Here is a 42,795-nt window from a genome sequence, read left to right as displayed (position 1 = left end):
AAGTGTTTGACTTGCTCATTACGTGTTGCTTTATCCATTTGATCCCTTGAAGCATTGCTGCTTCTCAAGGAGATTAAACAGGGCAGTTTCACTCGTTGTTCAGTTTTCAAAGAACAAGCTTTTATTTCGTTTTGTTCCGTGTGTCCCGCATGTCTCAGCGGCGACTTTTATAATATATCACATTCGCCTATTTCATTGCAAGTGTTTTTTTAAATCTTTTTTGAAATTCTTTTTTCAGGAATTTCATTTAAAAACCATTTGCAAAAAGCGACAAGTAGTAATTTACCATACATCTGCAACAACCGTCAACCCTTTATATTGGATTCCCGAACACGGCTTGCAACAGCCCGCCAAATGCAATTTTGCCCCCTCAAATGTCCCCTCAAAAAATAAAAATCACATTTGGCCGTTTGGCCTCCTGTGATTCAATAACTTCATACCCCTTCTATCCGGTACCGGAGCTCCAGCGCCTCGCTGTCATGAGGCTCCTTCATTATAATAACTTCTTTTATACAGTTTCGCTTCAAAAGCTTTTGAAGTACAAGCGACAGGTCAACCTGTAAACTGCTGATTACAGGATGAGCTTGCAGCTCGCCAATGCTCCATGGTTCTTCACGGCTATTCATAATATCCAGAAGAAGGGTGCAGCATGACTTCATTTTGCTCATTACGGAGAACTCGCATGCCAGCATGACAAGCTGAACTCTCTGCTCCAACGTTTCCGGGCTTGCGGTTAGTTCTTCATATAACTTGTATACACCGGGATGCACTCGCTTCAATTGCTTCCACAGCGAAAGCTCGGGAAGTCTTCCGTCTTCGATCAGCACAATGCGCGCCCAATGATGAAGGGCCGTAAAAATGTGACTGAAGGAATCCAGCACGTTGCCCTCAGCCAAGTCCTGTTTGGCTTGCAAATACGTTCTCAGAAATCCTAGAAATTCGGTAAAGCGCTTCTGCTCACGCATGGATTCCGGAAATGCGATGAGCCTTTCCCTTACGCCAGCCAAATAACCGCCGCGATCCAACAAGATCTCCCCCCGTACCAGCAACTCAAGATTGTTGCGGTTTTCATCTTCTGCAATCCATTCCGGAAGTTCATCCGTATGGATTGTCCGAACCAGGACACGCTTGCCGTTTAATTGCATATGCTCAGTCCAATCCGGCTGGTCGCCCGCTTCCGTAATCAGCAGTACGAGACAGTCCAGTCTTTCCAGCAAAGAATTGTAAGAATACGGATTGGTTATCAGCATTAAGGCTACCAGGCCTGATTTATCTCGGCAGGCATGAATGAAATGTGCTTTAATCTGTTCCACAATGTTCCTCCATATAGCTTATCGACCATGTTTAGGCTATAATAATAATCTACAGTTTCATTCAATTTCGACAAGCTGGACTCACATTCCTGCTTTCTGGAATAGATTTTGAGTCTTATTTTTGTAAGGCTTTGGATATAGGAAGGGGTGAAGCGATGAACAAAATATTTTTCAAATCGGCAAAAATCAATGAATTCCGTCTTTGGGGGCTCGTTTTCACTCTCGTTGGCATGGGCATCATGATATTGGGCACGGCGGGCATCGTATTGTGGGGGCAAGCCGGCAAGATCGTAGCCGGCATCTTTATGGTATTCGGAATGATTGCATTGTTAATCAGCGTAGCGGTGTACTTCTGGGCGGGCATGATGTCTACCAGCGCCACCATGCTTCAATGTCCGGAATGCGGCCGCCAAACCAAAATGCTGGGTAAAACGGATCGCTGCATGTTTTGCCGCACCATGCTGACTCTTGATCCGGCGCAAGCAACCGATCTAACCCCGGATGCTTCGGAACATAAGGCCTGACACAGAGACTTACTTCACATATAGGCAAAAAAAGAACTCTCCCTATGAATCTATGGAAGAGTTCTTTTTTCTATTCTGCCCCATGTCTTGGCGAGCCAAAATGATATCCTGTTGCCGCCGCGTGGACTCGACGAGTAATGTTTAAAATTGTATCATGGCTTTTTCGATAACGCTTCGTCCATAGTTGTCCATATGGAAGGCGTCTGGAATGCACGCTGCCAGGTTGCGACACCGGCCAAATCGTATTTGCGCACCAGATCGATTCTTGCTTTGATCGAATAGTCATCCTCGATCCAAATCCGCATTAATGCGCCGTCCTCTTCATATTCCACATAATGTTGGCCCGCCGCTTCATCCAGAACCGGCGTCAGATTTTTTTCGGCTATGATGGTTTTGACTCGTTCCATGCCCAGCGCTTTGGAGGAAACCTTTACTGCTCCGCTTTCATCCTTTTTCTCCGTCCAAATTCGCGTATAAAGCGGCATGCTCAGCACCAGCTTGTCCGCCGGCACTCCGTCTTCTTCCAAAATCCGCTTAATGGATTGCTCCGTCCACGGTAAGGATGCAACCGATCCCGACTTGGGACTGGCAGCCCAATGCTCGTCGTAAGCCATTACCATCATATAATCCACAACGCTGCCCAATGCTTTGCGGTCCAGGAATACCGACCACATCTCGCTGTTCGACTTCGGCGTTACGTCGATCGAAACGACGAGTCCCTGCTCATGCAGCAGCGGCGTGAGCTCACGGACAAACTGAACCAGATTTTCCTTGTCTTTCGTATAGACATTTTCGAAATCGATATTTATGCCCTGCAATTGATAGAGCTCTGCAAAAGCAAGCAGCTGATGGATCATATTGAATCGCGACTCAACCGTTGCCAAAGCTTCCGTCGTTTGATCCGGCTCAAAGCCGTTGCTGAACAGCGCCCATACCTGGTAGCCGCGGTCATGCGCCCATTTGACATAGGCGGGATCGGCTTTGCCTTTAATCGTTCCCTTCCCGTCGACCAGTTCAAACCAGGTAGGGCTAACAACATTTACACCCGGCATGTCGCCGATAGCGGAGGGATCGATACGACGCTCGTAGACAGCTTCCCATGTCATGTTGATTTTTTGGCCCATGACCTTCCAGGCGACAAACGGTTTTTCTTCCGTCAGCCCCGGCACTTGCTCGGTTCCGGAAATTTTGATCTCCTGCTTGCGGATATAACCGACATGCCCGGCGTTATTTTGGGCCAGATACCAACCGTCCTGTTCCTCCCAAATTTTCACGCTTTCGCCTGCAGGAATCTTGAACATATAGGGCTCCCGAATGGATGGAGCCGTGCGAAGAGAAGCGCCTTTTGACGGTAGAGCCGTTCCCAGCGTGATAATGTCGCCTTCTTTTGACAAAGAGACAATGCCGGTATCCGCATGATAGACAGTCTGCAAACCAAACATTTCTTCAAGAAGGCCTGCAGGAATATATACAACGCCGTCCGACACCTCGGCAGTAATGCTCAGTTGGAAAGGCGCTTGATTCATCAGTCCCGTCAGCGCCTCTGTTTTGAAGCGGAGCACCTTGCTGGAGCTGGTGAGAACAAGTGTGCCGGTCTCCTCTTCATAATGAATCGGATTTTCTTCTCCAAACAGGCTCTCCAGCAGCGGCAGAGGAAGCTTGACCCCTTCATTTTCGATAACCGCTCCGTATTCGGACTGCTTCCCATCCATCAATATCGGATTGGCAAAAGCATAAGAAGGGTTCTGTTTTTCATTGCTGGGAATGTAATTCATATAGCCGTACCATCCCACAACAGCGATAGCCGACAGCATAAACAGGAAAAATAAAAAGCCCAAACCGCGTCGCCGCTTCCTTCGTGGCGCCCGGTTAATTGTCGTTTCCAATGACTCACGCTCCTTTTATATTCATGGAGCCATCCCAAACTCCAAACAAAAACGTGCAAGAAGTGGCTTACATCGCTTCCGGCACGTTTTGGCATGGCCTATTCATATCATACGAATTAATGGTCTGAAGTGTTGCACTTTTTACACAAGCCGTAAATTTCCATTCGATGCCCGTGTACGGCAAATCCCGTTTCCTTGGACGCGACCTTCTCCACTTCCAGCAGGGGCGGATATCCGAAATCGACGATTTGACCGCATTGCTTGCAGATTGCATGATAATGATCGGATAAGTCTGCATCAAAGCGGCTGGAGTCGTCCCCATACGTCAGTTCCCGCACAAGGCCCGCATCCACAAACAATCTCAAATTGTTGTAGATCGTTGCTACGCTCATGCTTGGATAAGCTGGCGACAGCGCCTTGTATATTTCGTCGGCAGTAGGATGACTTTTGGTTCCCATCAAATAGCCAAGAATTGCGTGACGCTGCGGGGTCATCCGGACGCCATTCATCTTCAGTTGTTCCATTGCCAAATGAACGCTTGGTGCCATTCCCCTCACGCCTTTCATTGTGATTAAAGTTATTGTACGTTCTTTGCAAAGATTTTGTCAATGAAGCGCCGTCTTTCCGCTACTGCCGTTCCCGTATAGAAATACTGTTGGTGGCGTTGATATGAATGCGGAAAGTCCCGTCCCCAATGGTTCCTCTGACCGTCTTTCTAATTTGCTCAAAGGGCAGCTCCGTGCTGATTTTGCCAAAGGTTACCGAACCATAGAGACTATAATCTCCGGTGCCCGGGAGAGTTAGGCTGATTTCGCCCACGGAGCTGTCCAGGTCCCAATTGCCGCCTACGAACCCGCTGTCGATCGTGATGCTGCCATTTAGGGTGTCGGCCTTAATGCCCGCTTCGGCATTGCGTATTTCAATAGCGCCGTTTTTGGTTTCGGCAACAAGATCGCTTCTTATTGTGCTAAGCAGCACATTGCCGTTTGTTGTTGCGGCGTACAATGCGCCGCCCTTAATGTCTTGGCCTTCGATCACGCCGTTTTTAATTTCAAGCATGGTTTCTCCGTCAATGCCGGAAGCCTGAATTCCGCCATCGCTGACTTTAACCGAAACCGGTCCGGTCATATCCGCAACGGATACCATCCCGCTTCCTGTCGAAATGCGGGTGCCGCCAAGCATCTCCAGTCCCGCAATGTCAGCTCCGCCATTGCTGATATCAATGGCCAGCGAAACTTTCGGAACCATCCTTGCGGCTTCAGTCGGCAGCGGTTCATCTCCCTCTACACTGCCTTCGAGGGGATCAGGCAGCGCTTCTCCCTCTTCGCCTACCGTCGGCGTTTCATTACTCGTTCCCGGTACTTCAGCAGATTCAGCAGATTCAGCGGTTTCCGGATCTGCCACGGAGGCAATTTGAGACCCCGTATCTGTTGAAGGAACATCCCCCGCGCTGTCTGGACCGCCAATTGCAGTTGGATCGCCAATCACTGCTGAATCGCCGTCCATTCCTTCAGATGCCTCGGATTGGGAACCGGCCGATTGCTCCTGCTCCAACTCCTGCTCCGGCAGCTCCCCCTCCCGCATTACGTCGCCGGGCGCCAATTCCGGCTCTTTGCCCGACCCTGGGAAGAGATCCGACTCGGAATCCTCGGCTGCTTTGATGACGGGAAGCACGATTTCCAGATTGATTCGCGGCAATCGGTTGCCGCTTGTTCCGTAAGCCTGACCCTTTCCTTCCACCACAACCTCCTTGCCCGGGGTAATGCTAACCGAAGACCTGGAGGCGATCGTGTCGGCTTCTTCCTGCTGTTCAGTATCAACCCAGATTGTGGAGTAGATTTCGATTTCAGTGGCTTTGAAGGATGTTCGGACCTTGACATCGCCATTTGGATTTTGCACGGAGATCGATGACACATCGGGATCAAGCGGAACCTTAATGACATTTCGCTCATACTGAAAGCCCTGCTCGTCGCTGTAGCTCATCACGCCGCTTAGATCAACATTAAACTGGTCAAGCCAGCGTACGGGAAAATCGGCATATTGAGTGACCGAAAAAGCAGTGACCGCCACAACCAGAGCAGCAGAAATTCCTTTGGCATCCAGCCTTCGGCGGTTGAATCGTTGTCTGAAGGCAAAGCTGCACAGCGCCATCTCAATGCCCAACAGCACAAACAGCAGCGGCCACCAGTCCTTCAGTAGCGCAATGTCGTTGCGATCTCGCAACAAATCCCACAGCAGCAAAAAACCAACGGTCAAAATAAGAACAGCTGCGGTAACCCGCCCCAGCTTGTACACGATGCCATCTCCTTCCCGTCTCTTTGCCCTCAGCGCCAAAAAGCAAGCCAGCAGCAATAGCAGCGGCCCTACGGCAAACTCCGCAAGCTCGTTCAGCCACGGCTGAAGCAGAGAAGGCGGTTTTAGGAGCGCCATCATGACTACGCCCGTTGTTGCCAGCAATAAACCATGAACCGGCCTCAACGCTTCCGGCTCCTTCTTTTCATTTTCTTTTCGCTGAAGCGAGTCATAGACGCTAATGAAATAAAAGACGGGCAGCAGCAGACATAGATAAACGATCAGCAGCAGATGCCTGCCTCCGTCTTCGTCCGCAAGACGGAAGATGGCCACATAATCCAGCAGAAGGCCTGCCATCAGCAAAAAACCTCTGGCATACAAACCGTTAAACAAATGTCCGAGGCCCGGCACCAAAAAAGCAAGCACCGCAGTCAGCAAGGAACGCTTCCAGCCTTGAACGCCGAGTTTTGTCATGGGCAGCCTCCTAATGTGCGAAAGAACCTCCAGTCCCCCCTTAAGCGGCGGGAACCAAAGGTTCTTGGTCAACTTATTTCAAGCGTTCCATAAGCAGCTTGTTTACAAGCGCCGGATTCGCTTTGCCTTTTGTTTCTTTCATAATTTGTCCAACAAGGAAGCCGATGGCTTTATCCTTGCCGGCGCGGAAGTCTTCAACCGATTGCGGATTGCGGCCGATGACATCGTCGACGATGCCAAGCAATGCGCCTTCGTCGCTGATCTGCACGAGTCCTTGCTCCTCAACGATGACGCCAGGCAGCTTGCCGGTTTCCATCATCGCCTTAAAGACGGTTTTGGCAATCTTCCCGCTGATTGTGCCGTTCTCCAGCAAACCGATCATTTCGCCAAGACCTTGGCCGGTAAGCTTGATATCATCAAGCTCCAGTCCGCCGGCGTTCAAATAGGCCAGTAGATCGCCCATCACCCAGTTAGCGGCAGCTTTGGCGTCCTTGGTGTAAGACAAGCTTTCCTGGAATAAGTCGGCCAGCTTTTTGGAGGCTGTAATAACCTCCGCGTCATAGGAGGACAAGCCAAAGCTTTCCACATAACGCTTCTTGCGGTCATCCGGCAGCTCCGGAATGGTTGCGCGCACGGCTTCCTTCCACTCCTGGCTAATGTTCAGGCGCACAAGGTCAGGGTCCGGGAAATAGCGGTAATCATGTGCTTCTTCCTTGCCCCGCATCGAAAACGATTTGCCTACGGTATCGTCGTAGCGGCGCGTTTCCTGCACAACCTCGCCGCCGTCGTCCAGAATCTCGGCTTGGCGCACTTGCTCGTATTCCAGGCCGCGCTGAACGCTGCGGAAGGAGTTCATGTTTTTCAGCTCGGCGCGTATGCCGAACTTCTCTTGTCCGTATGGACGAAGGCTGATGTTGGCATCGCAACGAAGGCTGCCTTCTTCCATTTTGACATCGGAAACATCGCAATAGAGCATAATCGCGCGAAGCTTCTCCAGATAAGCCTTTGCTTCCTCCGGCGTGCGGAGATCCGGCTCCGATACAATTTCAACCAGCGGCGTGCCAACTCGGTTGAAGTCGACAAGAGAGGCGAATCCGCCATCCACGTGGGTCAGCTTGCCCGCATCTTCCTCCAGATGGAGGCGCGTAATGCCGATGCGTTTGGTTTCCCCGTTCACTTCAATATCGATCCAGCCGTTTTCGCCGATAGGCTGATCGTATTGCGAAATTTGATAAGCTTTCGGAGAATCCGGGTAAAAATAGTTTTTCCGGTCGAATTTGCTGACATCCGCGACAGTGCAGTTCAGCGCCATTGCCGCTTTCATGGCATATTCTACCGCTTGGCGGTTCAAGACCGGCAAAACGCCGGGATGTCCCAGGCAGACGGGACAAGTATGCGTATTCGGCGGAGCGCCAAACGCTGTCGAGCAGCCGCAGAAAATTTTGCTGTTTGTGTGCAGCTCGACATGGACTTCCAGCCCGATGACCGTTTCATATTTTTGAGCTACTGTCATGTCTATACATCCCTTCCTGTTGAGAAAACCTCTGATCGAGGCTTCTCGAAGATGAGCGACCGCGTTTAGCGGTAGTTTATATCTCGCTATTCCTTACAGCTGCGGACGCAGCTTGTGGTGAGCGGTGTTGGCCTCGAATGCGTGGGCGGCGCGGAGCACCGTCGTTTCGTCGAACGCCTTGCCGATGATTTGCAGTCCGATCGGCAGACCGTCCGCCATGCCGCATGGCACGCTGATGGCAGGCACGCCCGCCAGGCTGACGGGAATGGTGCATATATCGTTCAAATACATTGTCAGCGGATCTCCGACCTGCTCGCCGATGCGGAAAGCCGGGGTTGGAGCCGTTGGACCAATGATCAGATCATATTTTTGGAACGCTTGGTCAAAGTCGCCTTTGATCAACGTGCGGACTTTCTGGGCCTTCAAATAGTAGGCATCGTAGTAGCCGGAGCTGAGCGCGTAAGTTCCAAGCATAATCCGGCGCTTCACCTCGGGGCCAAAGCCCTGGCTGCGGGATTTGCGGTACAGGTCGATCAGATTGTCCGGATTGTCGGCGCGAACGCCGTAGCGCACGCCATCAAAGCGGGCCAGATTGGAGGAAGCCTCCGACGAAGCCAGCAGGTAATAAGCCGCAATCGCATATTCCGTATGCGGGAGGGATATTTCCTCCCAGGTAGCGCCAAGAGATTCGTATACGGCAAGCGCCTCTAAGACGGCTTCCTTCACGCGAGGATCGATGCCCGCTCCCAGGTATTCCTTCGGCACGCCGATCCGCAGGCCCTTCACGTCTCCCGTTAGGGCAGATGTATAATCCGGGATTTCCACGTTTGCCGATGTGGAGTCGCTGGCGTCGTAGCCCGCAATGGCTTGCAGCACATAAGCGGAGTCTTCGACGTTTTTGGTCAGAGGACCGATCTGGTCGAGCGAAGAAGCAAATGCAACCAGGCCAAAACGGGATACGAGGCCGTACGTTGGCTTCAAGCCTACGATGCCGCAATAAGCCGCCGGTTGGCGAATGGAACCGCCCGTATCGGAGCCCAGAGCAAAATAGACTTGTCCCGCCGCTACGGAAGCCGCAGAGCCGCCGCTTGAGCCGCCGGGCACATAATCCGTATTCCACGGGTTTCTGGTCGGATAGTAGCTGGAATTTTCATTGGAGCCGCCCATAGCGAATTCATCCATGTTCAGCTTGCCGATTGTTACCGCTCCGGCTTGCTCCAGCTTGCGGGCAACCGTCGCGCTGTAGATCGGATTGTAGTTGCTTAAGAATTGGCTGGCGCAAGTCGTAGTCAACCCTTCGGTTACGATGTTGTCCTTGATGCCCGCAGGCAAGCCAAAAAGCAGTCCGCGCTCCCCGCCTTGCCGGAGCCCCTTGTCCAGTTCCGCCGCATGCTTCAGCGCGCCGTCCTCATTCAATGTAATAAAAGCTTTAATGGCGTCGTCGGTTTCCGCAATCACCTTGTAGGATTCCTTCGCCAGCTCCTGAACGGACACCTCTTTGCCCGCCAATTTGTTATGTACTTCCTGAAGGCTTAAATCAAACAGTGCCAACAGCTTTTCCTCCCTTCATCAACGCTCCGTATTCACTCAAGCACCGCAGGCACTCTAATTTGTCCGTCTTCCTCGTCCGGCGCGTTAAGCAGCACCTTCTCCAGAGGCAGCGATTCCTTCTTCACATCATCCCGCATGACGTTAACAATCGGCAGCACATGGCTGGTCGGCTGTACATCGTCGGTATTCAGCTCATTCAGCTTTTCCGCATATTTCAAAATAGCGTTAAGCTGTTCCATAAACTGCTGCTGCTCGCCATCGCTCAGCTCCAGACGGGCGAGATTGGCCACATGCTGAACATCCTTGATACTTATGCTCATCCGTAACTCTCCTTATGGTAAAAGTCATTCTTACTATTATAGCCTACATCCGCAACTTCCAGCAATGTCGGCTTACCCGCAAAAACGAAAGGCCGCACCGCTGAACCTCAGCGGACGGCCTCTATTCTACCTTCTAGCTATATCCACGCCTTCAAATTGACCTGGCGGATAAAGTCTTCACGGCTCATCGGTTCCTTGGCTGCATTCTCCGGTTCGGGTTCAACCTCTTCGCCTCTCATGACGCGATGAAACAACTCTTCGTTGTGAGTCGCCAACGCATAGTCGATGAGCGCTTCCTTCCCGATCCGCTCCGCTTCCACTTGCAGCAGCATCTCTTCCAATTCCACATCTACGCCCGGAACCAGAAAGTTGCGGTTGCTTTTGGGAACGCGTACGACATAATCAAAAACATTATCGGCATTGCGGTCATACGCAATGATATAGCCATACTCCCCTATAGGGAGATTTTGTTCATATTGATCTGACAAGATAACAACCTTGGCACCCAATTGCAGCATCGTCTCAACCCCTATATCTTCGTCGCTGTCCGCTTCAGACGCTTTTCTACTATCCTACTAGAAAAAGGCTTCTCTGTCCAATAGTCAGTAGATTCGTCCCCGCGCAGCCGCCGAAGGCTAGTCGCTGCCTCGGCCAAGCTCCAGAAGACTGGATGGCAGCTGGAACGACGGGTTTTGGAGCAGCAGGCGGGTAATTTCGCTGTCTTCATCCTCTGCCTGGTTTTCCTTGATGACGGATATTTCGCGATGCAGGCGTTCCATCTGCTGATCCAGACGGTTGGCGGAGTCGGACGCTTCCTTCAATTCCTGCAACAGCATCGACGGTATGCCCTGCGTATATTTATAGAAGATTTTATGCTCAAGGCTTGCCCAAAAGTCCATCGCAATCGTGCGAATCTGGATTTCCACGCAGACGTTTTCGGTGCCGTCCGACATAAAGACCGGCACCTCCACAAGCAGATGCAGACTCCGGTAGCCGTTGGGCTTCGGATTTTCGATATAATCCTTCACTTCGTTAATGCGAAGGCCAAATTGGTTTTGCAGCATATCCCGAATGTGATAGATGTCGGATATGAAGGAACAGGTGATGCGCAAGCCCGCAATATCCTTAATATGCATTTTGATATCGTCGATGGAGAAGGGAATGCCCTTCCGGCTTACTTTGTTAATAATGCTCTCCAGCGTTTTGACGCGGGATTTGGTATGTTCAATCGGATTGTAGTCATGCAGAAACTGAAACTCTTCTTTTAAAATTTCGATTTTGGTCTCCAGCTCGTTCAGCGCAAACTGATACATCATCATAAAACGGGTAACTTCCGTTTTCAGCTTTTTGAACTGTTCGATGGGATAATTACCTTTGGTCAGGTTTGTTTCCATTGGGATTCTCCTTCGTTTAAGCCTAACGTGTTCTTTCATCATAGTATGAATGCAGACTTCAATGCAAACAGAGCCCGTACTAAAACCCGCTTCCGAATGATGGAACAGGTCTCGCGGCATCCCCATTGGGGAAGATTAAACGTGCATAAATGGAACATTTTTCGAAAAATAGCGTCAAACCCGCTTCTGCGGAAGAAAAGCATTGTCAAGAAAGGGCTTACTCTGTACAATCAACAAGGATGTGCTCGCGTTACACACTTTAATCGAAGGAGCAGCAAAACTCATGAAAAGAAGTATAGGCGTTCACGAAAGACCGCCAATGGCTCAAAGCCTGATGCTCAGCCTGCAGCATCTGTTCGCCATGTTTGGAGCAACCGTGCTTGTTCCCACCATTTTGCAGGTTGATCCTTCCATCTGCCTGCTCATGAACGGGATCGGCACCTTGATCTACATTCTAATCACAAAAGGCAAAATTCCCGCTTACCTGGGGTCCAGCTTTGCGTTTCTTGGTCCGGCAGGTGCCGTAATCGGCAGCGCCGCAACAGGCGGAAGCTACGCCGCCGCGCTTGGCGGCTTCATTATTGCCGGGGTTATTTTCAGCCTGGTTGCCTTGATTGTTCAAGTCGCCGGTACGGGCTGGCTAAACGTTGTGTTTCCTCCGGCAGCCATGGGCGCCATCGTTGCGATTATCGGCCTTGAGCTGATGCCGGTTGCCGCCGGTTGGGCCGGTTGGCTGGGCGCTGAAGACGAAGTCACCAAAACCGTCGTATTCAACAGCCAAGCCATTATTTTGTCGACCGCTACGCTGGCCGTTACGGTTCTTGGCTCCGTGTTGTTCCGCGGTTTTATGAAGATTATTCCGATTCTGTTCGGTATCATTTTTGGCTATGTACTGGCGGCTTCCATGAAGCTGGTTAACTTCGCGGGATTCAGCGATGCAAGCTGGTTCCAACTGCCGACCTTTACGGCGCCGGAGTTTCACTTAAGCGCGATTATCGCAATTGCGCCTGCGGCGCTGGTTGTTGTCGCCGAACATATCGGCCATCTGATCGTAACCGGCAACATCGTTGGCAAGGACCTGTCCAAGGATCCCGGACTTCACCGTTCCATGCTGGGCAACGGGATTTCCACTATCCTTTCCGGCTTTGTTGGTTCAACGCCAAACACGACCTACGGCGAAAATATCGGCGTTCTCGCCATTACGCGCGTTTACTCCACGTTTGTAATCGGCGGAGCTGCCGTGATCGCGATACTGCTTTCGTTTTTCGGCAAGTTCTCCTACCTTGTCACCAACATTCCGCAACCCGTCATGGGCGGCATCTCGCTCCTGCTGTTCGGGGTTATCGCTGCGTCCGGCTTCCGCATGCTTGTTGAAGCCAAGGTCGATTACAGCAAGCCGACCAATCTGTTCCTGACCACCATCGTATTGGTCATCGGACTTAGCGGAGTCAAGCTGACCATCGGCGATGTTTCCTTTGGCGGCATGGCGCTTGCCACGATTGTGGCGATTGTTGTCAGTCTGCTGTTCAAGGTTTTTGAAGTGCTTCGCATTTCCAACGACAACGATTCCGCAGAGCATTGATGCCAGGATGGGCTGTTTTGACTGCCCGGACCTTTCCACTCTTATAAGATAGGCTATGAAGCAGACAAGCCGTCCCTGGTTGCCATTCAAGGCAATGTCAGGGGCGGTTTTTTTGACTAAAATCACCCGATATCGCGCGATTTTCCGAATTTACATATTCTCAAAATAACATCAACATTCCGTTTACATAACAATGCTACCTTGGTAAAGCATCGCAGCTGGCCGCTCGCTGCCTAACGATTGCAAGTACGCAAAACGGGAGTTGAACTCATGAAGTTTAAATCTTTAGCCGCATTACTGTTATCTGCAACTTTGGCGCTTAACTTGGGACAATGGACGTCTGTGCCGGTTCACGCCGCTTCGGACCTGTCATTCCAAGCCGTCGCTGTTTCCTCAAACCGCGCCGCAAACGTAGTCATCAGCGAGTTTTACGGCGGGCATACGTCAGCTACCTCCAAGGATTTGATTTACAGGAATGATTTTGTCGAGCTGTTTAATCCTACAGCCTCCACGATTGATCTTAACGGCTGGTCGCTGCAATTCGCCGAAGCCAAGGCAACAAGCTGGCAGACGGTCGAACTGTCGGGAGAAATAAAGCCTTACGGCTTTTACCTCATCAAACTGAAGGACAACAACGGTCCTAGCGCCGAGGCGCTTCCTCTATGGGATGCCGCCGACGAGACGCTGGATCTGAACAACAAAGCAGGAAAACTTGCCCTAATGTCCACTACTGAACCTTTCGCTGGAATCAAGCCTGCAACCGCCGAAACCGTCGATTATGTCAGCTACGGCAATGTATCGGATTTTCTCAGCGACGAATTCAATGGATCCGCGCCCGTGCCGGAGGCTGGACAAAAAAATACGATGCAGCGCCATATCTATAACCCCCTGAATCCCGGCAACGGACTGGAAGCCGTCAATCTGCCTCATTACGGGAACGATTGGAATACGGGAGACGGATATATTGATTTTGCCAAAAATAAACCCGGCAATCCCCATGCTTCGGACACGGTTGCGGAGCCAAGAGCTTATCTTGCAGCCGATGGGCAATTTGAGATGAGCACTGCGACCAAGCCAAGCGAATCCGCGGTTTCGATCGAAATCGCACACGGCTTCGTCAAGGAAAACCCGGTATACGGCGCGGATTTTGAAATTGCGGGTTTGCCGGCCGGCTTGACTGCTTCAGCCGCTGGAAATACAGACGGGCTTCTACTCACTCTGGAGGGTGAAGCGTCCGATGCGGTAACAACGGATGCCCTCTTGAGCGTCACGCTGCATGAAACCATTTGGGACAATAAGCAGCCCGCTTCCGCAAGACCGGCTTTAAGCCTCCAAAGCGGCAGCCATACGCTTCAATTGAAGGGATTTGTTTCAGACGACACGATTGTAGGCGCATTGTCCGAGACAACCGCAGCTTTGCAATGGGATAACAGTCGGACTAGCCTTGCTGAAGGGCACGACCGTTTCGTTATCGGGCTTTCCAATGGAACGGCCGTTGACGGGGCTTTGGAGAATGACGCCTATACCGTAAGCGGAATGCCGGATGGTCTTGAGATTCAAGCAAGCGGCGACTCCGCAACCAATTCCGTTCAATTCGTGGTTACAGGCAATGCCGGCCAAGCTGTACGAACAGCCACCGTCTGGAGCGTAACGCTGCATGACGGGGCCGTGCAGGAGAACGCTTTTGCGTCGTCTGCGCCAATCGCCGTATCGCTTCGTCCCTATACAGACGCCTCCGGCGAGCGCAAAGCGCTGCTGGAAGGCTTGATTAAAGAAAGCAACAGCTATTTTATGAATCCTATTATGAAGATTTTTAAATATTCCGAAGAAACTCAAGGCAAAAACGGCTTTAATTTGTATCGGGGAACGCCAGAGGCATTCTACAACGATCTGGGTACTGCCCTGATGCCGCTGCCTGAATCCTGGAGCAGTCTGGACAGCCTCGCCACCTGGATCGAAGGCGATGCCCACCTCCAGAACGTCGGAGTCCTGAACAACGGCGAGTTTTCGGCGGACGACACTACGCGCAACGGCAATGCCATTTTTGATTTGAATGATTACGACAGCGCCTATATCGCGCCATTTTATTGGGATTTGCTTCGCATGATCCCAAGCTTGTACCTGGAAAGAGATCAAGCTTCATCCGGCACGGAAATGGCAGCCCTCTCCAATGAGGAAACGCGCCAGCTCGCGGCGGGTTACGTGAAACGTTATTACGAAGTCATGAGCGCGATCGCCGATAAAAGCCTGCCGCTCGACACCGAGCTGAATGCAGCATTTGTTGAGAATGGATTTACGAAAGACCTGCTTGTGAAAAGCGGCGCCATTGCCAGAAGCGTTAACGTTGCCGATGAAACAACGGCTAACGGCGAAGGCGGGCGTATGTTCAAGCTGACTAAAAAAAGCGGCAACAAATATTGGACGTTGACCGCTTCCGAACGCGAAGCCTTTGAAGCGGCATGGAAGTCTTACGTGGAGCGGAATTCTCTTTGGTTCCCAAGTGAAATCGCGGGCAACGCGAATTATTTTGCCATTAAAGATGTGGTGTATCGCATTAATCAAGGCAACGCCAGCATCGGGTCCAAACGTTATAATGTGCTGATCGAAGGACCTACGGATAGCTGGGAAGACGATATTTTGATCGATGTCAAAGAAGAATTCTGGCCTGATATGTTCCAGTCAAACTCGTCTTTCGAGCCGGATTCAGTCTCCTATCAAAATGCCTACGGCGACAATCATGCCAAACGAGCGGTTGAAGCCTATCGCACGCTTGCGGTAAATCCCGATCCGTTCCTTGGCACGCTGGAGCTGGACGGTGCTGAAATGATGGTTAAGGCGATTCCCGTCAGCAAATACGACTACACCGATTTTATCCGTTCGGGTTCGTTCGAGAATAAGAACGACTTCGCCGATTATTTGAAATATACAGCTACGGCCTATGCATTGGCTCATGCCCGTGCCGCTGTCAAGCTGGGCAATGACCAATATGCCGCGCAGGTTGTTTCGGCTCTGGATGTCCTTTCCTCCGAAACATTTGCCCGGGACATTACGGAAATCGGCGAAAACTACTATCTGCAGGTCAATGCCGACTTCGATCAGTTAAGAGATGATTTAAGGACAGGCAAGCTGGTGGATATTCGCCATCTGACCAAGCTGACCGTGAGCCAGGAATCGCCGGCAGGCGAAGAGTCGCTGGTAGCCGAAAAATTCGGGGCAGCGGAAGAGTTGGCGGCAGTCAGTGGTTCGGTGGCAACAGAAGAATTGGCGCTCACACCCGCCTTTTCTTCCATGCACCCCTATCCGTCATACTCTGCCGAGTGGCCTATTCTGAACTTTAAGGTTCAGCAGCAAGGCGATGTGTCCGCAGTTCGAATCGCAGCGGGAGCAGCTGACCCACAGGCGTTGGTATCCATCGGCGGGTTTGCCGCTGAAATCGGCGAATCACAACGCGAGGTAACGCTTAACGACAGCAAACTTGTAGAGGTTGTTGTAACCGCAAGGGACGGATCGACCATGACATACAGCCTTTCCTTTGCAGACGGCGGATCGGGCGAGGAAAACGAAGAGGCTGACCGTCAGGCGGTAGAGCTAACCCTGCAACAACTGGCCGTTGGATATGCTTCCGGCGATAGCAGCACCAGCGTGACCAAAGAGCTCGCATTGCCGCTTGAAGGAGCAGCAGGCACGTCCATTAGCTGGACATCTGACAACGGGGCTATCAAAATATCGGGGGATAAAGGACCTGTTACGAGACCGTCCGCTTCCTCATCCGATATTCAGGTCACCTTGACAGCCGTCATTCAAAAAGGCAGCATCAGCGAAACCAAAACCTTTCTGGTGACCGTCAAAAAGCTGCCAAGCAGCCCGGACCCTGGCAATGGTTCAGGTTCAGACGGAAACGGTTCGAACCCGGGTAATGGCTCAGGAACTGGTGGTAACGGCTCAGGCTCGGGAGATAATGGTGCGTCGCCAACTCCAACGCCAACACCAAATCCGGACCCAGCCGATGATACTGCCGGCGAAAACCCCCAAGGCCCAGGCTCCGATGGGAATGAGCCGGATGGGAATGGCGCTGGCGAAACGGTATTTAAGGATACGACAAATCACTGGGCCGCCAATACAATATCCCGTGCTGTACAATTGGGATTCATTAATGGGTACGGCGACGGAAGCTTTAAACCGGATCAACAAATCAGCCGTGCGGAATTTGCCGTTTTGCTGGCCAGACTGCTGGGCTGGGACAATGATGAGCAAACCGGTGCGTTTACGGATGAGTCTACGATTAAAAATTGGGCTATTCCTGCTGTCAAGGCTGCAGCGGTGCGTGGCGTCATTACTGGCTACAGCGACGGTTCGTTCCAGCCTAATAAAGCCATTAACCGGGCTGAAATGGCTGTGATGATAGCCAGAAGCCTCAATTTGTCCCAATCTGCCGAAGATGGCGCTCTGCCGCTGCGGGATGCCAATTCGATTCCCGTTTGGGCCAAAGGCGCTGTAGATGCCAGCTTTAAAGCAGGACTGCTTACGGGAAGGACATCCGGCAATTTTGATCCGGGTGCTCCGGCCACCCGCGCTGAAGCTGTTGTTATTTTGCTTCGGGCGCTGGACTCCGAATTTGTAGCGTCACCTTAACCGTACGAAAAGCAAAGTTGCGACGGGGCTGTCCGAAAAGTCAAGCGGAAGTAATAATTATTCAGCAGAGAGGACCGGAGGAGAAAGGGTGTCTTGAGGGCGAGTTTTTTTGTCCGCTTTTATCCACTAAAAATGGGATCGAAATAAAGCGGACAAAAATGTTTGAGCTTCCAAGACACCCTTTTCCGGAAGGGACCAATTTTGCTGAATAATTATTGTCCATAACAGACTTTTCGGACAGCCCCGTCTTTTCGTTGGTTTAACCTCATAACTGAAACATTTCCAAGCTCCATTTCGTACCATAAACGTATAATCAGTTTCATTTTTTCACCTAAGGAGGTTGATTCCATGTTTCAGAACTATAATGACCGTTTGGCGGAGCTTAAAGCCACCAAGCGTCAGAGGGATAATGATTTAAGACTGGAGGGACTGTTGGAGCAGCAGCTCAAACAGCGCATTCGGGAACGGGATGATTTGTCGGCACAGCTAGCAGCGGATCAGCGGGATGTGGACCGATTAAGCGGTCTCTCGTTGGGTTCGTTATTTTATACGTTAATCGGGAAGAAGCAGGAGAAGCTTTCAGAGGAGGAAACCGAGTTGCTCCAAACAAGGCTGCGATACGAAGAAGCCTCCGACAATGCTGCGGATCTGGAACGGGAGTTTGCTTCGCTTAAGGATCGTCTCGCCAAAAACCGTTATATCGAAGAAGACATAACTTCGCTATTGCGGGAAAAAGAAGAGCAGATTAAAAAACTGCGCCCCGATCTGGCCGAGGAATTGAATGAGCTGTCCGAACAGGAAACCGAAGCCAAGGCAGACTGCAAAGAGCTGCGCGAAGCGGTTCATGCCGGACAATCGGTGCTAAGCTGCCTGCTGACCGCCATCGACAAGCTGGACTCCGCCAAAAACTGGGGCACCTATGATATGCTGGGTGGCGGCCTGATCGCAACCAAAATGAAGCATGACCGCATTGATGAGGCGCGGGACGCCATACATAGCGCCAGCCATAAGCTTCAAATGTTCGAACGGGAGCTGAAGGATGTGGAGCGCGATGTTCATGTGACCATTGATATCGGCGGCATGTTGACGTTCGGGGATTACTTTTTTGACGGAATATTCATTGACTGGATTGTTCAGGGTAGAATCAAGGAAGCCGTTTCTCAGGTGGAAGAAAAGCATGGCCGCATCAGCCGGATCGTGGCGGATCTATCCACCGAGCTGCGTCGCAAGGAAAGCGATCTTGCAGGTTATCAGCGCCGGCAGTCCTCATTAGTGGAAAACGCCTGATGATATAGGGGTTGGGCATGGCAAAGCCCTGAGTCAGAGCATGCCTCATAATGCATGGCATAGCCCTGAGTCAGGGCGTGGAGCATGATGCTTGGCTTCGTTCCGAGTCGGGGCATGCACATGATGCTTGGCTTCGTTCCGAGTCAGGGCGTGGACATGTTGCTTTGCATCGTTCTGAGACAGGGCCTGATGTTTTGCAAGGTCTTGACACAGGGGATACTGGCGCAAGCTTTACCTCCCATAGTGACGAATGGCTTCAACCTTGGCGAACTCCTCTTCCAGCTCTCTCCGATAGAGCGAGATTTGATCCGGCGTATAAGAAAGCTCGCTGCTCATAACTTCGAGCACCGCATCTCCCCAAGTTCGCGCGGAATGAATATCGAATAACAGCATGCCGCTTCGCCTGATCAAAAAATCTGCAGGTTTCAGCGCAGCTTCATTATGAATCCCATACATTAAGGCGGCATGAAGATACCGAGGCAAGCCCGCTTCATTGCGCACCTCGCCTGCCCTGTAGAGTGGTCCGGATTGAGCCCCCGCCAATTCGTCACTTTCCGGGAGCAATGCCAGCACCTGCTCCGTATTGGAGCCGTACCGCCGAACCAGTGCCTCGGCGTCGCCCCGTTCCAGTCCCGAATGGATGCCTGCAAGCACCATTTTGTCCATAAAAGCCGGAAAGCCGATTGATCCCCCTACATCGCCGCCTGATACCGGTACGCTGCGAGTCGTGCAGGGACCAAACAGCGATGCGCCTTCCTGCGCCAGCTCGCGGGCAACGATATCCGTCACCGTTTCCGCCATCTTGCGGTAGCCGGTCAATTTGCCCCCGGCGATAGTCAGCATGCCTGACGGCGAGCGAAAAATCTCATCCTTGCGGGAGATTTCCGAAGGCGACTTGCCCTCCTCATAGATGAGAGGACGCAGACCCGCCCAGGCGGACTCCACATCAGCATGGCTCAACTTCAAGCCGGGAAACATCCCGTTTGCGGCTGAAATGACATAATCGGCATCTGCACGCGTAATATCGGGATTAGCGGGATCGCCGGCATAGTCGGTGTCGGTTGTGCCGATATAGGTTTTGCCGTCGCGCGGAATCGCAAACATCATACGGCCGTCCGGCGTATCGAAATAGAGAGCTTGATTCAGCGGAAAGCGGCTTTCGTCAAAAACCAGATGAATGCCTTTGGTCAAGCGCAGGCTTTTACCGGTTCTGGAGGCATCCATTTCCCGCAAGTCATCCACCCAGGGACCGGCGGCGTTGATGATTTTTTTGGCTTTGATCATACAGGAACGACCGCCCGCGCAATCAAATGCGTTTACGCCGATCAAACGACCGTTTTCGTACAAAAGCTCCTTAGCCTCCACGTAGTTGATCGCTTTTGCGCCCAACTGCACGGCTTTTTTGACCACCTCAATGCACAATCGGGAATCGTCCGTGCGGTACTCAACATAAAGGCCGCCGCCCTTCAGTCCGTCCCTTTTCAGAATCGGAGCTTTCTCCAGCGTAACCTCCCGGGTAAGCATGCTTCTTCGCTCTCCCCTTTTTACGCCCGCCAAAAAATCATACAGCCTCAGCCCCAACGAGGTTGACCAGCGGCCAAAGGTGCCACCCTCATAAATGGGCAGCAGCATCAGCTCCGGTATTGTCACATGCGGCCCATTCTCGTACACGACCGCTCGTTCCTTTCCGACCTCGGCCACCATGCCAATCTGTAATTGCTTTAAATATCTGAGTCCGCCATGAACCAGCTTGGTCGAACGGCTGGACGTGCCCGCCGCAAAATCCTGCATGTCGATCAACGCGGTTTTCATGCCGCGAGCCGCCGCATCCAGCGCAATGCCCGCTCCCGTAATGCCTCCGCCGATCACAAGCAAGTCCCACTGCCTGCGCTCCAGCTCCATCAGATGCAAGGTTCTTCGTTTGGATGAAAACTGGTTTTCCATACTCATCTCCTCCAATGCGTTCCCCTCTTGCTTCGCCATTCATCACCTGTCGCAAATCGATCATCCACTGCCGCAATTTATTTAAAAGCTCTGGCTGCCTGAACGGCCTTTTTCCAGCCGCTGTACAGCTCATTCCTCCGGTCTTCATCCATAGCCGGCTCGAAGCTCCGCTCCAGTCGCCAAACCTGCTGAATTTCGTCCCGGTCCTTCCAGAAAGCCGTTGCCAGTCCCGCAAGATAAGCTGCACCTAGCGCAGTCGTTTCATTGATGACGGGCCGCTCCACCGGAACCTGAAGCATATCGCTCTGGAATTGCATCAGCAAATTGTTGCGCACAACGCCGCCGTCAACCCGCAGCGCCTTAAGCGCGATGCCGGAATCCTCCTCCATAACCTTTAACACATCCTTGGTCTGATAAGCCAGCGCTTCCAAAGCCGCACGGATAAAATGCTCCTTCTTCACTCCCCCGGTCAGGCCAAATACAGCTCCGCGCGTGTCGCTGTCCCAATAAGGGGTACCCAAACCAACAAACGCGGGCACGACGTAGACGCCTTCCGTCGAGGACACTCTTGACGCATACAGCTCGCTGTCCGCTGCCGTTTTGATCATACGCATGCCGTCTCTCAGCCATTGAATGGCCGAACCCGCAACAAATACGCTGCCTTCAAGCGCGTATTCCACTCTTCCGTCAACACCCCAGGCAATGGTCGTCAGCAAGCCATGTTTGGACACAATAGGTTCGGTTCCGGTGTTCATGAGCATGAAGCATCCCGTGCCATACGTGCTTTTTGCCATTCCTTTGGTATAACACGCTTGACCAAACAGGGCTGCCTGCTGATCCCCGGCAACCCCCGCAATAGGAATCCCTTTGCCAAAATAGAGGTGCTCCGCCGTTTTGCCGTAGATTTCGGATGAGGAACGAACCTCCGGCAGCATGGACGCAGGAATTCCCAATAATTTCAGCAGCTCCTCGTCCCACTTGAGCTCATAAATATTAAACATCAACGTACGCGATGCGTTCGTATAGTCTGTAATATGCGTTTTGCCATCGGTCAGCTTCCAGATCAGCCAGCTGTCTACCGTGCCGAATAATAGATCGCCTCGTTCTGCACGCTCCCTTGCCCCCTCGACATGATCCAGAATCCACTTTACTTTAGTTCCGGAAAAATAGGGGTCGACCAGCAAGCCGGTTTTGGCCCGAAATGTTGCTTCATGTCCTCCTTGAATCAGCTCATGGCAAATATCGGCGGTCTGTCGCGATTGCCAGACAATTGCCCGGTGTACAGGCTTGCCTGTATGGCGATCCCAAACAACCGTCGTTTCCCGCTGATTGGTAATGCCGATGCCTTGTATCTGATCCGCCGCTATATCTCCCTTTAACAACGCCGAAGCCATAACCCCTAACACGGAAAGCCAAATTTCATTGGCGTCATGCTCGACCCAACCCGGCTTGGGATAATGAGCCTTAATCTCTTCTTGAGCCGAGCTTGCGATTTCCCCTTTACGGTCGAAAATAATAGCTCGGGTACTCGTTGTACCCTGGTCAATCGCCATTATATAGGATTGCTTGTGTTCCATAAGCCCCTCCTTATCTCTTATGAACTTAATCACATTATGCATGCTTTGAAACGATTGGTGAAGAAAAATGATGCCGGATGGGCGGGTGAGGAGCTTAATAGAGGAGGTCTTTACATTTCGGGGACGTACTGGACGTCCCCGCTTTGTATTTCTTGGCGGCTTTGCAGTAATCAGTGCTGGGGCTTCGCAGAATTTAACCCTTTGCGGCTTCGCAAAATTGCGCTAAAGCCTGCTCCACGATATATCGTGGACAAGCCAAATTCATGCGCAGCCAGCCTTCGCCTTCGATGCCAAAAACAGAGCCTTCATTAAAGGCCACTTTCGCCTTTTTATACATCAAGTCCTTCAAGCCGTTTTTGTCCAGTCCCAAGCCTCGGCAATCCAGCCACAAAAGGTACGTTCCGTCCGGCTTCAGCGGCTTAATAAGAGGGGCATGCTCCTCCAGATAAGCCAGCGCATAATCCAGATTTCCCTTAACGTATCCCAGCATGGCCTCAAGCCACTCTTCTCCCTCACGATATGCCGCTTCCACGGCATCCTGGGCAAAGTGCTGAGCCATGTGCAAGCTTAACGTCTTCAGCCTTTTTTCCAAACGGCTTCGCAAAGCCTTGTTGGAAACCGCCATAAAGGAGGTTAGCAGCCCCGGCAAATTAAAGGTTTTGGTTGCGGCCAGCGCGGTAATCGTAATGTCCGCAATTTCCGGGGACAAGGTTGCAAACGGAATATGGCGATGTCCGTCAAAAATCAGGTCGCAATGAATTTCGTCCGATACGACGATTACGCCATAACGCAGGCAAAGCTCTCCCAGCGCAAGCAGCTCCTCGCGATCCCATACCCGTCCGCCTGGATTGTGGGGGCTGCACAGCAGAAGCAGCTTGGCGCCGCCTTGGAAAAGCGACTCCAGATGTTCAAGGTCCATTTCGAAACGGCCGTTCCGAATGACAAGCGGATTGGCGGCTACAACTCGGTCATTGCTGCTTATGACATCGTAAAATGGATAATACACCGGAGATTGAAGGACAACCGGCGCGCCGGGCTCGCTGAACAATTCTACCGCAAGGCTAAGCGTTGTTACGACGCTTGGCGAGTCCACAATCCACTCCTTCTCCAGCTTCCAGTCATGACGGCGCTGGAACCAATCCTGAATGCTCTGGAAGTAGCTATCTTCACGGATCGCGTAGCCATAGGCGCCAAGCGAAGCCCGCTTCTTCAGAACCTCTTGAACCGCCGGAGGGCTGGGGAAATCCATATCCGCTACCCACAACGGCAAAATATCTTTGCTGCCGAACAAAACTTCACATTGATCCCATTTGTAGGATCTTGTATTACGGCGGTCAATCAGAGTATCAAAATCAAAGGACATTGTGTGCACCTCTTCTGCTGAAATAAATGGTAAACAAGCTTTTCTTTATCTTATCGGTTCTTCAACCTTCAACCTTCAATCAACAATAGCCAGGCAAAAAAACCGCCCCGCTTGCCGCATTCGGCAAGACGGGGCGGTAATCTATTTATTATTGAAATGCAGGTACGACAGCACCTTTGTAGGTTTCATTAATAAATGTTTCTACTTCCGGCGAATGCAGAGCTTTAACCAGCTTCTGGATTGCTTCGTCGTCCTTGTTGTCGGGACGCGTAACCAGAATGTTTACGTAAGGGGAATCCTTATCTTCAATGAAGAGCGCATCTTCAACCGGATTCAAATCGGCTTCAAGCGCAAAGTTCGTATTGATGGCCGCAATGTCTACTTGATCCAAAACGCGCGGCAACGTTGCTGCTTCCAGTTCTACGATGTCAAAGTTTCTAGGGTTGGCTTTAATATCGGCTACGGTTACGTCAACGCCCGCGTTTTCGTCCAACTCGATCAGACCGTGTTGGGCCAGCAGAATCAGGGAACGACCGCCATTGGATGGATCGTTCGGGATCGCGATTTTGGCGCCGTCTTTCAAATCGTCGATGTTTGTGATTTTGTCGGAGTAAACGCCGAACGGCTCGACATGCACGCCCGCAACCTTCACGAGATCATAACCTTGATCGGCATTGAACTGATCCAGGTAAGGAACGTGCTGGAAGAAGTTTGCATCCAGTTGTTTCTCGTACAATTGAATATTGGGCTGAACGTAGTCGCTGAATTCAACAACTTCAAGATTAACGCCTTGCTCCTTCAGGATCGGAACAAGCAAGTTCAGGATTTCGGCATGCGGCACTGGCGATGCCCCTACTTTGATTGTAACCTCTTGGACCGGTGTTTCCGTAGCAGGAGCTTCGGAAGGAGTTTCCGTAGCCGCAGCCGGGGAACTGGATGGCTCCTGGCTTGCGCCGCCTTCTTTTGAGCCTCCACCGCAAGCTGCCAATACCACTGTCAACATTAATACCAAAGCCAAAACCCATTTTGATCTTTTCATATAACTCTCTCCTCCATATCTAATTGTCTATTTTACTTCCGGCTGAAATGCCGGACTAATGCGTCTCCTGCCATCTGCAGCGCCTGTACAAGCACCAGCAGAAATGCAACCGTTACGATCATGACATCCGTGCGGAAACGCTGGTAACCAAGCCGCTGTGCCAAATCGCCAAGGCCGCCGCCGCCGATAATGCCGGACATAGCCGTATACGATACAAGCGTAATCGCGGTTATCGTCACGGCTGCGATCAGCCCCGTCCGGGCTTCGCGAAGCAGCACATGCCATACGATTTGTCCCTTGGAAGCGCCCATTGCCTGCGCCGCCTCCTGAACGCCGCGATCCACCTCGCGAAGCGCGGCTTCCACCAGTCGCGCAAAAAACGGAACGGCCGCAACAACGAGCGGCGGTATCGCGCCTTTTACGCCAATGGAGGTGCCAACCAGCATTTTGGTAACGGGCATAATCAGTATCATCAAAATGACGAAAGGTACCGATCGCAGCACATTGACAACCAAAGACAACACGCCATACGAAATTCGGCTTTGCAGCATCTGCCCCGGTCCCGTCAAAAAGAGAACGATGCCAAGCGCCAGTCCCAATATGATGGTAAACAACAGTGAAACGCCCATCATGTACAAGGTTTCCCGGGTTGCCTTAAACATCATATCCCAATTGATTTTGTCAAAGTAGCCAAAAAATTGACCTAACAGCAGCGCTTTTCCATGTACCGGCAATCCATTCAATAAGATTCCATTCATCGGAGCACGCTCACCTCCAGTCCGCGGGAGCGCAAGCCGCCAACAACGGAATCCACGTCGGCATCGCTTCCCCTCAGCTCCACGACCAATTGGCCGTAGGGCGTGTCTTTCATGCGGGAAACGGTTCCTTGCAGGATGGCGAAGGTCGCTCCTGTATCCCTGACGGTTTCATACAACACCGGCTCATACGTCTGCTCTCCACGGAAAATAATGCGCAATATCCGTCCGCCTGAGCCCGCTTCGCTGTAGAACGCGCTGCCGTCGATCGTGTCTGCCACCTCGCTGACAAATTGCTTGCTCACCTCATGCTGCGGCTTCAAAAAAACATCGAGCACGTCGCCAAGCTCAACGATTTGGCCTTGATCCATGACGGCTACCCGGTCGCATACGGAACGGATCACGCCCATCTCATGAGTAATCAGCAAAATCGTAATCCCCAGCTTGGCGTTAATATCCTTGAGCAGTTCAAGTATGCTTTCCGTCGTCTGAGGGTCCAGCGCCGAGGTTGCCTCGTCGCAAAGCAAGATATCGGGATTGCTTGCTAGCGCGCGCGCAATGCCAACTCGCTGCTTCTGTCCGCCGGACAGCTGTGAGGGATATTGCTTGCGATGCTGGCTCAGTCCCACAAGCTCCAGCAGCGAAGCCACCTTCGCGGCAATCTCCTTTTGCGGCAGCTTGATCAGCTTAAGCGGAAACGCCACATTCTGCTCCACGGTCGCCGTGCTGAGCAGATTGAAATGCTGAAAGATCATCCCGATCCGTTTGCGCGCCTTCTGCAGCTCGCCTTCCTTCAGCGAAGTCAAATCCTGTCCGCCAACTATGACTTGCCCGTTTGTGGGGCGCTCCAGCAAATTGACGCAGCGGAGCAGCGTGCTCTTGCCGGCCCCGGACCGGCCGATAACGCCAAATACCTCCCCCTTTTTCACTGTCAAATTGATGTGTTGAAGCGCGGTAACGACTCTATCCTTCGCCCTGTATTCTTTATCGATGCCAATTAGCTCTATCAGGACAAACACTCCTCTGCAAGTCTATAGCAGTTGTTACGGCTTCAACTCCACTAATTCACACTTACCTTATTGGATTAGTATAGTATATCTTCAAAGCAATAACAACCTTAAAATTATAACCTAACCTTGTTAGCGAATGGAATACAATGCTCAACTAAATTCATTTTGGATGATACGCGATCGCCTAATCCTCTACCATGACACGGATCACAAAAGCAGGTGGCTAACCGCAAGTTAAATGATTATGATCACATTTAAACAGTGAGTTTATTCCTCTGATTGTTAGGGAATTGCGACTTCATGCATAAAAAAATAAGCTGACCCCCTGATGCGAAGTCAGCTTAAAAGCTTATTTCTAACATCCGCTTTTCTACTAAAACGTGCGAGTTTTGTGACTTGATCCTCTTCCGTTTCCGTTCTAAACTGGTAGAATCTACAAACCGTACTGGAGGAGCTAACAATGAAGACCTGCATCATCGGAATTGACCTTGGCGGCACTAACATAAAAGCAGCACTCTACGACCTCTCCTTTCATTGTCTCGTTGAGCGGATGATTGATACGCAAACGGACCGCGGGCCGGAGCATGTGCTGAATCGCATCGCAGCATTGGCTGAAGAGATGCTGGCCGAGCTGGGATTTAGCCAAAGCCAGGTTGCCTGCATGGGGATGGGCATCCCCGGCTTGCTGGACCCTGTAAAGGGATATTCCGTTTTCTCTCCAAATTTCCCGGGCTGGAGCAGCATTCCGGTTGTCGATATTATGCGTCAAACCTTTACTTTTCCTATCTACATCGATAATGACGTTCGGGTCAACTTATACGGAGAATGGCGCTTCGGCGCAGGAGCCGGCTGCCGCAATCTGGTGTTGTTGACGCTGGGTACCGGACTTGGCTCCGGCATCGTCATGGATGGGCGCGTGCTGTATGGCGCAACATCCAGCGCGGGCGAGATCGGCCACATGAATATGTACCGCGAAGGACGGCCCTGCAGATGCGGAAGCTCCGGCTGCCTGAGCCGTTACGTATCGGCGACAGGCATGGTCAATACATTCAAGGAGCAGCTTGCCGCGGGAAGAACAAGCCTTGTCGCGGAATGGGTGAACGGTCAAACGGAAGCCATCACTGCTCGTTTGATTTCGGAAGCCTATGATCAAGGGGACGCCTTGGCTTCCGAAGTGCTGCGGGAAACGGGAACGCTGCTTGGCTTCGGACTAAGCAATGTAATCAATTTATTCAACCCGGAACTGATCATCATTGGCGGAGGCATGTCCGCGGCAGGCGAACGGCTGCTTCAGCCAACCCGTGAAGCCGTTGCCGCCCATGCGCTGGAGATGCCACGCGAAACCTGCCGAATCGTTACCGCCCATCTCGGCGGCAAAGCGGGCATGCTCGGAGCAGCCGTTTACGCCCATGAACGCAGCCTCGGCAATTGGGGCCACAAGGAAAATACGCTATGAAGCATATTATGATTGTGGAAGACGACATCAAAATCGCCGAGTTACTGAAGGAGCATATTCAAAAATACGGCTATCGGGTCTCGGTGGCCGAAAAATTCGATGCCATATTGGAGAGCTTCCAGTCCCTGGAGCCGGACCTCGTGCTGCTCGACGTTAATTTACCCAGCTATGACGGCTTCTACTGGTGCCGCCAAATCCGCACCGTGTCCACCTGTCCCGTTTTGTTTATATCGGCGCGGGACGGCGAGATGGATCAGGTCATGGCGCTGGAAAACGGCGGCGACGATTATTTGACGAAGCCGTTTCATTACAGCGTGGTTATGGCCCGAATCCATAGCCATCTGCGCCGGGCGTATGGCGAATACTCCGGAAAAAACGAGGAACGAGTGGTGGAGCTCGGAGGTCTCAAGCTTTATACCGAACGGCTGGAGCTGCAATTGAGAGAAAGCCGGGTTTCGCTTACGCGCAAGGAAGGCGATTTGCTGGAGGCGCTCATGGAACTGTCTCCCCGCATCGTCAGCCGCAGCTTTCTACTGGAAAAGCTTTGGGATGACCAGTCTTATGTCGACGAAAATACGTTAAATGTCAACATTGCCCGCACGCGCAAAAAGCTGCAGGAGCTCGGCATCGAAGATACGCTCGAGACGGTGCGCAGCGCCGGCTATCGCTTGAATCTCCCTGATGAAAGTGGGGACAGCCATTGAGTCTGTTTTGGCGGGAGCACAAGCTGCTGATAGCGGTTCAATTGCTCCAGTTCGGCATGGTTGCCGGCTTGTTCTGGCTGGACGGCTACCGCAACCTGCCGCTTGTTTTTTATGCTCTGTTCCTGAGCCTGCTTATAACAGCGGGTTATCTGCTCTATCATTATGTTAGCCGAAGGAACTACTATCAAAAGCTGCAGCAGCCCTTGCAATCCCTCACGGATGTATATGAAAAGCTGGGCTCATCGCCTGCAGCCGAAGCGCTGGAGAACATGCTGCATCAGCAATACCAGCTGTACCAGCAGGAAATTCACAAGCTCAGGCGGCAGCAGGAGGAACATCTCGTTTTTATGGATCAATGGGTGCATCAGATGAAAACGCCGCTATCCGTTATCGAGCTTACGCTTCAACAAGACGATTCGCCAGGCGTCGAAAGCATCCGCGAGGAGCTGGAACGTATGCGCTCCGGGTTAAGCACGGTGCTTTACATGGCCCGTTTGCGAGGCTTTCGGCAAGACTTTCATATCAAAACCGTGAATTTGGCCAAGCTTGTTCGGGAGGTTGTCCATGATAACAGGCGGCTGTTTATTCTTCAGGGCGTCTTTCCCGAGGTTAAGGAGGAGGATTCCGGGCTGGTAGCGGAAAGCGATGAAAAATGGCTATTTTTTATGCTGTCCCAAATCATTGGCAATGCCGTCAAATATTCGCGCAGCGAAGGCGGAAAAGTGACGATATCTCTATTGAAGCAAGACGGCTGTCCCGCTATTTCGGTGCAGGACAGAGGCATCGGCATTCCCGCTGCGGATCTGAATCGGGTATTTGATCCTTTTTTCACCGGTCAGAACGGTCGCGGCATGCGGGAATCTACGGGCATGGGGCTTTTTCTGGTTAAAGAAGCCGCCAAGCATTTGCATCATGATGTGCAGGTGGAGTCACGGGAAGGCGAAGGCACTACCCTCCGGCTCCTGTTCCGGTCCGGTCAAAGTCTTACAAATCTGTAATACAGCCGAAAGGAAAATCGATAGCGGCAATTACTCTTTCGTCCCTATACTGAAACTACAAAATGAGGATCAGACGAAAGGAGTTAAACCAAATGCTGAACATGAATGAAGTAGGCAAAATTTATTCCGGCAAAGTGCCCTATCAGGCCTTGTCGGATATCAGTTTAACGATAGAGAAAGGTGAATTTGTAGGCATCATGGGGCCGTCCGGGAGCGGCAAAACAACACTGCTGCAAATTGCGGCCACAATCGATAAACCCACCTCCGGGTCAATCCGCTTTGACGGACGGGACATCACCATGCTTAAGCGACAGCAGCTGGCGGAATTCCGCAGAAGAGAGCTGGGCTTTATTTTTCAGGACTTCAATTTGCTTCCCACGTTGACGGTTGAAGAAAACATCGTGCTTCCGCTTACTTTGGAGAACGCCAGCGTCAAAAGCATGAAAAGCAAATCCGCCGCAATCGCGGAAAAACTGGGCATAACCGAGATTCTTAACAAAAGAATCTTTGAAATATCCGGCGGACAAGCCCAGCGCACGGCGATCGCCAGAGCCATGATTCACGAGCCAAAACTCCTGCTTGCGGATGAGCCGACCGGCAATCTGGACTCCAAGTCGGCGCAGGACGTCATGGAGATGATGGAGCTCATCAATCGTACCGAGCGCACAACGACGATGCTTGTTACCCACGATCCCGTTGCGGCCAGCTATTGTCATCGCGTTGTGTTTATCCAGGACGGGAAGCTTTATACCGAAATTAATCGCGGCGACAACCGCCAGCACTTTTTCCAAAAAATAATCGACACGTTGTCGTTGTTGGGGGGACGTTCCGGTGACCTTTCGCCAGTTCGCATTCCGTAACGTTTTCCGCAACAAAAGGCTGTATGCCGCTTATTTCCTGAGCAGCATGTTTTCCGTCATTGTCTTTTTCACCTTTTCCATCTTTGCCTATCATCCGGATATCGACCCAACCTCCTCCGATAACACGGCGGGCGGCCCGCTATCCGTGGCCAAATGGATCATTTATGTCTTTTCGTTTTTTTTCGTGCTGTATTCGATGAGCGCGTTCCTGAAATCCCGATCAAATGAATTCGGCCTGCTTATTCTGCACGGCATGTCGCCGCTTCAGCAGCGCCGCATGATTTTTCTGGAAAATATCATCATCGGCTTTAGCGCTACGATCGGCGGGATTGTCCTGGGTACGGCTTTTGCCAAAGGCATTTTGCTGCTGGGCGAAAATGTGCTCCAGTTGGATGGCAAACTGGATTTTTATTTCCCTTTCAAAAGCATCTGGCTTACGCTTCTGTCCTATTCCATTCTCTTTATTGTCATTTCATTCTTTACTTCGGTTGTATTGAGACAGAAGGAACTGATCGATCTGATCAAGGGCACAAAGCGCCAAAGGCAAGAACCTGCAAGCTCCATCTGGCTTTCTCTAATGGCTGCGGTTATGATGGCCGTCGGTTATTGGCTTGCGCTAAATCCCCAAGGATTGCAGACGTTGGCCCTGCTTCCGCTGATCGCGCCGCTGGTCATTATAGCGACTTATTTTCTGTTCACCCAGCTTAGTGTCAAAATCATTCAAAGCCTGAAAAAAGAAAAGCTCTTTTTCTGGCGGGGACGGAATATGATTCTGTTGTCGGATCTCAGCTATCGGATGAAGGACAACGCGCGCACCTTTTTTCTGGTCGCCGTCGTTTCCACCGTATCGTTCTCCGCGATTGGCGCTTTATATACGGCAAAATCGATGTTGAGCGATGGGTTTAAGGGCGCCCAACATTATGTAGTGGACTATAGCTCCAAAGCCGGAAATGAGCTGGAGCAAGAGCACGTCGCCAAGATTCAGCAGGAGTTGGACAAGCAATCTATTGATTCCCATCTGATGGACATACCCCTAAATTATTATACCGTCGAGGGGGCGGAGTCGCCTGTAGCCATCATCAATCTAAACACGTACAATGCTTTTGCCGAAGCGATGCACGAGCCGCCGCTGCAATTAGCCGATAATGAGGTTGTACTGGTTAACTACGGTTTGATGACGGCTCATCGAAACCAGGAACTGCTAAACATGAGGCCTCTCATGCCGGACGGGGCGTCAACCCCGATTGTTTCGCCGCTGGAATCGATGGCGCTGCCTCGGGAAAGAGGATACCTGGTGGCATCCGACGAGCTTTATGCCGGCTTCCGGAATCCCGTTGCCGTCAGCCATTATTACATGTGGCATACCCCTTCCCCGCAGAAAGGGGCGATCAAGGCGGGCGAAAGCCTGGCTGGCCAGTTCCCCAAATACAGCAACTTTCACAGTTATTCAGCGCCTGCTTACGAGGAACGTACTATGAATGCTACCTACGCCCCTCTGCTGTTTATTGGTTTGTTTGTAGGCATCGTCTTTTTTGTATCCGCTGGAAGCTTTCTGTATTACCGCCTGTACAGCGATCTGGATGACGACAAGGCCAAATTTAAGGCCATTGCCAAGCTGGGTCTCGGCGAAAAGGAACTAAGCTCTATTTTGACCCGACAGCTGGCCATCTTGTTTTTTGCTCCAATCCTTGTCGCTTTGATCCATGGAGCGGTGGCCTTAACCTCTTTATCCAAGATGATGGAATACTCCATTTTTTACGAGTCGGTCACCGTGCTTGGCATTTTTCTGGCGGTACAGGTGATTTATTACCTGGTCGTCAGGCATCTGTACATTAAGCAGATCATGTCGGCGTTATAGCATACCGCGAAGTACACTGATCTCCGCCTCATAGGCTGGATTAAAGGAATCCGACTTTACGTAATTGGCCAGGCTGCGCAGAAATTGACGTCCTTCCGGCGATGTCCCGAGTTTATCGGCATCCACGGGACAAATCAGCAGCCTGCCCTTCCCTACCCGGCACTCCAAAAGCAAACCAAGCTTATGGTTCCGTTCAAAGTTATCGATCGTTTGCACAATCGGTTGCCACGCCGCATCCAGCCCGTCCATAATAATGGATTGGGAATGAGAGACAATGTTCCACCACGGATAGTCGGAGTGGCTTTCGGTCGGGAAGTCCCGGAATACCGGATGATCCTTGTCGATCAGCAACCCCATCGTTCCGACGGGAACCTCGCGGTTCATGCTTTCCGAGATCGAACGGAACATGGGATAACACCAGAAGTCCGTGCAATAAAAACCCGGAACGGCATTGTTCAACGACTCCGGCCGCGGCATCAACAGCACGTTTTCTCCTTGCTCAAGCAAGGAAACAGCTTCATTGCTCAGCTCCGTGAACCGCTGGAAGCCGACGGCGCCTGTATGCGCTTCTAGAGCAGCATCGACAGTTTTAGTAGCCGCAACGCCTTCACCGGTAGCTTCACCAACAGCTACATTGCCATTTATGCTTTTGCCTACGCCCGAAACTTCCTCTGGATAAATCCAAAGATCGTAGGATTTGATAACGTCGGTCCCCGATATCCGCAGAACAAAGGCCGCTTTCGTCATCCCTTCGACGGCTGGCAGCTTCAATGCCAAATCACAAATATCAACGTAAGCTTCTCCAGCTTGCCCTGTTGCTTCGGCATTTCCCTCCAGCAGTATTTTGCCGTCCGCTGTGATTTCCCATGTTAAGTTAAAGCTATCCGGCATTTCATCACGGTACCACGCCAGCTCTATATGCGCTTCAAAAAGCTCGCCGGACACATAGTTGTATTTGGCGAAACGAGCCATCAAAACCGCATCATTGCAGAAGGTTCGCCATTCCTCGGGCGTAATAATACCTTTTGAATCCATAAACGCATCCAGCATACCTACCAGAGCCGTTCCTTGTCCGCTGAAATCCTGTAAATCCAGCAATTGAAAACCTGCAAGCCGCCGCGAGCGGAAAGCCGCTTCCAGCTCCTCCTTGTAGCAGGCTGCCGCAAGCCGTCCCGAGTTTTGAAAATAAGCCTGCGCCAAATGTCCAAGCCCCTTCCGCTCCAGACGTTCACGAAACATCACAAAGTTTTCCGCCTTGAGCGGCCCCGTATATTTGTGGATTTCCTCGAAGTTGGGAAAAGTCGCAAACTGTCCGATTTCATGGGATACAACCGGAATAGCGGGGATCAACTCATGAACAGCATCGCCAAGCTCCACCGTTTTGGCTTCGGTACCGAATTGAATCTGAATGGTGTCGGCCTCGCCGCTGTCTTGCCCGTCCTTATAGCCGTCGCCTCCCTTGCGAATATCGCCATCATTACGGCTGCCGTCCCTCGTATCGGATGGAACGATCTGCCCGTCATAATCCTTCATCGTGCCGGGCAGATCGGTCTGAATATGGCCCAGCGGCGCATCGCACATCGCATAGGCGCCCCGGAACAGCCGGTCTTTGGAAAACCTCACACCGCAATAGAAGTCATCATGCTCCAGAATGGTCGGCTGGAACTGATGGTTATTAGAGCCTTGCGTATATAAGCGGCGGTTATCGGTTTCCTTGTACGCCTTCAGAAAGGCATTTATTTTTTCACGGCTGCCCCATAGCTCATTGCCCAGTGAAAACATAACAAAGGATGGATGATTGCCAAACCACTTCAAAATCTGATAGCCTTCGCTAACCAAATAATCCTGCTCCGCCTGGTTGTGGTTTTCGTCGCGCTCCTCCGTAATGGTCCCCCAAAACGGGAGCTCCGGCTCCATGTATATCCCCAACATGTCGGCCGCGATAAACGCCGCCTCCGGCGGACAGCAGGTATGAAAACGGTAGTGGTTGATGCCGTAGGACTTGGAAATGGTCATCACACGAATCCATTCCTTTACATCCGTCGGCGCATAACCGGTTAGCGGAAAAATCAAGCTTTCATTTTTGCCCCGCAGAAATGTTTTTCGCCCATTAATGGTGAACTTGTCGCCGTCGGTTTGGAAAGACCGTAGCCCAAATGACAACTCTTGTTTATCCATAATATTCCCTGCGGCATCTTTTAGTCTAATCTCAAGACCATAAAGATTAGGTCCATATTCGCTCCATAATAAAGCATCAGACCCAAGGCGATAAGTAACGGACACCTCCCCGGGAGCCAGCGTCTCCGTCCAAATTGCAGCACGATGGCTTCTTTCCCCGTTCAAGCTTGAAGCCTCAGCCTCCAAAACAACATTGCTAACGCTTACAAGAATACCGTCGATGCGAACCGAGCGGTCAGCAACATTAGGGTAAAGAGCAACATCCTTGAGGTACGATTCCCCGTAAAATTGCAGTTCAATCGCACCCGTGATGCCGTTCCAATTGGTTTGGGTATCCGGAGACGTCATATGCCCGCCTTTGGTGGGGTAATCGGTATTATCAACACAAATAGTGATGGTTTGGCGCCCCGCCCGCAGCAATTCCGTCAATTCGTAAACATGTGGCGTATTGAGGCTGTCGCGCGATCCGGCTTTTTTTCCATTCACCCATACTGTCGTCCGACGGGTTCTTTCCAAGTGGAGCAAGCAGGTTTTGCCCGCCTTCTCCTGTGGAAGTTCAAATTCACGTTCAAACCATGCTCTGCCTTCAAAACGATACAGATCCGTTAACGAACCCGCCAGCTTCTCCCGATTCAGGGGCCCTTTGCAGGCATGGGAGGTCGTTCCCGGCAGCTTCATGACGTCATCATAGGGCAGCGAAGGCCCGCTTTCGTCCATTGCTACTTTCTTGTCTCCATCCAGCTTCAATTTCCAATTTCCTTCAAGACTGATTTTGGTTAACAAGTGATCACTCCTTATAAAAGTAATGATTACAATGGAATAGCATTTGCGATAAGAGCTTTCATTTTATCCGATTTTTCCTTATGCCATATTTCTTGGAGCTTAACCATGCCGGAAGCCGTCTTCCATTTGCACAACAGTCGGATTGCACCTTCCCGTACTGCGATTTTTTTGTGCGTAGCAAAGTCTATGATTCTCGCTTCATTCTCGGGGTACGGCTCCAGCAATGTAACTGCCTTGTCTCTTACCGATTTAGAATCGTGATCCAAAAAAGAAACGGCTATGTAAGATTCTGATGGACGCTGCAAAATCAGCAGATCCAATAAATACCCGATTTCGTATTTATCCAACTCGGAACTCAACAATACCTGAAGCAGCTCGACCGCCAATCCATCCACATGTTTACGCAAGTAATAATCAACGGACTTGCTCCATTCCTTATCCTCAGGTGATCCATAACGTTTCGGAATTGCGGTTCGGACGAGATCAGGCAGTAAATCTGCTGCCTCGCAGCCCAGGTTAAACACGCGGCCAAGCAATACGGTGCTTGTTGCCATGTCTTTTCTCGTCGACCGTTCACATAATAGATGAAAGGTTTGTTGGTCGGCATAAGCCAGGAAGCACAATATACGATAAAAAAGGTCCGTGTAGGGCATGAGATCTTCGCCTACGGTCAAAAGGAAGCGATATACTGAATAATCAGTTCTGTACTTTCGCAATATTTGCTTCCCGGCTTCTGTTAGCGGCTCGCCACGTAAGAAACTCATCATTTCGATTAGGTCATCGGAAGCAACGTTTAAACGTTCTAATTCAATCCGGACTAAATCAAGAAGTTGCTCCTCCATATGCTTTAGATACGGAAAACCATCCTTTATTTCCCATAATACGAAACATAGCGTTTTCGTTGTTAAATGCCGTGAATTCTCAACGGCACGCAAATAGTACAACTCGTTGTCTTTCAGTTCTTTTACCAGAAACTTCTTTTTGTAGGAAAAGTCCGCCAGAAGCAATATATACTGATCTCTGCCATACCCATATTTATTCAGAATTTCCGGAAATAATTGCTGCTTCTCATCATCAAAATGTGCTGTAGCATAACTATAGAGGCGGTTAAATCGCTCCATACTCCATTTTAGTAAAAATTGAATGAATGAATCAGAAAAAGCAACTGTATTCACCGTTTCCGCCGCCAGGAATATAGATTTGCATAACCACTTATTCATAACATGAATATCTTCCCAGTTTGCATCGTGCATGAGTTGCTGTATAAAGTCTGCATCTCGGGCTGTTTGTATGGCAACAATAATATCTTCCGCTCTAGGAGACGTCTTCAGATCCGATCTTATTTGTTGCTCGACGTAAGCTTTAAGCTGCTCTTCAAACCACAAAAGAGATTTGTCTCTTTCATGCCCAAATTTATTTAAGGATAAAGCACAGAATAACTGCCCGGCCACTGGAAACTCGTCGATACGATCAAACATCAGATCGGGCTGCCGCTCCGCAACTTCATCGAGAAATGAAACGGTATGCTGCTCGGGTATCCGGTTAAAACGATGTAATTCATCATGCTGAAGAAACCAGTTCCAAACAACGGTCAGCGGGACTTTGTATTTCACCATAATATTCAGACAACCTCTGCGCCAAAGCGCATCGTCAGTAAATCCAACACTGCATTCGAGGAAACGTTCACCTCCAACGATCAGCATAATTGTTAACCATCGGCTTATTTTTTCAGGCTCATCTTTATTTATCATCATTGATTTAGCCAATGCCCAGGCATAACTATATTGTTGGGTATTAAAACTCAAGTTGTTTGATAAATGATCCCATTTTATCGATTTAGAATTTTCCATCATCACGTGTTCGGCAACCTCATTCGCCAGATGTTCATCGAACGAAATCGATATTAAAAATTGCTCAATCATAGATGTTGTTATAATCACTTTTTTCACTTGGTCTGCTCCAGTCAATAGATATATTCATATTCATTGAAATGCATAATCGCCAACCCCCTGCTTACTCCCTTTACATTTTCGGGATTATTTCAATTTATTCCTTCTCTTTGTAATTATTTCTGCCATTTCAACTGTTTCAATGTAGACTCTTATAGCAATCGCGATACATATCCTGTCCCATAGTGACATTATCTCAGAACAGTTATACAGTGACATTATCACAGCACAATGACACAGCTTTATAACGAAGATTGACATTCCATTTTGGTTAAAACTATCATAGAAGTTAAAAGGATGGGAACTGAATCATGAGTCAAGACGATTACTTCATGAAGGAAGCAATTAGACTTTCTCAACTTGCTGTTGAGCATGGCAACGAACCTTTTGGTGCTGTGTTGGTTAAAGATGGGGAAATTGTTTTTAGTAACGAAAACCAGATCTATTCAGCTACTGATCCAACGTTCCATGCAGAGGCAGGCTTGCTTCGGAGATTCTGTGCAGAAACACATATAACCGATTTACAGGATTACACGTTATATTCAAGCTGCGAGCCATGTTTTATGTGCTCTGGCGCGATGGTTTGGACCAAGCTTGGACGACTCGTTTATGCTGCCAGTGATATTGATCTATGTGCGCTTTTAGACGAAAAAGGATGTCATGCCTCTCAAATTGTATTTGAAAACTCTGACCATAAACCTAAAGTGACAGGCGGCATATTGCGCGAAGAAAGCCTAAAGATATTGTCCAACTATTTTCCGCACAACTAAAAAGGCTAAATTTCAATCCGATCGAATAATAAAGTGCACCCCTTAGAATGGACATTGGAATAAACCTCGTGGTTTATCCGATGAAAATTCTAGGGGGTGTATTTTTAATGGCAATAGAGGGACAAAAGTTTAAACGGTAAACATACGAATAAGTGTTTTTTCAATGTCCACTGAATGGGGGCTTGACCACCTTATAGTTGCGAAGTATCCCGTTAGCGCTACTGCAGCAAAGTTTAATCGATATGATGCAAGTATTGCAGGAGCCTCTTCAGCATGACCGCCGCCTGCGCCCGCGTCGCATATCCCGTCGGAGCGAAACGTCCGTCTTCCATCCCCTTTATGATGCCGACTTCCGATACACGTGCTACCGCCGATTGCGCCCAGGTAGAAATGTGGTCGAAATCCGCGAACGAAATCAACGGACTTTCCGCTTGCATATCTCTACTGTTTGCATGGCCGGAGAAGGTTAATGCTTTATCAATAATTACGGCCATTTGCTCGCGGGTGATCGGGGCGTTGGGCGCAAAACTCTCCGCGCTAATGCCTGTTGCAAGTCTGTTTGCCACCGCCGCATTGACCACTGGGGCATACCATGCGGTCTCCAAGACATCTGAGTAATAGGAACTGTCCTCATTCTCCTTCACGGTCAGCCCCAATCCGCGAACGAGCAAGGCCAAAAATTCCGCCCGAGTAATAGTACCATCTGGAGAGAAACGATCGGCCGTCAATCCGTATACCAACAGCTTCGATGCTAAATAATCCACATCCGCTTTTGCCCAGTGTCCGGTTAAGTCGGAAAAAGTTCGAGCCTTCACATCTACGACCGTGTAGATGCTGTTATGCGGCACTTTCAGAATCGCTTCCAGCGAGCCGTCCGTCCTTGTGCTCAGACTCGCAGGAACAAAAATGATTGTTCCGGTCGCCGGATTGTACATAACTGAAACCAGGTTGCGGTTCTCAGCCCCCCCGCCAAGTCTGATCGTCCGAGCCATGTACGATTCTCCGAAATTTTGCACCTCCAACGTTTTCCCGTTTGCTTCCGCCGTCACCTTGAAATCAATGATGCCGCCGAATACGGTAAACCCTTGGGAGACGCCAAGCCTTTCAATCTCATTTCGAATATCCTCGCCGACTTGCTCCTGAATGATGCTTACGGTCATATTCGATAAGTCCGTATCGAGACGTTCCGCCAAAATATCCAGGTCGAGCGCATTTAGTTGCAATTGGTAACTCGACCCATTTAGTTGCGCCTCAATTATTGCATTCGGATAAGCCTTGGCGATCTCAGCGATCCAAGCAGCCGAAAGCTGTGTCTGCACGGTATGCTCCTGATCATTTATCACAATCGTGACAAGCGGTTCCTTTGCCTCTCTCAGAAGCTCCAGCACTTGCTCCTCCATCCTTTCAGAGAGGATGACCTGTTCGATCAGCGTGCCGTCAGAACTTTTGATTTGTTTGATGACAGACGAATCGATAATTGCGCTAATCCCGCCATTCTGATTAATTGTCACGGTGGAACTCGAAGCCGGTCGATCACCGCCAAACGACTGAGACGGTGTTGAGATGCCGGTTACGGCAATCACCTTCACCGTATCATTGCCTGCCTCGTCTCGAGCAAACACGGTATACTCGCCGTTTTCAGAGACAGTGAATCGAGGCTCGGATAAAATATCGCTACCTCCTCCATCCATGAAATCAGCCGCGTTGAGATTGCCCTTCAGCCATCGAAGCACCACCAATGCATTGCCAGCCGCTTCACCGTACACACTTGCCGCCGCTCTGATCACTTGCTGCCTCGATCCATCAGGTTCAGCCGTCAGCACAACGTCGGGTGATATCGACACGATGTAGACTCCGCTCGTATCCGGCGTCCCGAACGCCAGCGAAGCTGCCCCCCCGGAGGCGCGTACAATGCTGGCATCGTCCGGAAGCTCCAACGCGGCGGCAACTTCGATGCCATCCTCATCTACCATTCCTGCTGGAACTTTGTATTCGAAGGTCAGCTCCGTCATTGCCTCGTTATGTGTTCCCGTATATTCAGCATTGACCGTCCGAGTGTTGGAACTGGCTCCAATCCTAAGCGGAACAACCGGCGTCCCGGCAACGATAACTCCGTATCCATAGCGTACCGTAAAATGAAGGACATTGTTCGGACCATACAACTTATTGGCCGGTGCCGTCAGTTCTCCCCCCACCCATGCGGATTCGAACGTATCCATTGCTGTTCCCAATTCTGCGACGGCAGCGTCCAACTGACTCTGGGTTTGTTTCAGTGCTTCGTCGGCTATTGCTTGCGCCGCGTTGATTGCTGCCTGCAACGCGCTGCGATCGCTTGCTGAAGCTTGGCCTACGCCTGTGCCTTGTGGATGGTCAACCAGCATTTCGGTTGCATCCACCAACAAGTCCTCCAGCTCCGCGACATCTCCAGCCAGAATAATTGCGGATTCGAACGTCGACTTCGCCGTTTTCAAATTTGCGACGGCTGCATCCAACTGACTCTGGGTTTGCTTTAATGCTTCGTCGGCTATTGCTTGAGCGGCGTTGATCGCTGCCTGCAACGCGTTACGGGTGCTCGCCGACGCCTGTCCTACACCTGTGCCTTGCGGATGTTCAACCAGCATGCGGGTTGCATCCTCCAACAAGTCCTCCAGCTCCGCGACATCTCCAGCCGGAATAATTGCGGATTCGAACGTATCCATTGCCGTTTCCAATTCGGCGACGGCTGCATTCAATTGATTCTGAGTTTGTTTCAATGCTTCGTCGGCTATTGCTTGCGCGGCGTTGATTGCTGCCTGCAACGCGCTGCGATCGCTCGCCGACGCCTGTCCTACGGCTATGCCTTGCGGATGGTTCACCAGTATTCGGGTTGCATCCACCAACAAGTCCTCCAGCTCCGTGACATCTCCCGCCGGAATAATTGCGGATTCGAACGTATCCATTGCCGTTTCCAATTCGGCGACGGCTGCATTCAATTGATTCTGAGTTTGTTTCAATGCTTCGTCGGCTATTGCTTGCGCGGCATTGATTGCTGCCTGCAACGCGTTACGGGCGCTCGCCGACGCCTGTCCTACACCTGTGCCTAGCGGATGGTCAACCAGTATGCGGGTTGCATCCTCCAACAATTCCTCCAGCTCCGCGACATCTCCAGCCAGAATAATTGCGGATTCGAACGTCGACTTCGCCGTTTTCAAATTTGCGACGGCTGCATTCAATTGATTCTGAGTTTGCTTCAGTGCTTCGTCGGCTATTGCTTGAGCGGCGTTGATTGCTGCCTGCAACGCGTTACGGGTGCTCGCCGACGCCTGTCCTACACCTGTGCCTTGCGGATGTTCAACCAGCATGCGGGTTGCATCCTCCAACAAGTCCTCCAGCTCCGCGACATCTCCCGCCGGAATAATTGCGGATTCGAACGTATCCATTGCCGTTTCCAATTCGGCGACGGCTGCATTCAATTGATTCTGAGTTTGTTTCAATGCTTCGTCGGCTATTGCTTGTGCGGCGTTGATTGCTGCCTGCAACGCGCTGCGATCACTCGCTGACGCCTGTCCTACGGCTGCACCTTGTGGATGGTCCGCCAGCATTTGAGTTACATCCACCAACAAGTCCTCCAGCTCCGCGACATCTCCCGCCGGAATAATTACGGATTCGAACGTCGACTTCGCTGTTTCCAAATTTGCGACGGCTGCATTCAATTGATTCTGAGTTTGTTTCAGTGCTTCGTCGGCTATTGCTTGAGCGGCGTTAATTGCTGCCTGCAAAGCGCTGCGATCGCTTGCTGACGCTTGTCCTACGCCTGCGCCTTGCGGATGGTCAACCAGCATGCGGGTTGCATCCACCAACAAGTCCTCCAACTCCGTGACATCTCCCGCCGGAATAATTGCGGATTCGAACGTCGACTTCGCCGTTTCCAAATTTGCAACGGCTGCATTCAATTGATTCTGAGTTTGCTTCGATGATTCGTCGGCTATTGCTTGAGCGGCGTTGATCGCTGCCTGCAACGCGCTGCGATCGCTTGCTGACGTCTGTCCAACGCCTATGCCTTGCGGATGTTCAACCAGCATGCGGGTTGCATCCTCCAACAAGTCCTCCAGCTCCGCGACATCCCCAGCCGGAATAATTGCGGATTCGAACGTCGACTTCGCTGTTTCCAAATTTGCGACGGCAGTATCCAACTGACTTTGCGAGTATTGGCTAGCGTTCTGGAGAATCTGCTGCGCCGTATTGACCGCCGTCTGTAAGGCAATGTGTGTTGCCGAAGACGTTTGTCCCACGTTTTCGCCTTGCGGATGATTCGTCATTACCTGCTGAGCATTCGCAATCGCTGTGCCGAGCACCGTTGGATCTCCCGCAGGTATAATTGCAGCCATGAACGTATCAATCGCTGCATCTAACTCAGCGACTGCGACGTCCAATTCATCCTGTCGGTAAATACCAGCCTGATTATAGATTTGCCGCGCCGCGTCGATCGCGAATTGCAGAGCGCTGCGATTGCCCTCCGATGTTTGTCCTGCGTTCGTGCCTGCTGAATGAACAGAGAGTACCAGCCCCGCTTCAGTCAGCGCCGTCCCTAATGCCGCAGGATTGCCTGACCGAATAATCTGCCCCTCGAATGCCGATATCGCTGCGGTCAATGGCATTGCAGCAGTGACCAGATCGGAGACGACGGTCGCGTTCCCGATTCCGTTGACAAATGCAATGGCAACGTCATACGCCGCTGTCAAATTGCTATAGGCATTGGCTGGCACTTGTCCTACACCGGTACCCGGCAAATGATTGGCCAACG

Annotated in this window: 28 protein-coding genes (1 of these 28 running past the window's edge); 10 read left to right on the top strand and 18 right to left on the bottom strand. The window is 51.1% G+C overall.

From position 1 onward, the window contains the following. Positions 1–434 precede the first annotated feature (434 nt). Positions 435–1,313, bottom strand: coding sequence for a nucleotidyltransferase-like protein (locus tag ACX93W_RS17815; RefSeq protein ID WP_459393717.1), 879 nt, complete (start codon positions 1,311–1,313; stop codon positions 435–437). A gap of 164 nt (positions 1,314–1,477) precedes the next feature. Here ACX93W_RS17815 and ACX93W_RS17810 point away from each other — a divergent pair, with 164 nt between their 5' ends. Further along, entirely contained in the window at positions 1,478–1,837 is a 360-nt protein-coding gene (locus ACX93W_RS17810; protein WP_459393725.1) for a YgzB family protein, read from the top strand. Between the two features lie 152 nt (positions 1,838–1,989). Here ACX93W_RS17810 and ACX93W_RS17805 read toward each other — a convergent pair whose 3' ends face one another. The 8 genes from ACX93W_RS17805 to ACX93W_RS17770 all read right to left on the bottom strand — a co-directional run bounded on the left by ACX93W_RS17805 (position 1,990) and on the right by ACX93W_RS17770 (position 11,267). Beyond that, the gene (locus ACX93W_RS17805) at positions 1,990–3,723 is read right to left on the bottom strand and encodes a glycosyl hydrolase family 18 protein (protein ID WP_459393716.1); all 1,734 of its coding nucleotides are present in this window, start codon (positions 3,721–3,723) and stop codon (positions 1,990–1,992) included. A 116-nt stretch (positions 3,724–3,839) separates the two neighbouring features. After that, complete coding sequence (locus tag ACX93W_RS17800) at positions 3,840–4,271, bottom strand: Fur family transcriptional regulator (RefSeq protein WP_459393715.1); 432 nt, start codon at positions 4,269–4,271, stop codon at positions 3,840–3,842. Positions 4,272–4,350: 79 nt separating this feature from the next. Beyond that, positions 4,351–6,489 (bottom strand): DUF4097 family beta strand repeat-containing protein, encoded by a 2,139-nt coding sequence (locus ACX93W_RS17795; RefSeq protein ID WP_459393714.1) that lies wholly within the window; start codon positions 6,487–6,489, stop codon positions 4,351–4,353. Between the two features lie 73 nt (positions 6,490–6,562). Next, complete coding sequence (gene gatB, locus ACX93W_RS17790; RefSeq protein WP_459393713.1) at positions 6,563–8,002, bottom strand: Asp-tRNA(Asn)/Glu-tRNA(Gln) amidotransferase subunit GatB; 1,440 nt, start codon at positions 8,000–8,002, stop codon at positions 6,563–6,565. A gap of 93 nt (positions 8,003–8,095) precedes the next feature. Further along, positions 8,096–9,553, bottom strand: coding sequence for an Asp-tRNA(Asn)/Glu-tRNA(Gln) amidotransferase subunit GatA (gatA, locus tag ACX93W_RS17785; protein ID WP_459393712.1), 1,458 nt, complete (start codon positions 9,551–9,553; stop codon positions 8,096–8,098). A 32-nt stretch (positions 9,554–9,585) separates the two neighbouring features. After that, positions 9,586–9,873: an Asp-tRNA(Asn)/Glu-tRNA(Gln) amidotransferase subunit GatC gene (gene gatC, locus ACX93W_RS17780; protein ID WP_459393711.1), complete on the bottom strand. Its 288-nt coding sequence runs from the start codon at positions 9,871–9,873 to the stop codon at positions 9,586–9,588. 137 nt (positions 9,874–10,010) lie between these two features. Beyond that, positions 10,011–10,391: an ATPase gene (locus ACX93W_RS17775; RefSeq protein ID WP_459393710.1), complete on the bottom strand. Its 381-nt coding sequence runs from the start codon at positions 10,389–10,391 to the stop codon at positions 10,011–10,013. Positions 10,392–10,508: 117 nt separating this feature from the next. Then, positions 10,509–11,267, bottom strand: coding sequence for a GTP pyrophosphokinase (locus tag ACX93W_RS17770; RefSeq protein WP_459393709.1), 759 nt, complete (start codon positions 11,265–11,267; stop codon positions 10,509–10,511). A 283-nt stretch (positions 11,268–11,550) separates the two neighbouring features. Between ACX93W_RS17770 and uraA the strand changes: the two genes are divergently transcribed. The 3 genes from uraA to ACX93W_RS17755 all read left to right on the top strand — a co-directional run bounded on the left by uraA (position 11,551) and on the right by ACX93W_RS17755 (position 18,768). After that, positions 11,551–12,849 (top strand): uracil permease, encoded by a 1,299-nt coding sequence (uraA, locus tag ACX93W_RS17765; RefSeq protein WP_459393708.1) that lies wholly within the window; start codon positions 11,551–11,553, stop codon positions 12,847–12,849. Positions 12,850–13,119: 270 nt separating this feature from the next. Next, on the top strand, positions 13,120–17,481 hold the full coding sequence (locus tag ACX93W_RS17760) for a DUF2252 family protein (RefSeq protein WP_459393707.1): 4,362 nt from the start codon (positions 13,120–13,122) through the stop codon (positions 17,479–17,481). A gap of 348 nt (positions 17,482–17,829) precedes the next feature. Next, positions 17,830–18,768, top strand: coding sequence for a hypothetical protein (locus ACX93W_RS17755; RefSeq protein ID WP_459393706.1), 939 nt, complete (start codon positions 17,830–17,832; stop codon positions 18,766–18,768). Positions 18,769–18,999: 231 nt separating this feature from the next. On the opposite strand, the gene ACX93W_RS17750 is transcribed toward ACX93W_RS17755, so the two are convergent. From ACX93W_RS17750 to ACX93W_RS17725, 6 genes are all read right to left on the bottom strand, one after another. Beyond that, the gene (locus tag ACX93W_RS17750) at positions 19,000–20,712 is read right to left on the bottom strand and encodes a glycerol-3-phosphate dehydrogenase/oxidase (RefSeq protein WP_459393705.1); all 1,713 of its coding nucleotides are present in this window, start codon (positions 20,710–20,712) and stop codon (positions 19,000–19,002) included. Between the two features lie 77 nt (positions 20,713–20,789). Further along, on the bottom strand, positions 20,790–22,289 hold the full coding sequence (gene glpK / locus ACX93W_RS17745) for a glycerol kinase GlpK (RefSeq protein ID WP_459393704.1): 1,500 nt from the start codon (positions 22,287–22,289) through the stop codon (positions 20,790–20,792). Between the two features lie 193 nt (positions 22,290–22,482). Further along, complete coding sequence (locus tag ACX93W_RS17740) at positions 22,483–23,652, bottom strand: MalY/PatB family protein (protein ID WP_459393703.1); 1,170 nt, start codon at positions 23,650–23,652, stop codon at positions 22,483–22,485. Positions 23,653–23,800: 148 nt separating this feature from the next. Beyond that, a complete protein-coding gene (locus ACX93W_RS17735) occupies positions 23,801–24,691 on the bottom strand; it encodes a MetQ/NlpA family ABC transporter substrate-binding protein (RefSeq protein ID WP_459393702.1) in 891 nt (296 codons plus the stop codon). A 32-nt stretch (positions 24,692–24,723) separates the two neighbouring features. Beyond that, on the bottom strand, positions 24,724–25,356 hold the full coding sequence (locus ACX93W_RS17730; protein ID WP_459393724.1) for a methionine ABC transporter permease: 633 nt from the start codon (positions 25,354–25,356) through the stop codon (positions 24,724–24,726). A gap of 89 nt (positions 25,357–25,445) precedes the next feature. After that, positions 25,446–26,456: a methionine ABC transporter ATP-binding protein gene (locus ACX93W_RS17725; RefSeq protein ID WP_459393723.1), complete on the bottom strand. Its 1,011-nt coding sequence runs from the start codon at positions 26,454–26,456 to the stop codon at positions 25,446–25,448. Positions 26,457–26,916: 460 nt separating this feature from the next. On the opposite strand from ACX93W_RS17725, the gene ACX93W_RS17720 reads away from it, so the two are divergent. The 5 genes from ACX93W_RS17720 (at position 26,917) to ACX93W_RS17700 (ending at position 32,332) form a co-directional block, all read left to right on the top strand. Then, positions 26,917–27,912 (top strand): ROK family protein, encoded by a 996-nt coding sequence (locus tag ACX93W_RS17720; RefSeq protein WP_459393701.1) that lies wholly within the window; start codon positions 26,917–26,919, stop codon positions 27,910–27,912. Further along, positions 27,909–28,616, top strand: a complete 708-nt coding sequence (locus ACX93W_RS17715) for a response regulator transcription factor (RefSeq protein ID WP_459393700.1) — start codon at positions 27,909–27,911, stop codon at positions 28,614–28,616. Before ACX93W_RS17720 ends, ACX93W_RS17715 begins: the two co-directional genes overlap by 4 nt. Then, positions 28,613–29,614 carry a sensor histidine kinase gene (locus tag ACX93W_RS17710; RefSeq protein WP_459393699.1) on the top strand — a complete coding sequence of 334 codons (1,002 nt, stop codon included), beginning with the start codon at positions 28,613–28,615 and terminating at the stop codon, positions 29,612–29,614. Before ACX93W_RS17715 ends, ACX93W_RS17710 begins: the two co-directional genes overlap by 4 nt. 92 nt (positions 29,615–29,706) lie before the next feature. Further along, complete coding sequence (locus tag ACX93W_RS17705) at positions 29,707–30,474, top strand: ABC transporter ATP-binding protein (protein WP_459393698.1); 768 nt, start codon at positions 29,707–29,709, stop codon at positions 30,472–30,474. Next, complete coding sequence (locus ACX93W_RS17700; RefSeq protein ID WP_459393697.1) at positions 30,446–32,332, top strand: FtsX-like permease family protein; 1,887 nt, start codon at positions 30,446–30,448, stop codon at positions 32,330–32,332. The genes ACX93W_RS17705 and ACX93W_RS17700 overlap by 29 nt, the downstream gene beginning before the upstream one ends. Here the strand turns inward: ACX93W_RS17700 and ACX93W_RS17695 are convergent. Both ACX93W_RS17695 and ACX93W_RS17690 read right to left on the bottom strand, forming a co-directional pair. Continuing rightward, positions 32,327–35,293, bottom strand: a complete 2,967-nt coding sequence (locus ACX93W_RS17695; protein ID WP_459393696.1) for a glycoside hydrolase family 2 TIM barrel-domain containing protein — start codon at positions 35,291–35,293, stop codon at positions 32,327–32,329. The two genes, ACX93W_RS17700 and ACX93W_RS17695, sit on opposite strands and share 6 nt — an antisense overlap. 26 nt (positions 35,294–35,319) lie before the next feature. Beyond that, complete coding sequence (locus ACX93W_RS17690) at positions 35,320–37,242, bottom strand: hypothetical protein (RefSeq protein WP_459393695.1); 1,923 nt, start codon at positions 37,240–37,242, stop codon at positions 35,320–35,322. A gap of 311 nt (positions 37,243–37,553) precedes the next feature. Between ACX93W_RS17690 and ACX93W_RS17685 the strand changes: the two genes are divergently transcribed. Beyond that, on the top strand, positions 37,554–38,012 hold the full coding sequence (locus ACX93W_RS17685; protein WP_459393694.1) for a nucleoside deaminase: 459 nt from the start codon (positions 37,554–37,556) through the stop codon (positions 38,010–38,012). 233 nt (positions 38,013–38,245) lie between these two features. Here ACX93W_RS17685 and ACX93W_RS17680 read toward each other — a convergent pair whose 3' ends face one another. Beyond that, on the bottom strand, positions 38,246–42,795 hold the 3' portion of the coding sequence (locus ACX93W_RS17680; RefSeq protein ID WP_459393693.1) for a leucine-rich repeat protein. The gene runs 757 nt beyond the window's last position; only the last 4,550 of its 5,307 coding nucleotides appear in the window; the start codon falls outside the window, past its right edge — the gene reads right to left on this strand; the stop codon is at positions 38,246–38,248.

It is taken from the genome of Paenibacillus sp. CAU 1782, from assembly GCF_054551715.1.
This window is presented reverse-complemented; position numbering and strand designations above follow the sequence as displayed.

Bases quoted from the DNA above. Each gene is read 5' to 3' on its own strand.
- ACX93W_RS17705 (WP_459393698.1), top strand. From the start codon at position 29,707: ATGCTGAACATGAATGAAGTAGGCAAAATTTATTCCGGCAAAGTGCCC.
- ACX93W_RS17740 (WP_459393703.1), bottom strand. From the start codon at position 23,652: ATGTCCTTTGATTTTGATACTCTGATTGACCGCCGTAATACAAGATCC.
- ACX93W_RS17760 (WP_459393707.1), top strand. From the start codon at position 13,120: ATGAAGTTTAAATCTTTAGCCGCATTACTGTTATCTGCAACTTTGGCG.
- ACX93W_RS17755 (WP_459393706.1), top strand. From the start codon at position 17,830: ATGTTTCAGAACTATAATGACCGTTTGGCGGAGCTTAAAGCCACCAAG.
- ACX93W_RS17730 (WP_459393724.1), bottom strand. From the start codon at position 25,356: ATGATGTTTAAGGCAACCCGGGAAACCTTGTACATGATGGGCGTTTCA.
- ACX93W_RS17735 (WP_459393702.1), bottom strand. From the start codon at position 24,691: ATGAAAAGATCAAAATGGGTTTTGGCTTTGGTATTAATGTTGACAGTG.
- ACX93W_RS17795 (WP_459393714.1), bottom strand. From the start codon at position 6,489: ATGACAAAACTCGGCGTTCAAGGCTGGAAGCGTTCCTTGCTGACTGCG.
- ACX93W_RS17715 (WP_459393700.1), top strand. From the start codon at position 27,909: ATGAAGCATATTATGATTGTGGAAGACGACATCAAAATCGCCGAGTTA.
- gatC (WP_459393711.1), bottom strand. From the start codon at position 9,873: ATGAGCATAAGTATCAAGGATGTTCAGCATGTGGCCAATCTCGCCCGT.
- ACX93W_RS17685 (WP_459393694.1), top strand. From the start codon at position 37,554: ATGAGTCAAGACGATTACTTCATGAAGGAAGCAATTAGACTTTCTCAA.
- ACX93W_RS17750 (WP_459393705.1), bottom strand. From the start codon at position 20,712: ATGGAAAACCAGTTTTCATCCAAACGAAGAACCTTGCATCTGATGGAG.
- ACX93W_RS17770 (WP_459393709.1), bottom strand. From the start codon at position 11,267: ATGGAAACAAACCTGACCAAAGGTAATTATCCCATCGAACAGTTCAAA.
- glpK (WP_459393704.1), bottom strand. From the start codon at position 22,289: ATGGAACACAAGCAATCCTATATAATGGCGATTGACCAGGGTACAACG.
- gatB (WP_459393713.1), bottom strand. From the start codon at position 8,002: ATGACAGTAGCTCAAAAATATGAAACGGTCATCGGGCTGGAAGTCCAT.
- ACX93W_RS17775 (WP_459393710.1), bottom strand. From the start codon at position 10,391: ATGCTGCAATTGGGTGCCAAGGTTGTTATCTTGTCAGATCAATATGAA.
- ACX93W_RS17720 (WP_459393701.1), top strand. From the start codon at position 26,917: ATGAAGACCTGCATCATCGGAATTGACCTTGGCGGCACTAACATAAAA.
- uraA (WP_459393708.1), top strand. From the start codon at position 11,551: ATGAAAAGAAGTATAGGCGTTCACGAAAGACCGCCAATGGCTCAAAGC.
- ACX93W_RS17800 (WP_459393715.1), bottom strand. From the start codon at position 4,271: ATGGCACCAAGCGTTCATTTGGCAATGGAACAACTGAAGATGAATGGC.